Source organism: Corynebacterium sp. AOP40-4SA-5, from assembly GCF_052377355.1.
GTDB lineage: Bacteria > Actinomycetota > Actinomycetes > Mycobacteriales > Mycobacteriaceae > Corynebacterium.
In genome coordinates this window covers 1-56,518 of sequence record NZ_JBQSWS010000016.1, presented here as the reverse complement: position 1 = coordinate 56,518, position 56,518 = coordinate 1, and the positions used below count along the sequence as shown (strand labels likewise).

General features: G+C 68.6%; 50 protein-coding genes and 1 pseudogene (1 of these 51 cut by a window edge). 19 read left to right on the top strand and 32 right to left on the bottom strand.

Translation table 11 applies throughout. The annotated features are described in order from the left end of the window. Nucleotides 1–1,587, bottom strand: partial view of a BCCT family transporter gene (locus tag ACT3S3_RS10565; RefSeq protein ID WP_444626754.1) — the 5' portion only. Its footprint begins 66 nt before the window's first position; only the first 1,587 of its 1,653 coding nucleotides appear in the window; the start codon lies at nt 1,585–1,587; its stop codon lies off the left edge, out of view. Between the two features lie 191 nt (nt 1,588–1,778). After that, nucleotides 1,779–2,705: a 16S rRNA (cytidine(1402)-2'-O)-methyltransferase gene (rsmI, locus tag ACT3S3_RS10560; protein ID WP_444626752.1), complete on the bottom strand. Its 927-nt coding sequence runs from the start codon at nt 2,703–2,705 to the stop codon at nt 1,779–1,781. Nucleotides 2,706–2,767: 62 nt separating this feature from the next. Between rsmI and ACT3S3_RS10555 the strand changes: the two genes are divergently transcribed. Further along, a complete protein-coding gene (locus ACT3S3_RS10555; RefSeq protein ID WP_444614711.1) occupies nt 2,768–4,336 on the top strand; it encodes a dolichyl-phosphate-mannose--protein mannosyltransferase in 1,569 nt (522 codons plus the stop codon). Here ACT3S3_RS10555 and ACT3S3_RS10550 read toward each other — a convergent pair. From ACT3S3_RS10550 to ACT3S3_RS10525, 6 genes are all read right to left on the bottom strand, one after another. Next, nucleotides 4,307–5,158 carry a zf-HC2 domain-containing protein gene (locus ACT3S3_RS10550; protein WP_301441948.1) on the bottom strand — a complete coding sequence of 284 codons (852 nt, stop codon included), beginning with the start codon at nt 5,156–5,158 and terminating at the stop codon, nt 4,307–4,309. The genes ACT3S3_RS10555 and ACT3S3_RS10550 overlap by 30 nt on opposite strands. 5 nt (nt 5,159–5,163) lie before the next feature. Continuing rightward, a complete protein-coding gene (locus ACT3S3_RS10545; protein ID WP_301441949.1) occupies nt 5,164–5,574 on the bottom strand; it encodes a DoxX family protein in 411 nt (136 codons plus the stop codon). 30 nt (nt 5,575–5,604) lie between these two features. Beyond that, on the bottom strand, nt 5,605–6,822 hold the full coding sequence (gene sepX / locus ACT3S3_RS10540) for a divisome protein SepX/GlpR (protein ID WP_441579329.1): 1,218 nt from the start codon (nt 6,820–6,822) through the stop codon (nt 5,605–5,607). Between the two features lie 150 nt (nt 6,823–6,972). After that, the gene (locus tag ACT3S3_RS10535) at nt 6,973–7,596 is read right to left on the bottom strand and encodes a GNAT family N-acetyltransferase (protein WP_444614712.1); all 624 of its coding nucleotides are present in this window, start codon (nt 7,594–7,596) and stop codon (nt 6,973–6,975) included. Further along, the gene (glp, locus tag ACT3S3_RS10530) at nt 7,593–8,843 is read right to left on the bottom strand and encodes a molybdotransferase-like divisome protein Glp (RefSeq protein ID WP_301441952.1); all 1,251 of its coding nucleotides are present in this window, start codon (nt 8,841–8,843) and stop codon (nt 7,593–7,595) included. The genes ACT3S3_RS10535 and glp overlap by 4 nt, the downstream gene beginning before the upstream one ends. A 144-nt stretch (nt 8,844–8,987) precedes the next feature. Further along, complete coding sequence (locus tag ACT3S3_RS10525; RefSeq protein WP_301441953.1) at nt 8,988–9,938, bottom strand: UTP--glucose-1-phosphate uridylyltransferase; 951 nt, start codon at nt 9,936–9,938, stop codon at nt 8,988–8,990. A 116-nt stretch (nt 9,939–10,054) separates the two neighbouring features. Between ACT3S3_RS10525 and ACT3S3_RS10520 the strand changes: the two genes are divergently transcribed. Continuing rightward, the gene (locus ACT3S3_RS10520) at nt 10,055–10,717 is read left to right on the top strand and encodes a 5-formyltetrahydrofolate cyclo-ligase (protein ID WP_444614713.1); all 663 of its coding nucleotides are present in this window, start codon (nt 10,055–10,057) and stop codon (nt 10,715–10,717) included. Between the two features lie 43 nt (nt 10,718–10,760). Further along, nucleotides 10,761–11,273: a large conductance mechanosensitive channel protein MscL gene (gene mscL, locus ACT3S3_RS10515; protein ID WP_441579326.1), complete on the top strand. Its 513-nt coding sequence runs from the start codon at nt 10,761–10,763 to the stop codon at nt 11,271–11,273. A gap of 182 nt (nt 11,274–11,455) precedes the next feature. Here mscL and ACT3S3_RS10510 read toward each other — a convergent pair whose 3' ends face one another. The 5 genes from ACT3S3_RS10510 to ACT3S3_RS10490 all read right to left on the bottom strand — a co-directional run bounded on the left by ACT3S3_RS10510 (nt 11,456) and on the right by ACT3S3_RS10490 (nt 15,168). After that, on the bottom strand, nt 11,456–12,121 hold the full coding sequence (locus tag ACT3S3_RS10510) for a MogA/MoaB family molybdenum cofactor biosynthesis protein (protein WP_301441957.1): 666 nt from the start codon (nt 12,119–12,121) through the stop codon (nt 11,456–11,458). A gap of 110 nt (nt 12,122–12,231) precedes the next feature. Then, nucleotides 12,232–13,608 carry a S1C family serine protease gene (locus ACT3S3_RS10505; protein WP_301441958.1) on the bottom strand — a complete coding sequence of 459 codons (1,377 nt, stop codon included), beginning with the start codon at nt 13,606–13,608 and terminating at the stop codon, nt 12,232–12,234. Between the two features lie 177 nt (nt 13,609–13,785). Then, nucleotides 13,786–14,481: a response regulator transcription factor gene (locus ACT3S3_RS10500; protein WP_441579324.1), complete on the bottom strand. Its 696-nt coding sequence runs from the start codon at nt 14,479–14,481 to the stop codon at nt 13,786–13,788. 240 nt (nt 14,482–14,721) lie between these two features. Further along, nucleotides 14,722–14,889, bottom strand: coding sequence for a 50S ribosomal protein L32 (rpmF, locus tag ACT3S3_RS10495; RefSeq protein ID WP_301441960.1), 168 nt, complete (start codon nt 14,887–14,889; stop codon nt 14,722–14,724). Between the two features lie 3 nt (nt 14,890–14,892). Beyond that, nucleotides 14,893–15,168, bottom strand: coding sequence for a type B 50S ribosomal protein L31 (locus tag ACT3S3_RS10490; protein WP_038546832.1), 276 nt, complete (start codon nt 15,166–15,168; stop codon nt 14,893–14,895). 407 nt (nt 15,169–15,575) lie between these two features. On the opposite strand from ACT3S3_RS10490, the gene rpmB reads away from it, so the two are divergent. From rpmB to ACT3S3_RS10460, 6 genes are all read left to right on the top strand, one after another. Next, entirely contained in the window at nt 15,576–15,812 is a 237-nt protein-coding gene (gene rpmB / locus ACT3S3_RS10485) for a 50S ribosomal protein L28 (RefSeq protein WP_301441961.1), read from the top strand. Further along, nucleotides 15,812–15,976: a 50S ribosomal protein L33 gene (rpmG, locus tag ACT3S3_RS10480; RefSeq protein ID WP_010187624.1), complete on the top strand. Its 165-nt coding sequence runs from the start codon at nt 15,812–15,814 to the stop codon at nt 15,974–15,976. Before rpmB ends, rpmG begins: the two co-directional genes overlap by 1 nt. 3 nt (nt 15,977–15,979) lie before the next feature. Further along, on the top strand, nt 15,980–16,285 hold the full coding sequence (rpsN, locus tag ACT3S3_RS10475; RefSeq protein WP_301441962.1) for a 30S ribosomal protein S14: 306 nt from the start codon (nt 15,980–15,982) through the stop codon (nt 16,283–16,285). A gap of 14 nt (nt 16,286–16,299) precedes the next feature. Beyond that, nucleotides 16,300–16,548, top strand: coding sequence for a 30S ribosomal protein S18 (gene rpsR / locus ACT3S3_RS10470; protein WP_038546820.1), 249 nt, complete (start codon nt 16,300–16,302; stop codon nt 16,546–16,548). Between the two features lie 147 nt (nt 16,549–16,695). Beyond that, complete coding sequence (locus ACT3S3_RS10465) at nt 16,696–17,370, top strand: RDD family protein (protein ID WP_301524999.1); 675 nt, start codon at nt 16,696–16,698, stop codon at nt 17,368–17,370. An 81-nt stretch (nt 17,371–17,451) separates the two neighbouring features. Beyond that, on the top strand, nt 17,452–18,423 hold the full coding sequence (locus ACT3S3_RS10460) for an AEC family transporter (protein ID WP_301441964.1): 972 nt from the start codon (nt 17,452–17,454) through the stop codon (nt 18,421–18,423). Nucleotides 18,424–18,437: 14 nt separating this feature from the next. On the opposite strand, the gene ACT3S3_RS10455 is transcribed toward ACT3S3_RS10460, so the two are convergent. Further along, a complete protein-coding gene (locus tag ACT3S3_RS10455) occupies nt 18,438–20,009 on the bottom strand; it encodes an acyl-CoA synthetase (protein ID WP_444626751.1) in 1,572 nt (523 codons plus the stop codon). 145 nt (nt 20,010–20,154) lie between these two features. Between ACT3S3_RS10455 and ACT3S3_RS10450 the strand changes: the two genes are divergently transcribed. After that, entirely contained in the window at nt 20,155–20,970 is an 816-nt protein-coding gene (locus tag ACT3S3_RS10450; RefSeq protein ID WP_441579321.1) for a TIGR03084 family metal-binding protein, read from the top strand. A 33-nt stretch (nt 20,971–21,003) separates the two neighbouring features. After that, nucleotides 21,004–22,169 (top strand): annotated as a pseudogene (locus ACT3S3_RS10445) (acyl-CoA dehydrogenase family protein). Nucleotides 22,170–22,201: 32 nt separating this feature from the next. Here the strand turns inward: ACT3S3_RS10445 and ACT3S3_RS10440 are convergent. Beyond that, on the bottom strand, nt 22,202–23,398 hold the full coding sequence (locus ACT3S3_RS10440) for an acetyl-CoA C-acetyltransferase (RefSeq protein WP_444614714.1): 1,197 nt from the start codon (nt 23,396–23,398) through the stop codon (nt 22,202–22,204). 110 nt (nt 23,399–23,508) lie between these two features. Here ACT3S3_RS10440 and ACT3S3_RS10435 point away from each other — a divergent pair, with 110 nt between their 5' ends. Continuing rightward, complete coding sequence (locus tag ACT3S3_RS10435; RefSeq protein ID WP_441579359.1) at nt 23,509–24,990, top strand: phytoene desaturase family protein; 1,482 nt, start codon at nt 23,509–23,511, stop codon at nt 24,988–24,990. On the opposite strand, the gene ACT3S3_RS10430 is transcribed toward ACT3S3_RS10435, so the two are convergent. From ACT3S3_RS10430 to ACT3S3_RS10405, 6 genes are read right to left on the bottom strand one after another with little or no spacing between them, the layout of a single operon-like run. Further along, entirely contained in the window at nt 24,947–26,629 is a 1,683-nt protein-coding gene (locus ACT3S3_RS10430; protein WP_301442775.1) for an AMP-binding protein, read from the bottom strand. The two genes, ACT3S3_RS10435 and ACT3S3_RS10430, sit on opposite strands and share 44 nt — an antisense overlap. Nucleotides 26,630–26,634: 5 nt before the next feature. Continuing rightward, complete coding sequence (locus tag ACT3S3_RS10425; RefSeq protein ID WP_441579358.1) at nt 26,635–27,576, bottom strand: HpcH/HpaI aldolase/citrate lyase family protein; 942 nt, start codon at nt 27,574–27,576, stop codon at nt 26,635–26,637. Further along, nucleotides 27,573–28,073, bottom strand: a complete 501-nt coding sequence (locus ACT3S3_RS10420) for a MaoC family dehydratase (RefSeq protein WP_444614715.1) — start codon at nt 28,071–28,073, stop codon at nt 27,573–27,575. The genes ACT3S3_RS10425 and ACT3S3_RS10420 overlap by 4 nt, the downstream gene beginning before the upstream one ends. Then, on the bottom strand, nt 28,070–29,287 hold the full coding sequence (locus tag ACT3S3_RS10415) for an acyl-CoA dehydrogenase family protein (protein ID WP_441579357.1): 1,218 nt from the start codon (nt 29,285–29,287) through the stop codon (nt 28,070–28,072). Before ACT3S3_RS10415 ends, ACT3S3_RS10420 begins: the two co-directional genes overlap by 4 nt. 11 nt (nt 29,288–29,298) lie before the next feature. Beyond that, nucleotides 29,299–31,404, bottom strand: a complete 2,106-nt coding sequence (locus tag ACT3S3_RS10410) for an acetyl/propionyl/methylcrotonyl-CoA carboxylase subunit alpha (RefSeq protein ID WP_444614746.1) — start codon at nt 31,402–31,404, stop codon at nt 29,299–29,301. Between the two features lie 15 nt (nt 31,405–31,419). Next, complete coding sequence (locus tag ACT3S3_RS10405; RefSeq protein WP_441579356.1) at nt 31,420–33,024, bottom strand: carboxyl transferase domain-containing protein; 1,605 nt, start codon at nt 33,022–33,024, stop codon at nt 31,420–31,422. Nucleotides 33,025–33,302: 278 nt separating this feature from the next. On the opposite strand from ACT3S3_RS10405, the gene ACT3S3_RS10400 reads away from it, so the two are divergent. After that, entirely contained in the window at nt 33,303–33,911 is a 609-nt protein-coding gene (locus ACT3S3_RS10400) for a TetR/AcrR family transcriptional regulator (RefSeq protein WP_444626749.1), read from the top strand. Nucleotides 33,912–33,925: 14 nt separating this feature from the next. Here the strand turns inward: ACT3S3_RS10400 and ACT3S3_RS10395 are convergent, their stop codons facing one another. The 4 genes from ACT3S3_RS10395 to ACT3S3_RS10380 form a co-directional block, all read right to left on the bottom strand. After that, complete coding sequence (locus tag ACT3S3_RS10395; RefSeq protein ID WP_441579355.1) at nt 33,926–34,501, bottom strand: dihydrofolate reductase family protein; 576 nt, start codon at nt 34,499–34,501, stop codon at nt 33,926–33,928. Nucleotides 34,502–34,567: 66 nt separating this feature from the next. Further along, the gene (gene purH, locus ACT3S3_RS10390) at nt 34,568–36,172 is read right to left on the bottom strand and encodes a bifunctional phosphoribosylaminoimidazolecarboxamide formyltransferase/IMP cyclohydrolase (protein ID WP_444614717.1); all 1,605 of its coding nucleotides are present in this window, start codon (nt 36,170–36,172) and stop codon (nt 34,568–34,570) included. Next, entirely contained in the window at nt 36,165–36,767 is a 603-nt protein-coding gene (purN, locus tag ACT3S3_RS10385; protein WP_301442785.1) for a phosphoribosylglycinamide formyltransferase, read from the bottom strand. The genes purH and purN overlap by 8 nt, the downstream gene beginning before the upstream one ends. Before the next feature lie 89 nt (nt 36,768–36,856). Further along, nucleotides 36,857–38,593, bottom strand: a complete 1,737-nt coding sequence (locus tag ACT3S3_RS10380; RefSeq protein WP_444614718.1) for a cell division protein PerM — start codon at nt 38,591–38,593, stop codon at nt 36,857–36,859. 333 nt (nt 38,594–38,926) lie between these two features. On the opposite strand from ACT3S3_RS10380, the gene ACT3S3_RS10375 reads away from it, so the two are divergent. Further along, on the top strand, nt 38,927–39,679 hold the full coding sequence (locus tag ACT3S3_RS10375) for a M23 family metallopeptidase (protein ID WP_301443702.1): 753 nt from the start codon (nt 38,927–38,929) through the stop codon (nt 39,677–39,679). Nucleotides 39,680–39,768: 89 nt separating this feature from the next. Here ACT3S3_RS10375 and ACT3S3_RS10370 read toward each other — a convergent pair whose 3' ends face one another. Continuing rightward, a complete protein-coding gene (locus tag ACT3S3_RS10370; RefSeq protein ID WP_444614747.1) occupies nt 39,769–42,279 on the bottom strand; it encodes a UvrD-helicase domain-containing protein in 2,511 nt (836 codons plus the stop codon). Between the two features lie 311 nt (nt 42,280–42,590). On the opposite strand from ACT3S3_RS10370, the gene ACT3S3_RS10365 reads away from it, so the two are divergent. Beyond that, complete coding sequence (locus ACT3S3_RS10365) at nt 42,591–42,884, top strand: chorismate mutase (RefSeq protein WP_441579352.1); 294 nt, start codon at nt 42,591–42,593, stop codon at nt 42,882–42,884. A 14-nt stretch (nt 42,885–42,898) separates the two neighbouring features. Here the strand turns inward: ACT3S3_RS10365 and ACT3S3_RS10360 are convergent, their stop codons facing one another. Further along, complete coding sequence (locus tag ACT3S3_RS10360; RefSeq protein ID WP_444614719.1) at nt 42,899–43,735, bottom strand: S1 family peptidase; 837 nt, start codon at nt 43,733–43,735, stop codon at nt 42,899–42,901. Between the two features lie 269 nt (nt 43,736–44,004). On the opposite strand from ACT3S3_RS10360, the gene ACT3S3_RS10355 reads away from it, so the two are divergent. Genes ACT3S3_RS10355 through ACT3S3_RS10345 form a run of 3 tightly spaced genes read left to right on the top strand, consistent with a single transcriptional unit; the run spans nt 44,005 to nt 47,917 of the window. Next, a complete protein-coding gene (locus tag ACT3S3_RS10355; protein WP_301443928.1) occupies nt 44,005–44,784 on the top strand; it encodes a DeoR/GlpR family DNA-binding transcription regulator in 780 nt (259 codons plus the stop codon). Further along, nucleotides 44,781–45,770 carry a 1-phosphofructokinase family hexose kinase gene (locus ACT3S3_RS10350; RefSeq protein WP_301443929.1) on the top strand — a complete coding sequence of 330 codons (990 nt, stop codon included), beginning with the start codon at nt 44,781–44,783 and terminating at the stop codon, nt 45,768–45,770. Before ACT3S3_RS10355 ends, ACT3S3_RS10350 begins: the two co-directional genes overlap by 4 nt. 2 nt (nt 45,771–45,772) lie before the next feature. After that, nucleotides 45,773–47,917 carry a PTS fructose transporter subunit IIABC gene (locus ACT3S3_RS10345; RefSeq protein WP_444614720.1) on the top strand — a complete coding sequence of 715 codons (2,145 nt, stop codon included), beginning with the start codon at nt 45,773–45,775 and terminating at the stop codon, nt 47,915–47,917. 17 nt (nt 47,918–47,934) lie between these two features. On the opposite strand, the gene ACT3S3_RS10340 is transcribed toward ACT3S3_RS10345, so the two are convergent. Beyond that, complete coding sequence (locus ACT3S3_RS10340; RefSeq protein WP_441579744.1) at nt 47,935–49,302, bottom strand: phosphatase PAP2 family protein; 1,368 nt, start codon at nt 49,300–49,302, stop codon at nt 47,935–47,937. Nucleotides 49,303–49,516: 214 nt separating this feature from the next. On the opposite strand from ACT3S3_RS10340, the gene ACT3S3_RS10335 reads away from it, so the two are divergent. Then, nucleotides 49,517–50,611: an oxygenase MpaB family protein gene (locus ACT3S3_RS10335; protein ID WP_301443945.1), complete on the top strand. Its 1,095-nt coding sequence runs from the start codon at nt 49,517–49,519 to the stop codon at nt 50,609–50,611. Nucleotides 50,612–50,632: 21 nt separating this feature from the next. On the opposite strand, the gene ACT3S3_RS10330 is transcribed toward ACT3S3_RS10335, so the two are convergent. The 4 genes from ACT3S3_RS10330 to ACT3S3_RS10315 form a co-directional block, all read right to left on the bottom strand. Further along, the gene (locus ACT3S3_RS10330; protein ID WP_441579743.1) at nt 50,633–52,258 is read right to left on the bottom strand and encodes a gamma-glutamyltransferase; all 1,626 of its coding nucleotides are present in this window, start codon (nt 52,256–52,258) and stop codon (nt 50,633–50,635) included. Next, on the bottom strand, nt 52,249–53,253 hold the full coding sequence (locus ACT3S3_RS10325) for a poly-gamma-glutamate biosynthesis protein PgsC/CapC (RefSeq protein ID WP_444626748.1): 1,005 nt from the start codon (nt 53,251–53,253) through the stop codon (nt 52,249–52,251). The genes ACT3S3_RS10330 and ACT3S3_RS10325 overlap by 10 nt, the downstream gene beginning before the upstream one ends. Beyond that, nucleotides 53,250–54,410: a poly-gamma-glutamate synthase PgsB gene (pgsB, locus tag ACT3S3_RS10320; RefSeq protein ID WP_441579741.1), complete on the bottom strand. Its 1,161-nt coding sequence runs from the start codon at nt 54,408–54,410 to the stop codon at nt 53,250–53,252. Before pgsB ends, ACT3S3_RS10325 begins: the two co-directional genes overlap by 4 nt. A gap of 357 nt (nt 54,411–54,767) precedes the next feature. Continuing rightward, nucleotides 54,768–56,333: a gamma-glutamyltransferase gene (locus tag ACT3S3_RS10315; protein ID WP_301443695.1), complete on the bottom strand. Its 1,566-nt coding sequence runs from the start codon at nt 56,331–56,333 to the stop codon at nt 54,768–54,770. Between the last annotated feature and the right edge of the window lie 185 nt (nt 56,334–56,518).

The following is a 56,518-nucleotide window of genomic DNA, read 5'->3' as shown; positions in this document are numbered from 1 at the left end:
TGCCTCGGCGGTCTCCTGGTGCCGGCGCTCGCGCGCCAGACGCAGGGCGAAGGCCCGCTTCTGCTTCTCGTCGAGGAACAGCGGGTCCTGCGACAGACCTTTGTAGATCGACAGGCACAGGAAGCAGATGAGGATCACGAACGGGCTGGCCGCGATGATCGTCACGGACTGCAGGCTGTTGAGGGCGTCGTCGCCACCTGACAGCAGCAGGACGACGGCGATCAGTGCGGTCAGCAGACCCCACAGCACGGTGACCTTGCGGTCGGCGACGAGCTTGCCGTTCTGGCTCATCGTGCCCATCACCGTGGAGGCGGAGTCCGCCGAGGTGATGAAGAACGTGGCGAGCAGGACCATGGCGATGATCGAGGAGACGGTGCCCAACGGCAGGTCGTGCAGCAGGTTGAACAGCATGGTCTCCGAGTTGCCGTCACCGTAGATCTCGGAACCAGCGTTCTCCTGGTGGATGGCGCTGCCACCGAAGATGGAGAACCAGACCACGGAGACCGCGGTGGGCACGAGCATCACCACGAGGATGAACTCACGCACGGTACGGCCGCGGGAGATGCGGGCGATGAAGGTACCGACGAAGGGCGACCAGGAGATCCACCACGCCCAGTAGAACAGGGTGTTGCCGGCGAGCCACTCGTCCATGCCCGGCGAGGTGTCCGCCGTGCGGGCGGCCATGCCGAAGAACTCCTGCAGGTAGTTGCCGAAGGCGGTGGGGATCGTGTTGGCGATGACCACGGTCGGGCCCACGATCAGGACGAAGAACGCCAGGATCGCGGCCATGACCATGTTGAAGTTCGAGACGTACTGGATGCCCTTGCCGACACCCGAGTAGGCCGAGATCAGGTAGCAGATGCCGAGCACACCGATGATCAGCAGCAGCCAGCCGGTGCCCGGGTCGTCCACGATGTCGGTGGCGTTCAGGCCGGAGGCGATCTGCAGCGCACCGAGGCCCAGGGAGGCGGCGGTACCGAAGACGGTGGCGAAGATCGACAGCACGTCGATCAGCTTGCCCAGCCAGCCCTCGGCACGGCGCACGCCGATCAGCGGGATGAACGCCGAGCTGAGCAGCTGCTTACGGCCCAGGCGGAAGGTGCCGTACGCGATGGCCAGGCCGACGATCGCGTAGATCGCCCACGGGTGCAGCGTCCAGTGGAACAACGTGGTGGAGAAGGCCACCGGGTTGCTCTCGGTCGCCTCCCCGGGCACACCGTTGCGGTAGAAGTTCATCGGCTCGGCCACACCGTAGAACATCAGGCCGATGCCCATGCCGGCGGCGAACATCATCGCGATCCAGCTGGCCGCGTTGAACTCGGGCCGCTCGTCGTCCTGGCCCAGCCGGATGTTGCCGAACTTGCTCAGGGCCACGTACAGGATGAAGAACACGAACACCGAGCCGGCGATGATGTACACCCAGCCGAAGTCGGTGACGATGAAGTCCAGCGCCGCGTCGGCGAAGGAGGAGAAGCTGTCCGGGGCGACCAGACCCCAGACCACGACCGCGAGCACGATCACCGCGGCGAAACCGGTGACGGTCTTGTCGACCTTCGCGTTCTCGTCCTCGGCAGGGGGCGGCAGCATGTCCTCGGTGGCGACAGGAGAGATCTTCTCCATGTTGAGACCGGGATCCGTGAACGGGGCACCGTCAGCGTCGGTGCCCGGGGGGCCGATATCGTCTGATTGTGGGTTCTCTTCTGAAACGGACATGCAGACCACTCTGCCATACTCCCCGGACACGGGGCCCGGTCACCCCGGAGGGTGTGTCCGCCCGGTCACACCTGGCGCGCCGCCAGGACCGCCTCGTAGAGCTCCCGACGCGACACCCCGTGCGCTGCGGAGACCTCGCGGCTGGCGTCCTTGAGACGCAGCCCCTGGGCCACCTTCTCCTCGACCTCGTCGACCAGGTCCTCCGGGGACTTGTCGGTGCCGCCGGCCGACGCGGAGATCACCACCGTGATCTCGCCCTTCACCCCGTCCGACGCCCACTGCGCCAGCTCACCCAACGGCCCGCGGACGACCTCCTCGAAGGTCTTCGTGAGCTCGCGGCACACCGCGGCCTCCCGGTCCGCCCCGCAGACCTCCGCCGCGGTGGCCAGCGTGGCCGCCAGACGGTGCGGTGACTCGAAGAAACTCACCGCCCGGGTCGAGTCGCGCACCGACTCCAGCCACTGGCGCCGCGCACCGTCCTTACGAGGGGCGAAACCGTCGAAGGCGAAGTGCCCCACACCCACCCCGGACAGGGCCAACGCGGTCGGCACCGCCGAGGGGCCGGGCAGGCACGTGACCGGCACCCCGGCGTCCTGCGCCGCCTGGACCAGCGGGAACCCCGGGTCGGAGACCGAGGGCATGCCCGCGTCCGTGACCACCAGGACCCGCGCCCCCGCGGCGGCACGCTCCACCAGTCCGGCGGCCCGGTCGGCCTCGTTGTGGTCGAAGTTGGAGACCACCTGACCGGTGATCTCCACGCCCAGGGCGTCCGCCAGTGCGCGGGTCCGCCGGGTGTCCTCGGCGGCGACCACGTCGGCGCTGCCCAGGGCGTCGATCAACCGGATGGACGCGTCCAACGGGTCGCCCAGCGGCGTCGCCGCCAGGATCACCCCACCGCCGGCGAGGGGACGCCGCCCGGCGGCGCGCTGCAGCACGGTGGTCACGGTGGTCACGGTGGTCACGGTCCGGGGGTCCGGGGTGTTCTCCTGCATGGTCACCAGAGCCTACCCGCCGGGGGCGGAACCCCGGGCCGCGACGTATAGGATTGCCCACTGTGACGCAGACTCCAGCCACCACCGCCACCGCCGCCGCACCGCGGCAGCGTCCCCAGCGGGGTCCCCGGCGCTGGTGGACGATCCTGGCGACCCTGGGCGTGCTGGGCCTGCTCAGCCGACTGCCGTGGCTGTCGCACCCCACCGACGACGGCACCCCCGTCTTCGACGAGAAGCACTACGTGCCGCAGTCGTGGCAGATCGTGCGCGGCGGCATCGAGGACAACCCCGGCTACGGGCTGATCGTGCACCCGCCCCTGGCCAAGCACCTCGAGGCACTCGGCATGGCCGTGTTCGGCAACAACCCGTGGGGCTGGCGCATCGTGGTGGCACTGCTGGCGGTCGGCGTGATCCTGCTGATCGCCGCCACCGCCCGCCGCCTCAGCGGCTCCGACTGGGTCGGCCTGTCCGCCGGCGTCCTGGCCCTGTGCGACGGCATCCTCTTCGTGACCGGACGTTCGGCGATGCTCGACCACTTCCAGGTGTTCTTCGTCGTCCTCGCCGTGTACCTGCTGCTGCGCGACCACGGCGAGATGGAGCGGCGCTTCCGCCGCGTCCTGGCCGAAGGACGCATCGGCGACCGTCCACTGGGCCCGCGCCTGGGCTTCCGCTGGTGGCGCTTCGCCGCCGGCGTCGCCCTGGGTTGCGCCCTGGCGGTGAAGTGGTCGGGGCTGTACTACATGGCCTTCTTCGGGGTCACCGTGGTGGCGTTGGACTGGTGGCGTCGCCGTCGCTTCGGCGTGGAACGTCCCTTCCTCGGCACCGTGGGCCGCGACTGCCTGCCCGGCTTCGCCTCGATCGTGCTCGCACCGCTGGTCGTGTACCTGCTGTCCTGGCGGTCCTGGTTCGCCTCGGAGACCGGGGTCTTCCGCCACGAGGCCGAGGCCGGCAACGACCAGATCGCGTCCTGGGGACTGGACTTCCTGCCGGACACCTGGCTGAACTTCATCTACTACCACGTGTCCGTGCTGGGCTTCCACTCCGAACTGACCAACTCCAACGGCCACCACCACCCGTGGGAGTCCAAGCCGTGGGACTGGCTGGCGACCACCCGCGCCCTGCTCTACCACTCCTCCACCACCGCCGACGGGCACCGCGAGACCGTGCTGCTGATCGGTACGCCGGCGATGTGGTGGCTCTCCGTACCGGTGCTGCTGTGGGGCCTGTGGCGCCTGATCGGACGCCGCGACATGCGCTGGCTGGTGCCGGTCGTCGGCTACGCCGCCGGTTTCCTGCCGTGGCTGCTCAACGTGGACCGGCAGATGTACCTGTTCTACGCCACGAACCTGGCGCCCTTCCTCATCATCGGGCTGGCCCTGTGCCTGGGCCAGGTCTCCGGATGGTCGCTGCGAAAGACGGCGCGGGACGTGCCGGACGCCGCGGCGTCCGGCCAGGTGGGCGTCGTCGGCGAGCTGCGCGTCCTCGTCCTGGAGCGCACGGGCATGCTCGTCGCCGTGGCCTACCTGGTGCTGGTGGTGTGGATGTTCCTGTTCTTCCTGCCCATCTTCACCGGCATGCCGATCACCGACGAACAGTGGCAGCTACGGATGTGGCTGCCCGGCTGGACCTGAGTCGCCGGGGTCTCCCGGTCGCCAGCTGGAGTTCGCCTGCACGTCGTCCGGGCTGTAGCTGACCGGACGGGCCGACAGCCCGCGCAGGGACTGCCGCAGCGGGGCCACGGCGTGGTTGCGCGACAACCACACCCCGATCAACGCCGCACACGCCGCCAGGTGCAGCAGCAGGCCGGCGACCATCGTCACGTCCACCGCACCGTCCAGCAGCCCCAGCACCACGTCGCGGGTGGCGAACCCCGCTCCGAACCCCCACAACGCCAGGAACACCGGCAGCAGGCCCGGCGCCGAGCGCGGCCGCGCCGCGCCCCACAGCAACCCGGCGGCGAGTGCGAGGCGCACCGCCGCAGCGTCCACCGACAACGAGGCCACGTCCGGGTCGCCGGCGTTGCCCACCGCCCCACCCGGACCGTCCGCCGCCCCGGCACCGGTGCCCGCGGCACCGGTGAGCAGCAGCACCGACCAGGCGATGTAGCACAGCGCCACGGCCACCATCGCCAGTCGGCTGAGCACCAACGGCAGTGAGCGGTTGCGCAGCCGGTGCGACAGCTGCGGCGTCTCGTCGGCCAGGCGCACCATCGACGCCGCCAGCTCGCTCGCCTCCCCCGGGGCGTCCTGCGCGGGGCCCGTCGAGGACGCCAGCGACATACGCAGCCGACGGTTCAGGTCACTCGCCGCGGCGAACCACTCACTGCAGTCCGTACAGGCGGAGAGGTGCGTCTCGATCATGTCGTCGTCCACGCCGGACGGCGCGTCCTCCCCGTCGAGTTCGGCGGACAGGGCCGCGCGCACCGCGGCGTGGACGTCGTAGGGATCCTCCACCGACGTCACCCGAACCGCGAGAGCGCCTTGTCGAGGCTCGCCCGCCCGGCACCGAAGACGATGAGCATTACGCACGCGGCGAAGAGCACGATGACGAACTCCCCGCCACCGTCGGCGACGAACAGTCCGTTGCCCAGGTGCACAAAGTAGAACGCCGCGACCATGTCCAGGGCCAGCACGCCGGCTGCCGCCGGGGTCAGGAAGCCCAGCAACACGAGCGCGCCGCCAAGCATCTCCACCACCGACACCACCCACACCGACAACGTGGGCTGCGGGATGTGCATCGACGCCCACTGCTGGGCCGTCTGGTCCACCCCCACCTGGAAGACCTTGTCCCACCCGTGGGCGATGAAGACGACCCCGAGGGCGACACGCAGGACGAGGAGGGCCGCATCGCGGAAGGCAGGATTGTTCATGATGACGTCATCTTAACTCCCCCGGTGCCGCTACACCGCACGGATGTGGGGACCCCGCTCGTCGTAGTAGTCGTCGTACTCCTCGTACCCGTCGTAGCCGTCGTACTCGTCGCACTCCGCGTAGGCGGTGTAGTCGAGGTCGGCGAACTCAGGGTCGGCGTCGTCGCTCTCCAGCACCACCGCACCGGGACGCAGCAGCCGGTCGGGGACGCCGAGCTCACGGTCGTCGGTGTTGCGCACACCCAGGCGGGCACGACGCATCCGGGCGATCCGGCGACGACGCAGCTTCGCCTCCTCCACCACCTGACGACGCAGGTAGTACAGGTACACGCCCGACATGGCGACAGTGGCCACCACGGCCACCCACACCGCGCCGCCGAGGACGACCGCGGCCACGACCGAGACCACGCACAATGCCGCGAGCACGCACAGCACACGCTTCCGGCGGGTCTGACGGGCCTCCACCAGACGCTGCGAGGTCTCCGGGTCGTAGAAGCCACGACCACGGCGGGCCGCCGCGTAGTCCAGCTCCTCCGCCGTGAGCTCACCGTCACCGTAGGCGTCGTCGAGGACATCGGCGTCCCCGGCGTCAGCGGCGTCGGCGGGGTAACCCTCGTCGTCGACCGGGTGCTCGCCGGTGCCCACCGACACGTCGATGTCGCCGCCACGCAGGTACGCCGCCGGGATGCTGGTGAAGCGACCCGCGGTGGACTCGGCGTCCGGGTCGGTGAGCTGCTCGTCGGCCGGCTCATCCAGTGCCTCGAGGGTCTCGACCGGCTCCACGGCCTCAGCCTCGACGAACTCGGCGTCCCCGGCGTCTTCGGCCTCGTCGGCAACCACCTCGACGCTGTAGGCGTCGTCGTCCTCCGCGACGGCGTCCGGCGTCTCGTCGTCCGGCGCGACCGGGGCGAACTCGCCGGTGTCCTCCTCGTCGAGCGGACGGTAGCCGACGACCTCACCCTCGATGATCCCCGGCACGTCACGCCCGGTGTCGTCGATGATCACCCTCTCCGGCTCCGCCTCGACCAGCTCGATGTCCTCGTCGACATCGGCGTGGTACAGCGACTCCGCAGGCAACGGGCGCTTCCGCGGCCTGGAGATCTCCGAACCGCCCTCATGCAGCACACGCGTCTCCGACAGGGCCGTGGAGGTACGGCGCACCGGGGACTGGTTACGCAGGAACAGGGGCGCGAGCAGAAGAAGCCAGACGACCGCGATCAGGATCAGAGAGCTGAGGGAGCCGAACACTAGCGGCCTTTCCTTTCACCGACGACAGGGTCTACACGGGGGTCTACACGAAGATCTACGAGCAGGGAATAGATACTGACCCGACGATACGTGCCACCGCCCCCGCGGGGACGCAGGCGCGCCGCACCGTGTCGGTTCAGGTCGGTTCCGTTACAGCCCGCGCCGTTCCTCCGCCGTCAACCCCACCAGCAGGTGGTCCTGCCACTGACCGTTGATGTGCAGGTTGCGCCGCAGCAGCCCCTCCTGCCGGAAACCCACCTTCTCCAGCACGCGGCGGGACGAGACGTTCGACTCCAGCACGGTCGCCTCCACCCGGTGCATGCCCACCTGCGTCACCGCGTGTTCCACGCCGAGCCGCACCGCGGCCGTCGCGACGCCGGAGCCACTGAACCCGGAGTACACCCAGTAGCCGATCCAGCAGCTGCAGACCACACCGTGCTGCACGTTGCCCAGGGTCAACTGGCCGGCGAACGCACCGTCGACCTCGATGGCGAAGGGCAGCAGGTGCCCCTCCACCGCCAGGGACGTCAGGCCCGCGTAGTTGCGCCGCCACACCGCGCGGGTGTGGGACTCCCACCACGGCCCCGGCACCGTGGGCTCGACCGGGCGCAGCAGATGCTCGTCGGCGTTGCGGAACTCCGCCCAGTGCCGCCCGTCGCGCCTGGACAACGGCCGCAGGCGCACCTGCCCCAGTGCGGTGGGCAGGGAGGGGGTCGTGGCGGGCCAGCCCGGGTGCCGGACCGACCGGCCGGTGAGGAACACGGGTGTCCTCACACCCTGTTCGTCAGGAACATCACGTCGACGACCTCGCCGGGCTCGACGCGCGTGCGGTCACCGGGCACCACGATCAGGCAGTTCGACTGGCCGTGGCTGCCGAGCAGGTGCGTGGGCTCCCCGCCGGCGGTGGCACCCAACGGGTCCACGAGGAACTCGCGGGTCTCCCGGTCGCGCATCAGCTGGGCGCGGATGAAACCCCGACGGTGCGGGGCGGACTCCAGCCCGGCGATGGTGCGCGCCTTGACCACCCGACGCATCGACTGCCGCTGACCACGCAGGATCTGCACCAGCGGACGCACCATCACCTCGAACGCCACCAGCGCGGCACTCGGGTTCGACGGCAGCAGGAACGTGGGCACCCGGTCTGCGCCAAGGATGCCGAAGCCCTGCACCGAACCCGGGTGCATCGCCACGCGTGAGACGTCCAGCTCACCCATGCCCGACAGGATCTCGCGCAACCGGTCACTGGACGCACCGCCCACTCCCCCGGAGATCACCAGGATCTCCGAACGGATCAGCTGGCCCTCGATGATGTCGCGCAGCCGACGGTCCTCACCGCCGACGATGCCGAGCCGGTTGACGTCCGCCCCGGCCTCGCGTCCGGCCGAGGCCAGCGCATAGGAGTTCACGTCGTGGACCTGTCCCAGCCCCGGCTCACGGTCGATGTCGACCAGTTCCGGACCGAAGGTCAGCACCGCCATCCGCGGCCGCGGGTAGACCAGCACCTTGGAACGTCCGACCGCGGCCAGCAGGCCCACCTGTGCGGCGCCGATGACCGAACCCTGCTCCACGACCACGTCGCCGGGCTGCACGTCGGACCCCGCGCGGTGGATGAACTGGCCGCCGGCCACCGGACGCAGGGCCTCGGTGCGACGCCCGTCGTCCTCCGCCCAGTCCAGCGGGACCACCGCGTCGGCGAGGGTGGGGATCGGCGCGCCGGCCTGCACCCGCACCGCCTGGCGCGGCTGCAGACGTACCGGACGGTGCGAGCCCGCACCGACGTCGCCGACCACGGGCAGCCGGGCGGACGGCACGTCCGGGTCCACGCTGCCGGCGTGGCGGACGTCCACGGAACGCACCGCGTAGCCGTCCACGGCGGCCTGGTCGAAGCCGGGGACGGAGACCTCCGCCTCGACCTGTTCGGCGCACCGCAGACCCAGTGCCTCTGAAATCGCGGTGCGCACCGGTTCCGGTGTTACTGCCGCGGCGCTGACCGTGGCCAGCTGCTCCTCAACAGTTCTCACGTGGGCCGTCCTCACGGTGTCTCGGTAGGGGAAGTCGGGGTGTACGTGCAGGTTCTACTCGTGCAGACTCTACCGCCTCGACACCCCACAACAGCAGAAGGTGGCGCCCATGTCGGGCACCACCGTCGAGAAGTCCTGCCAGGGTCACTTGTCGAGTCGCTGCTCCAGCCACTTCTCCAGCGACGGTCCGTAGGACGGGTCGTCCAGCGCGAAGTCCACGCAGGCGCGGATGAAACCACCCGGGTTGCCCAGGTCATGGCGGTTGCCGCGGTGCACGTAGACGTGGACCGGGTGGCCCTCCTCGATCAGCTTCGCGATCGCGTCGGTCACTTGGATCTCCCCGCCCTTGCCCGGCTCGGTGCGGCGCAGCGCGTCGAAGATCGAGCGGTCGAGCAGGTAGCGGCCGGTGGCGACGATGTTGGACGGCGCGTCCGCCGCGTCCGGCTTCTCGACCATGCCGGTCACCCGGCGGACCTGGTCGCCGAGCTCGTCGTCCGGCTCGGCGACCTCGAAGACGCCGTAGTTCGAGACCTCGTCCTCCGGCACCTCGAACCCGCACAGCACGGTGCCGCCGAGGCGCTTACGCACCTCGATCATCTCGTTCATCACGCCGAACGGCAGCACGAGGTCGTCCGGGAGCAGAACGGCGAAGGCGTCCTCGTCCTCGTCGAGGGCGTCCTCGGCGCAGCCGATGGCGTGGCCGAGGCCCAGCGGGCGGTCCTGGTTCACCGACACCGCGGTGATCATCTCGTTGACGGCGCGGACCTTGTTGAGCTGGTCGGTCTTGCCGCGGGACTCGAGGGTGTCCTCCAGGAGCTCGTCGCGGTCGAAGAAGGCCATGATCCCCTGCTTGCGGGGTGAGGTGACCACCGCGAGACGGGACGCGCCGGCCTCGGAGGCCTCCTTGGCGATCAGTTCAATTCCGGGGGTGTCGACGACAGGGAGGAGTTCTTTGGGAACTGTCTTGGTGGCAGGCAGGAAACGGGTGCCCAGGCCTGCGGCAGGTACCACGACAGTTCGGATCCCACCGGTGGGAACGCCGTCGGCGACGACGTCTGGAGAGCCGGAGGGAGCAGTTGAGTTGGTAGTTGCCATGACACGAATCCTACAGGCGTCACCCCCAGTTGGCCGGGCGAGAACACACCGTGGCCCGAAAAACGGGCACGCCGGCCTCACCGCCACCACCCCCGGAGGTATTACCATCAGGGCCTATGGGTGACGACGCCGTGACAAACACCACCGCAACCGCGAAGCGTGCGGTGCGTGCCCGCGTCCGCGCGGCACGCGGCGCGGTCCCCGAGGAGGAACGCAGCCGCCGCGACGCCGCCATCGCGGCGAACCTCCTGGCGCTGCTGCAGGACGCCGCCCGCGCGTCCTGCCCCGGGGCCGTGGCCGCCTTCGCCGGACTGCCGGGCGAACCCGGCGGGGCGGCACTCCCGGACGTCCTGCGTGACGCCGGCCACGAGGTCTGGCTGCCGGTGGTCGCCGGCCCCGCACGTCCGCTGACCTGGTTGCCCTACCAGGGCGAACACTCCACGCGCACCGGTGCGTTCGGGATCACAGAACCTGAGGAAACACCGGAGGTTCCGGCACCGATATCCACCCTGGAACTGACAACCAGGTTAGACGCCCTGGTCATCCCCGCACTCGCCGTCGACCGTGACGGCACACGTCTGGGGCAGGGCGGCGGATTCTACGACCGCACGCTCGTCGACGTCACCGGCGCCGCGAAAACTGGCAGAATTGTGGCAGTCGTGGACCACGAGGAATTCGGGGTCGACGTCCCCCGCACCCAGCTGGACATCTCGGTCGAGTGCGTCGTGACCGACTCGGGCAGCTTCCCGACCACCACGGCCAGCCGGGACCACCGGTAGACCGACCAACATCACCCGGTTCAACCAGCACAAGGAGAGCATCATGCTCAAGGGTTTCAAAGACTTCATCACCCGCGGAAACGTGATGGAACTCGCCATCGCCGTGATCATCGGTGCGGCGTTCACCGCCATCGTCACCGCCATCTCGGACTCCCTGATCCAGCCGTTAATCAACTGCTTCGGCGGCACGGAGGTCGACGGGCTGAAGTTCCAGCTGCGCTCCGGCATGGAGAGCACCCAGATCGACCTGGGTGCGATCATCACCGCGGCGATCAACTTCCTGATCATCGCCGGCGTGGTCTACTTCCTGCTCGTCGCCCCGATGAACAAGCTCAACGAACTCAACGCCCGGCGTAAGGGCATCGACCCGGAGGAGACCGTGGCCTCCGAGGTGGACCTGCTGGTCGAGATCCGTGACCTCCTGGCGAACCAGAGCGGCCTCACCTCCGCGTCCAACGGGCTCGCCGGCGAGATCCCCGACACCACCGGCACCACCGGCACCGCTGACTCCACCGGCAGCTCGACCGAGACCGGCGGACGGCACTCGGCACGCTGACCCCCTTTCGCGTCACCAGTGGGGAGGGCGCTGACCCTCCCAGAAATCCTCCCCGAATCCCCCGTCATCGGCCGGACGCTGTGCGTCCGGCCTTTCCCTGCTTCCCTGGCTGCCCAGGTTGATGTCCAGATCGAGGTCCGGGGCATGCCCCTTGCCCAGCACGCCCGTCCTACGACGGCGTCTCATGCCCTGCTGAGGTCCGCGATGACGTGGCGCACCAGAGGGCACAGCGTGGCCATTCCGTCGCGGATCGCACCGCGCGTGGCGGCGAGGTTCACCACCACGGTGGACCCGGACACCCCCGCCACACCACGCGACAGCCCGCCGTCGACGGCGTTGCAGGCCAGCGCGGACGACCGCAGTGCCTGGGAGAGACCCGGGATCCGCTTGTCCAGGACCGCCTTGGTGGCCTCCGGTGCCTTGTCCCTGGGGCTGACGCCGGTGCCGCCGACGGTGATGACCAGGTCCGCGCCGCCGACGACGGCGGTCTCCAGTGCCTGGCGGACCGCGGACTTGCCGGACTCGACGGTGAGCACCGCGTCCACCATGTAGTCCTCCTCGGCGAGGAGTTCCGCCACGAGCTCACCGGACTGGTCTGCGTCGTCCGGATGGTCGGTGACGATCACCACGAGGGCGTGCAGCAGGGAATGGCGCGGGTTGTTCGACTCCCGGCCGTTCTCCTGGATGTCCATGGAGCGGAAGACCTCGTCCCCCGGCTCGGTGATCTCGGCGTCGAGGCGTTCGATCGACTCCTGCTCCACGCGGGCGAAGTCCTCGATGCCCGGCACGGTGATCACACCGGCCGAGTCTTCGGTCTCGTCGGTGTCGACATAGTGTTCTTGGGACATGATGGTGAGCTCCTCAGGTACTTCTCAGCCCGTCGCGGTGTGCGGGGTCCCGTCAACGGTATCCGGAGAACGGCCCGCTGTATAGGTCTAGGGGGTTGAATGGTCGCGGACTAGTCGTCCTCGGACGCCGACAGCGTCACACCGATCTCCCGTTCATTGCCACCGTTACCGTCGGTGACGGTCAGCGTGACCTCGTCTCCGACGTTGTGGGACCGGATGGCGGCGATGAGGCTCACGCCGCTGTCCACGATCCGGTCGTCGACCTTGGTCACGATGTCGCCGTCGCGGATCCCGGCGTCTGCCGCCGGACCGCCGCCGACGACCTTGACGATCTCGGCCCCGTTGGAGGAGGTCTCGGTGCCGGTGTTGACCGTCGCCCCGATGACCGGGTGGGTGGCCGAACCGTTGTCGATGAGCTGCTGGGCGGTGTCCTCCGCCTGGTTGGAGGGGATGGCGAAGCCCAGGCCGATCGACCCGGACTCCCCGCCCATCTCGCCGCCGAGGGTGGCGATCACCGAGGGGATGCCGACGAGCTCACCCTGGAGGTTGACCAGGGCACCGCCGGAGTTGCCCGGGTTGATGGCGGCGTCGGTCTGGATGGCGTCGATCAGCGACGCCTCGCCGCCGTCCTCACCGCCGGCCTGCACGGGACGGTTCATCGCCGATACGATGCCGGTGGTCACGGTCGAGGACAGGCCGAGCGGCGAGCCCACGGCTACCACGGTCTCGCCGACCTGGAGGGAGTCGGAGTCGCCGATGGCGATGGGCTGCAGGTCGTCGGCGCCGTTGGCCTTGACCACGGCGAGGTCGGTCTGGGGGTCGGTGGCGACGACGTCGGCCTGCAGCTGGCGCCCGTCGTTGGTGGTGACGGTCATCTCGCCCTCGTCGGAGCCGGAGACGACGTGGTTGTTGGTGAGGATGAGCCCGTCGGAGCTAATGATCGAACCGGAACCCTCAGCACCACCCTGCTGGGTGGTGACCTGGATGGAAACGACACTGGGGAGCACGTTCGAGGCGACGTCCTCCACCGTTCCCGGGTCGGGGTCGGAGGTGTTCTCCCTCTCACCGCTGCCCGAGCTGTTCAGGGAGGACGTGACGCCGGAGCTGCTGTCGCCGTTCTGGACGATGCCGGCGGTGACGGCCGCCGAAGCGACACCGACCGCGAGCACCAGGGCGGCGACCACCGGGGTGGAGAACCTGCGGGGAGAGTCCTTCGTCGCCGCAGGCGCGCCGCCCGTGGGAAGTTCGGGCCCTGCCACGGGGTAGCCGGGCATCCCCTCGTTGCTGGGGTACTGGCTGGACAGCGCCTCCCAGTGTCGCTGCTGTGCGCCGGGGTCGGAGAAGCCGGACTGCCCGTCGGGCGCGCCCTGCCGGTAGTCCGGTGAGGTCCTCCCCCAGGCGTCGGTCCCCGCCTCGTGTGATCCGCCTACGCCGGCGGGGCCGCCTGCGCCGTTGTAGTCGTTGCCGTTCCGATCTTCCCCGGACATCTGACTCTCCTTCGCCGGCGTGTCCCGTCGGCTGACTCAACTATGTTCTGACGTAACTAATTATGGCTGACCCAGATTGACGTCCCGTCCGCGCCGCCTGACAGTGTGATCGGAACGTGTGCGCGCCACACACGGCAAGCGTGGGGCGCGCACTCAGCATTCTGCCAGCAGGAGGGTTTACGGCGCGTCGTCGCGCAGCACGTAGCCCACGCCGCGCACGGTGTGGATGACCCTGGACTCCCCACCGTCCTCCGTCTTACGACGCAGGTAGCCGATGTAGACCTCCAGGGCGTTACCGGACGTCGGGAAGTCGTAGCCCCAGACCTCCTCGAGGATCTTCGTGCGGCTGAGCACCTTGCGCTGGTTGCGCATCAGCAGCTGCAGCAGGGCGAACTCGGTACGGGTCAGGCTGATCTTCCGGTCACCGCGGCTGACCTCACGGGTCTCCGGGTTCAGCGACAGGTCCTCGAAGGCGAGGGGCTTGACCTCGACGCTCTTGGCGACGGCGGTACGCACGGACCGACGGTGCAGGGAGCGCACCCGGGCGAGCACCTCCTCGAGGGCGTACGGCTTCGACATGAAGTCGTCCGCCCCGGCGTCGAGGCCCGTCACACGGTCGGAGACATCGGTACTTTCGGAGAGCATGAGTATAAGGACGTCGTTTCCGGCACTTCGGAGGTCGCGGCACACTGTGAGGCCGTCGACCCCCTCGAGCTCGACGTCGAGGATCACCAGGTCCGGTGACTCCTGACGAATCTGACGGAGGGCGTCGTCACCGTCTCCCGCCGAAGCTACGTCGTAGCCGTTGAACGTGAGAGAGCGACGTAGAGAGTCCCTTACCGTCTGATCGTCGTCGACAACAAGAATCTTCATCCCGCCATTCTGCACCAGGACCACGCGGAAACGACACCGCTATGCCGAAACCACAGTCAACTGACAGGGAACCGTCAACCGACTCGAACTAGCATGCGCGGCGAACAGCACGGACGCGGGAACATTGCCAGGATGCAACGTAAGAGGCTCCCGCGGGGGCGGTACGGCAGAAGACGCGAGGACGCCCCCGCCGACAGTGTCGGCGGGGGCGTCCGGGTAGTGCGCGAACGTGGTCGCGAACTAGTCGAGATCGACCAGACCCAGCTTCGCGGCCTTCATCAGGCGACGAGGGATCTGGACCTCACTGCCGTCGATCTTCGCGGTCTGGAGTGCGACGTTGTCGGACTTCCAGTTCGAACGGCGGTGGTGGGTGTTGGCGCGGGAAAGACGGCGCTTCGGAACTGCCATTTCTTAGCCCTCCTCGTTCTTCTTGGTACGGCGAACACGGTTGCCGTAGCGACGCTGGAACTTCTCGACGCGACCGGCGGTGTCCATGACACGCTGTGCACCCGTCCAGAAGGGGTGGGACTCGCTGGTGACGTCAACGACGATCAGCGGGTACTCGTTGCCGTCCTCCCACTCCACGGAGCGGTCGGAGGTGGCGGTGGAACGCGTCAGGAACTGGTGGCCAGTGCTGGCGTCCTTGAAGACCACCGGGTGGTAGTCGGGGTGGATATCGTTCTTCATTCTCAATCCCTCAGGGTTGTGCGCCAGGTCGGTCCCTCGCCCCGGACACCGGAGTCGGTGCCCGGCACGGCAGGTCGTGCCTGGGTCGGGTTTGGAGTGTGGGCGCGTCCGTGCAGAAATGACGACATGCAGGGCGCAACACGATCTGTCATCCTATCCCCTGCACACCCGTGGTGGAAAATCGCCGGCCGGCCCGGACCTCTCCCCCACAACGATTATGCCTGCACGCCACCATGGGGTAGTGTCGTGCAACGCTGTTGTCTTAGTAAACGTCATCGCACGCGCGATCGGCCCCAGACAGTGCCCCGGCCCCACATCCCGTCTAGATGTGGGTTTTCGCAGTGGTGTCCTCCACTGTCGGCGCGGCACGAGGGACCGCTTACGCGGGCGGAAGGAGAAAGATACCCATGTCGGCACATTGCCAGGTCACGGGTCGGAAGCCGAGTTTCGGCAAAACCGTCTCGCACTCGCACCGCCGCACGAACCGCCGCTGGAACCCGAATATCCAGCGCCGTTCGTTCTACCTGCCCTCCGAGGGTCGTTCCATCACGCTGAACGTCTCCACCAAGGGCCTGAAGACCATCGACAAGAACGGCATTGAAGCCGTCGTCGCCAAGATCCGCGCACGTGGGGAGAAGATCTGATGGCACGTAACGATATCCGCCCCATCATCAAGCTGAAGTCCACCGCGGGCACCGGTTACACCTACGTGACCCGCAAGAACAAGCGGAACAACCCGGACCGGATCACGCTCAAGAAGTTTGATCCGATCGTCCGGAAGCACGTCGAGTTCCGCGAGGAGCGTTAATCTATGGCTAAGAAGTCCAAGATCGCGAAGAACGAGCAGCGTAAGGAAATCGTCGCTCGCTTCGCTGAGCGCCGTGCCGAGCTCAAGGCGATCATCAAGAACCCGAACTCCACCGACGACCAGCGTGCCGAGGCTCAGTTCGAGCTGAACCGTCAGCCGCGCGACGCCGCCCCCGTGCGTGTTCGTAACCGTGACGCCGCCGACGGCCGTCCCCGCGGTTACCTCCGCAAGTTCGGTCTGTCCCGTGTCCGCGTCCGCGAGATGGCTCACCGCGGTGAGCTGCCCGGCGTTCGCAAGTCCAGCTGGTAAAAGGGAGCACACGCATGAAGCGCACCAACCACAAGAAGGCGCGGCTCGAGCAGTCCCGCCGCCCGAAGAAGAACCCGCTCAAGGCCGAGGGCATCGAGACCGTCGACTACAAGGACTACGCACTGCTGCGTAAGTTCATCTCCGACCGCGGAAAGATCCGTGGCCGCCGCGTCACCGGCCTGACCCCCCGCCAGCAGCGCGAGGTCGCCACCGCGATCAAGAACGCCCGTGAAATGGCTCTCCTGCCGTTCCACAGCCGCTGATCCTGCCTCGGACTCCGACGTAGCAGCAGCGCGCGTTTAACTAAGACCTTCTGAACCCCGTCCCGGCCCTGTGCCGGAGGCGGGGTTCAGTCGTACCCGTCGACGGGGTGTTACCCTGAGACGTCCATACACACCGTGAAAGGCCACATGACGAACCCGTACAACCCGAACAACTCCCCCGAGGATCGCAACGAGCACACCGGCGGCATGCCCTCCTACGGTGACTACACCGGGCAGGGTGGCCTGCCCCAGTACCCCAACCAGGACTTCGGCTACGGTCAGCAGGCCTACGACCCGAACAGCCTCGTCCCCTCCAACGCGTACCCGGGGGCGGGTCGACGGCTGGGCGCCTTCCTGCTGGACGGCCTCCTCTTCTTCCTCGTGGCCGTCGTCCTGGCTGCGATTTTCATCGCCCCGGGCTTCATGTCGTGGATGGACGACTACTCCGCCTGGCTGGACGCAGGCCAGGTCGGTGTCGAGCCCGAGCTCGACCTCGGCAACTTCTACCTCTACTCACTGCTCTCCCTTGTCCTGTGGTTCGCCTACCGTGTCGGCATGGAGACCACCGCGGGTCGCACGCTGGGCAAGATGGCCCTGGGTATCAAGGTCGTCGACGCCGACGGCCGTGTCATCTCCGCGAAGGACTCCTTCATCCGTAACAGCTGGTACCTCGCGGGCATCGTCGTCGGATGGATCCCCTTCATCGGCAATATCGCATCCATCGCGATCTACGCCGCCCTCGGCGTGCTCATCGCCCGCGACCCGCACCGCCAGCACATCTGCGACAAGTGGGCGAAGTCGTACGTGGTCTACAACCGCTGACACCAGCCCTCCTCACCGCAGCAGGCCGGTCACCTCCCCCGCATCGTCGGGGGCGGTCACCGGCCTGATCTAATGGTGCACATGCTTAACGTTCTGAGTGGGTTCATGGTGGTGGTGATCATCATCGCGCTCGGCTACCTGGTGGGCCGCCGCAGACTGCTCGGACCGAATGCGGTGTACGCGCTGAACATGTTCGTGTTCTACCTCGCCACCCCCGCACTGCTGATCAACTTCCTGCGCGAGGCCGACCTCGCCACCGTCTTCGGCGAGAACCTCGCCATCGTGGTCATCAGCACGTTGCTCGCCGGGGCCGTCGGATTCCTGGGCTACCGCTTCCTCGCCCGCCGGCCGACGTCCGACAGCCTGATCACGATGCTCGCCTGCTCCTACTGCAACGGCTCGAACCTCGGCGTGCCCATCACCACCCACGTCCTCGACGACCCGACCGCCTCACTCCCGGTGATCATCTTCCAGGTCGCCCTGTACGGTCCGGCCACCGTCCTACTGCTGGACGTGACCACCCGCAAGGCCCGCCGGGACGCCGCGGATGCCGGCAGCAACATCGGCCCCCTGGTGCGCGAACTCGTTCTCGGCGTCATCCGGAACCCACTGATCGTGGCGGCCGCCGTGGGCATCGTCCTGTCCCTGCTGTACACGAACACGGGCTGGACGCTGCCGGAGATGCTCGCCGAGCCCGTCGCACTGCTTGCCGCAGGCACCGTGCCGGCCGCCCTCGTCGCCTTCGGGCTGTCGATGGCGGAGGTCTCCGTCCTCGACCGGGAGACCAGTCCACGGCGCAGCGTGTGGCTCGCCGCACTGACCAAGACCGTCGTGCACCCCCTGATCGCCTACGCCGCGGCCCGCCTGCTCTTCGACGCCTCCGGTGCCGCTCTCCTGGTGTTCGTCGTGGTGGCGGCACTGCCGACGGCGCAGAACGTGTTCACCTACTCGCAGCGTTTCGGTGTGAACACCGTGCTGGCCCGCGATACCGCGGTGATCAGCACGATGCTGTCCATCCCCTCCATCGCGGTGATCACGTTGTTGCTCGGGTGAGTACAAGCGCATCGTCACCGGCGTACAGACATCTCACTCCCGGTGCGTTCAGCGCGCAGCGTTCGTTTGAGGACCTTACCGGTGGCATTGCGCGGTAGGACGTCGACATACTCCACGGACTTCGGCACCTTGAACCCCGCCAAGCTTCGGCGCGACCACGCGATCAGCTCCTCAGGCGTCAGCAAGGAACCTTCGGCTCGAACCACCACCGCGGTCACCGCCTCACCCCACTTCTCGTCCGGGATGCCGATCACCGCAACGTCGCGAACGTCCGGGTGCCCGCGCGCCACCGACTCCACCTCGGTTGAATAGACATTCTCCCCTCCGGTGATGACCATGTCCTTCTTGCGGTCCACCAACGTGTAGAACCCCTCCTCGTCCACCTTGGCCAGGTCTCCGGTGTGGAACCAGCCGTCCCGGAGAGCCTCGGACGTCGCCTTCGGATTGTTCCAGTAGCCGGAGAACACGTTCGGGCCGCGCACGAGTAGTTCGCCAACGCGTCCAACCCCCACGTCCTCCCCGGCGTCGTCCTCGATCCGGAACTCGACCTGCTGTACGGGCTTTCCTACCGTGCCTTTCTTCCGAAGTCCCTCGTCCTGACGTAGCACGGCGCAAAGGGGGCTCGTCTCGGTCATCCCCAGCCCCTCGGTGAACGGGACCCCGAGTTCACGCATAGCCTCGATCACCGCGACCGGACAGGGAGCTCCTCCCGAGACGGCAAAACGTAGGCTCCGCACCTGCCCTGCCCCGAAGGACGCGTCACCGAGAACGGCCGACCACATCACGGGCACGAGGAATGCATTGGTGACCCCGTACTTCTCGACGGAGGAGATCCAGTTCGCCGGGACGAAGTTCTCCAGGACCACACAACTCCCGCCGATGAAGAGGAACGGCAGGGTGTTGACGCCGAGCGCCCCGATATGGAACAGGGGTGCCGCTGAGATCGTCCTGTCCCCTGCGGTCCAGCCATCACCGAGCCCTAGACTGTGTACCGCGTTCCAGACGAAGTTCCCGTGGCTCAGCATGGCTCCCTTCGGCTTGCCGGTGGTGCCGGAGGTGTACATCACCACGCAGATGTCGGCTTCATTGACCTCCCGCACCACTCGCTCCGAACTTCCCCGGGTGATCATGGCCTCGAGGTCCGACGACTTCCCGGTCAACCTCATCTCCGAATCCGGGACCACGAACCGGTCACGAACCCTGGTCTCGTCCGTACACGCGTCATTCACGAGGTCGAGGAACGGCATCGAGAAGAACAGGCTCGACGCGCCCGAGTCCAGGAGGATGAACTCGATCTCCTTCGACGTCAAACGGTAGTTGATCGGCACCGCAATCGCCCCGAGCTTCGCCACCGCCACCAGGATCTCCATCGTCTCGATGGAATTCATCGTCACGAGGGCGACCCGGTCCCCACGTGCCGTACCGCGCTTGGCGAGCACGTCCGCCAGCGCGTTCGTACGCTCCTCGAGCTGAGCATACGTCCGTACGGATCCGGTCTCACCGTCGATGTAGGCCACCGACTCCGGATACCTCTTGCTGTGCAGTGTGACCCAGTTGCCGAACCCACGATCGAGCCTGTCTCCCATGGCTACCTCTCCCATCCGTCATCTGATCCGCGAATCTTGTTTTGCCGACAAGACATACAGGGTTCAAAAATTAATCGCAAGTGCTTCTTTTTTGCAGGAAAGTATGTCAGTATGTGGTGCACATCACCCCGACACCGGAGGTTCCATGCCCACTTCCCCCGATCCCACCCTCGCCACCCTGGACGTCCTCAGAAAAGAGGGCGACGCCCTCGAAGGGCTGGTCCGGGACATCGACGGCTCCACATGGTCTCGTCCGACCCCCGCGCCCGGGTGGACCATCGCCCACCAGATCGCCCATCTGTCATGGACCGACGAGGCAGCCTCGGCCTCGCTCGCCTCGACCAGCGACGACGGGCCCTTCTCGACCTACGACCTCGATGCGCGGGCGAACCCGGAGAGCATCACCGACAGGACGGCGGCGGAGGGGGCAGCATCCCCCATCCCGGAGCTGCTGGAACGTTGGCGCACATCGAGAAAGCAACTTGACGAGGCTTTTCGGCAGGAGGCGGCCGGCACGCCACGCAAGTACCCGTGGTTCGGACCGCCTATGGGCCTGCGCTCCATGGCGACCGCGAGACTCATGGAGACGTGGGCCCACGGCCAGGACGTCGCGGACGCCCTGGGCATCGAACGCCCCGTGTCCGGCGGATTGCGGGACATCTGCCACCTGGGGGTGATCACCCGCGACTTCTCCTACGTCATCAACGACCTCACCGCGCCCGAGGGGGAGTTCCTCGTCGAACTCGAGTCCCCCGACGGCGGGACGTGGTCGTGGGGGCCCGACGACGGATCTGCCATCGGGACGGTGAAGGGGCCTGCGCTGGACTTCTGCCTGTTCGTCTCACAGCGACGGGAGGTCAAGGATCTCTCCCTGGTCTTCGAGGGCGAGGAACCCCGGCGGTGGGCGGAATTCGCGCAGATCTTCGCCGGCCCGCCGAAATCAGTCGTCCATAATCGGTAACAGACACCTGACCCACATCACGAAAGGACCTGTATGAGCCACAAGCACTGGAACACCCCAGAGATCGCCGCACTCCGCAAGACGGCCGTCGACTTCTCCGCGGCCGAGATCCTCCCCTACCAGGACCAGTGGGAGGAGGATGGACAGATCCCCCGGGAGCTCTCCGGGAAAGCAGGCAAACTCGGCCTCCTGGGCCTGGCATTCCCCACCGAGGCAGGTGGGGAGGGCGCGGGAATGCGCGAGTCGACTGCCGTCGCCGAGGCCATGCACGAGGCCGGGGTGGCCGCCGGTGTCCAGGCGTCACTGTTCACCGTGACCATCTCCTGCCCCCACATCGTCGCCGGCGGGGACCACGACCTCATCGACAAGTACGCCCGTCCCACCCTGAGCGGCGACAGGATCGGCTCCCTCGGGATCACCGAACCCGGTGGCGGCTCCGACGTCGGCAACCTGAAGACCACCGCCGTCAAGGACGGCGACGAGTACGTCATCAACGGTTCGAAGACCTTCATCACCTCCGCCGTCCGCGGTGAATTCACCGTCGTCGCCGCCCGCACCGGCGGCGATGCGCTCAAAGGTGCCCGGGGGGGGTTTCGCTGATCGTCGTGGACAACGACACCCCGGGCTTCGAGGTCACCCGCAAGCTGACGAAGATGGGGTGGCGCTCGTCCGACACCGCCGAGATCTCCTTGACCGACGTGCGCGTCCCCACGGGCAACCTCGTCGGTGAGGAGAACTCCGGGTTCCTCCTGATCTCCATGGCCTTCGTGACCGAACGGCTGAGCATGGCCATCCAGGCCTACTCCCAGGCGCAGCGCTGCCTCGACCTCAGTGTCCAGTGGTGCCGCGACAGGGAGACCTTCGGTGAACCCCTGATCGCACGTCAGAGCATCCAGATGACGCTGTCGGAGATGGCCCGACGGACGGAGGTCGCACGCACCTACGTCCGCAGTCTCGTCGACCGGGTGGAGGACGGGGAGGACGACCTGGTCGCCGAGGCATGCTTCGCCAAGAACACCTGCACCGAGACCGGGGAATGGGTGACCCACCAGGCCGTCCAGCTGTTCGGCGGCGCCGGGTTCATGGAGGGCACAGAGGTCGAGCGGCAGTACCGTGACATGAGGATCAACGGGATCGGCGGCGGGACGGTGGAGATCCTGCGCGAACTCGCCGCCCGCCGGCTCGGCTACCGCCCCTGACCCCACCTCCCCGAAGCCGTGGGGGGGGGACGTCAGCGCCAGAGCAGCAGCGCGTCGCCCTGACCGCCGCCACCGCACAGCGACACCGCGGCACGTCCCCCGCCACGACGGTTGAGCTCGTAGGCGGCGGTCACCACCAGGCGGGCGCCCGAGGCGCCGATCGGGTGGCCCAGCGAGATACCGCCGCCGTGGATGTTCGTCTTCTCCAGCGGGTAGTCAAGGTCCTTGACCGACTGCACCACCACGGAGGCGAAGGCCTCGTTGACCTCCAGGAAGTCCAGGTCGGACGTCGACCAGCCCTGCTTGTCGAGTGCGGCGGAGACCGCCTGCGCCGGCTGGGAGTGCAGGTACGTGTCCGGCCCCGCGGTCTCGCCGGCGGCACCCAGGGTGGCCAGGACGGTCAACCCGTTCTCCTCGGCGTAGGCACGCGTGGTCAGCACCACGGCCGACGCACCGTCGGAGATCTGTGACGCCGAGGCGGCGGTGATCGTCCCGTCCTTCGCGAACGCCGGACGCAACGCGGCCAGCCCCTCCTGCGTGGTGCCCGGGCGCACGCCCTCGTCGGTGTCGACGACCACGGTCTCGCGACGCCTGCGGACCTCCACGGGCACGATCTCCTCGGCGAAGGTGCCGTCGGCGATGGCGGCCTCGGCGCGCTGGTTCGACAGGGCGGCGACCTCGTCCTGCGCCTCACGGGTGATGCCTCGGTCGGTGTTGCCGGCCTCGGTCTCCACACCCATCGCCGTGCCGTGCACGGGGTCGGCCAGACCGTCGCGTTCCAAGGAGTCCTGCAGCGCCAGCGAACCGAACTTCGCCCCGGCGCGCACACCGGCGGCCAGGTGCGGGGCGTTGGTCATCGACTCCTGACCACCGGCGACCACGACCTGCGCGTCACCCACCTTGAGCATGCGCGCACCGTTGATCACCGAGTCCAGCCCGGACAGGCACACCTTATTCACGGTGACCGCCGGGGTGGACATCGGCAGGCCCGCGGTGACCGCGGACTGCTTCGCCGGGTTCTGGCCGGCGGCGGCCTGGACGACCTGGCCCATGTAGACGTAGTCGACGGTATCCGCCGCCACACCCGCCCTCTCCAGGGCACCGGTGATGGCCGCCGCGCCGAGCTCGACGGCGGACTTGGAGGCCAGCACGCCGAGCATCTTGCCCTGGGCGGTGCGGGCGGCTCCGACGATGACGACGTCCTCGGGGGACGGGGTGGGGTTGCTCATGGTGCCATGTTCCTTTCGTGGAAGAGTTCCGTGCGTCCCATTATGGTCCCCGACGGCGTTCCGGGTGCGGTTCGGGCGATATTCGACGGTCGCGCGATAGGGTCGGTGCCATGCCTGCATCCACCGCCACCGTCGTCGGTTCCGGCCCCAACGGACTGGCCGCCGCGGTCGTCCTGGCCCGGGCCGGGCTGGACGTCACCGTGCTCGAGGCCGAACCCACGGTGGGCGGCGGGGTGCGCAGCGCCGAACTGATGCACACCGGGGTACTGCACGACCTGTGCTCGGCGGCCCATCCGCTGGCCCAGGCCAGCCCGCTGCTGCGTGACCCCTCGCTCGGGCCGGCGTTGCGACGCCACGGGCTGCGCTTCGCCTCCGCGCCGGTGGACATGGTCCACGTCCTGTCCGCCGGACGCTCCGCCACACTGCACACCTCGCCGCAGACCACCGGCGAAGGACTCCCGGGGCAGGACGGACGGCTCTGGCAGGCGTCCTTCGGTCCGCTCGCGACGCGGGCGGACGCCGTCGCCGAGGAGTTCCTCGGCCCGCTGCTGCACGTGCCCCGCCACCCGGTGCTGTTGGCCGCCTTCGGGGCCGGTGCGGCGCTGCCGGCGTCCTGGTCGTGGCGGCGGTGGCGTTCGGCGGAGGCGCGCGCCCTGTTCGCCGGTGTCGCCGCCCACGCCTTCACCCCGCTGCACCTCCCGGCGTCCTCCGCGGCCGGCACGCTGCTGACCGTCGCCGGACACCGGCACGGCTGGCCCGTCGCCGTGGGAGGGTCCCAGTCCATCGCCGACGCCCTGGTCGCCGAGCTCGAGGAGCTCGGGGGCACGGTGCTCACCGACACCCGTGTCACTGACCTGGCGCAGGCGCAGGACGCCGACATCGTCCTGCTCGACACCTCCGTGGAGACCGCCGCCGGCATCCTCGGCGAGCGGCTGCCCGCCCGCACCGCGCGGGCATGGTCACGGTTCCGCCGCGGCCCCGCCGTCGCCAAGATCGACTACGTGCTCGACGGCGACGTGCCGTGGCTGTCGCCGGACGCCCACCGCGCCGGCACCGTCCACCTCGGCGGCACGGCCGAGGAGATCGCCGCCGCCGAGAAGGACTGCTGGTCGGGACGGCTCCCCCGCCGCCCGTTCACCCTCGTCGGCCAGCAGTACCTCGCCGACCCCTCGCGCAGCAGAGTCACCGGTGGGCGCAGGCTGAACCCGCTGTGGGCCTACGCCCACGTGCCCGCCGGATGGGACGGCAGCGCGCAGGAGACCTTCGAGCTCGTCACCGCCCAGATCGAGCGGGCCGCCCCCGGTTTCCGCGACACGGTCGTGGACTGGGTCGCCTCTCCCCCGTCGGCGGTGCAGGAGCACAACGCCAACAACCTCGGCGGGGACATCTCCGGCGGGGCCAACGACCTGGTCCAGCTGATCGCCCGTCCCCGGTTGAGCCCGGACCCCTACTCCACCGGGGTGGAGGGGGTCTACCTGTGCTCCTCGTCCACCGCTCCCGGCGGTGGGGTGCACTTCATGTGCGGCGTCAACGCCGCACGGCGGGCGCTCACCGACGGGGCGAGGACTTCTCGTAGATCCCCAGGATGCTGATGGACTTCTCCCGCATCTCGACCTTCCTGACCTTGCCGGAGAGGGTCATCGGGAAAGCGTCCGTGACGTGCACGTACCTGGGCACCTTGAACCTGGCCAACTGGCCGTCGCAGTAGGAACGGATGTCCTCCACGGTCAGCGGTTCCTTGCCGTCATCCATGATGACCCAGGCCATGAGCTCCTCGCCGTACTTCTCGTCGGGCACCCCGATGACCTGGACGTCGGCGATGTCGGGGTGCTCGTACAGGAACTCCTCGATCTCCCGCGGGTAGATGTTCTCCCCGCCGCGGATGACCATGTCCTTGATCCTGCCGGTGACCTGGACGTAACCCTCGGTGTCCATCACACCGAGGTCACCGGAGTGCATCCACCCCTCGGGGTCGACCGCCTCCGCCGTCTTCTCCGGCATGTCCCAGTATCCACGCATCACCGAGTAACCGCGCACCAGCAGCTCACCCTGTACCCCACGCTGCACAGTGGCCCCGTCGAGGTCGACGACCTTCACCTCCAGATGCGGACCGACCCGGCCGACCGTCTCGACCCTCTTCTCCACCGGGTCATCTGGCAGGGTCTGGTGGTTGACCGGCGAGGTCTCGGTCATCCCGTAGCAGATGCTGATCTCCGTGATGCCGAGGACGTCGATGACTTCACGCATCGTCGTCGTGGGACAGGAGGTCCCCGCCATGATCCCGGTGCGCAGACCGGACAGGTCGAACTCCTTGCCCTTCTCCTTGAGCTGTTCCAGTGCCCGCAGTTCGGCCATGAACATGGTCGGGACGCCGAGCAAGCTTGTCCCCTGTCCCAGGTGGACCGCCTCCAACGTGCTCTCCGGAGTGAAGACCGGCCCCGGGAAGATCACCGCCGCCCCGTGTGTGAAGGCGGCCAGAACCCCCAGAACCATGCCGAAGCAGTGGAACATCGGTACCGGAACGACCACCCGGTCGTTCTCGGTGTAGCTCAGCCGTTCACCGATGAGGTAGCCGTTGTTGAGGATGTTGTGGTGGGTCAGCGTGGCTCCCTTGGCCATGCCGGTCGTCCCCGAGGTGTACTGGATGTTGATCGGATCGTGGGGATCGAGTGAATCCCGCACCGCCTTCAGGTCCAGGACCGCGTGGCCGGCCAACTCCTCCCAGCGTTCGGAGCCGAAGAAGATCGTCTCCTTGTAGGGCCGGTCGAAGGTGTGCTCGACCGTACCGACCATCGCCCGGTAGTTGGAGTCCTTGAACCTACCGGCGGAGAACAGTCCCTTGACCCCCGACTGGTTCACCGCGTACGTCAGCTCACGGGCACGGTACGTGGGGTTGATGCAGACCAGGATCGCACCGATCTCCGCGGTGGCGAACTGCAGGATGACCCACTCCCACCGGTTCGGTGACCACACCCCGATGCGGTCGCCCCTCCGGTATCCGGCGTTGTGCAGTCCTGACGCCAGCTTGAGCACCTTGCGGTGCAGTTCCTGGTAGCTGAGGTGGATGTCGCCGTAGAGGTCGATGAGTGCGTCTTTGTCCGGGAAGGCGGCGACCGTCCGGGCCAGGTTCTGGCCGATGGTCTCGTCGAGCAGGTGTGTGTCCGTCGGCCCCAGCGCGTGGGACAACGACGGGTCGATGTCGCCGGGGGAGGAAAGGAAAACGGGTGCCATGGGTTTCAGCTCCTGTGCTCGTGTGGTGGCTCGTGTGGTGGTTGTGTTGTGGTGGACGTACGGTTCAGGATCTCCTCTGCCTGGCGGAGCAGCGGTGCGTCGATCATCCTGCCGTCGACGGCGAAGGCACCGGAGTTGGCGGCGGCCCCGGCGACCACCCGGCGGGCCCACTCCTGTTGCTCCCGGGTGGGCCGGTACGCCTCCCGGATGACGGGGACGAGACCGGGGTGGATGGCGACGGTCGCCGAGAAACCGCTGGCCGCCGCGTCGACGGCCTCGGCCCCCGCACCGGTGGTGTCCGAGGTGTCGGCGTGGATCGAGTCGAGGGCGACGATGTTCGCCGCCGCTGCGTGCAGCAGGACCATCGAGCGGACGAGCCGCGGTACCTCCCGGTACCCTCCGGGACTTCCGGAGACGCCTCCACCAGTGGTGGGCAGTTCGTCCGCACCGTACCGTGAGGCGGTGCCGCCGAGGGCCGCCGTCAGGTCCTCGGCACCCCACATCAGGGCGTCCACCTGCGGATGGTCGGCGACGGAGGCCAGGGACAAGGCGCCTCTCGGCGTCTCGACGAGGGCGATGACCCGCCAAGCCTCCGCCTCGGGGAGGACGTCACGCAATGCCTCCACCGAGTCGGCGCCCTCGGTCTTCGGCAGCATCACCGTCCGGAAACCGGACGCGGCGACCGCGCGCACGTCCTCCCCGAAGTCGCCGGTGCCCGGCGGGTTGACCCGCACGACCGTGCGTGCCGGATCCAGTGTGCCCTCACGTCCGGCGGAGACGACGTTCCGTCGGGCGGTGGCACGGTTCTCCCTCCTGCACCCGTCCTCCAGGTCGAGGATGACGGCGTCCGACCGCTCGGCCGCGGTGGTGAAACGCTCCGGGCGGTCGGCCGGGGCGAAGAGCAGGGCCGGGCCGGGCGGGGCCCAGCGATCTACCGATTGCGTCATGACCCGGCCCCCTGCTCCCCTGGCTGTTCCGGCCGACGTCGCACCAGCGTGGATCGCACTGCGGTACACACGACGTCGCCGTGCTGGTTGCGCCCCACGTGCCGGAGTTCCACCACACCCTGGCCAGGTCGTGACTCCGAGACCCTGGTGGACATGCACGTGGTCTCGGCGTACAGGGTGTCTCCGTGGAACATGGGGGCCGGGAACGCCACGTCGGAGAAACCGAGGTTGGCCACGATCGTGCCGAGCGTCAGCTGGTTCACCGACAGGCCCACCACCGTGGACAGGGTGAACATCGAGTTCACCAGGCGCTCACCGCGGAAACCGTGCTGGGTCGACGCCCACGCCGCGTCGAGGTGGAGTGGCTGGGTGTTCATCGTCTGCGTGGTGAAGAAGGTGTTGTCCGCCTCCGTCACCGTCCGCCCCGGACGGTGCAGGTAGGTCGTGCCCTCACTGAACTCCTCCAGCCACAGGCCACGTTGTTCGACCGCGTTCATGACCTCCCCTTCCCGCTCTCCGGGCCCTCCAGGCCGAGCGACCGGGCGATGAGCATGAGCTGGACCTCCGTGGTGCCCTCACCGATCTCGAGGATCTTGGAGTCACGGTAGTGACGGGCCACGCGGGTCTCGTTCATGTAGCCGGCACCGCCGAACACCTGTGTCGCGTCGCGTGCATTGTCCATCGCCGCCTCAGCGGAGAGCATCTTCGCGATGGACGCCTCCCTGCTGAAGTCGGCACCGGTGAGCATCTTCCTCGCCGCAGACCTCCACGCCTGCCTCGCGGACCAGGCGCGTGCCTCCATCCGGGCGATCTTGAAGGAAATCCCCTGGTACTCCGCGATCGGCCGGCCGAAGGACGTCCGCTGCCTCGCATAGGACACGGCCTCGTCCACGCATCCCTGGGCCACGCCGGTCGCCAGTGCCGCGATCGCCACCCGCCCCTCGGCGAGGATGGAGAGGAACTGCGCGAATCCCCTGCCCCGGGTGCCGAGAAGATTGGCTTCCGGGACCCGGACGTCGTCGTAGCTCAGCGGGTGGGTGTCCGAACTGTTCCAACCAACCTTGTCGTAGGCGGGTTCCGCGGTGAACCCGGGTGTATCCGTGGGCACGATGATCGCCGAGAGTTCCTTCCTCCCGTCCTCGCGGGTGCCGGTCACCGCGGTCGTGGTGACCAGCGAGGTGATGTCAGTCCCGGAATTGGTGATGAACTGTTTCGACCCGTTGACCACCCAGTGACCGTCGTCGAGTTTCGCGGTGGTCGCCGTCCCGCCGGCATCCGATCCGGCACCCGGTTCGGTGAGACCGAATCCGGCGAGTGCCCGGCCCGCGACGAGGTCGGGAAGCCACCTCTCCTTCTGCGCCTCATCACCGAAGCGGTAGATCGGCATGGCTCCGAGAGAGCATCCGCCTTCAAGGGTGATGGCCACGGACTGGTCGACGCGGGCCAGCTCCTCGAGGGCGACTCCGAGCGCGAAGTAGTCGCCGCCCATGCCGCCGTACTCCTCGGAGAACGGCAGGCCGAAGAGTCCGAGGTCCCCCATCTGGGCGACGATGTCGTAGTCGAAGGTGTGGTTCCGGTAGTTGTCGGCGGACTTCGGGTCGACGACCTCGTTGGCGAACTCCTCGACCGTGCGACGCAGGTCAGCGAGTTCCGTGGAGAGTCCATCATCGGCGATGGAGGAACGTGTGGAAGATACAGACTGAGGAGACATGGTGCGTCCTTTCACGAGTGGTGTGGTTGTTCTGGTTCGGTGTCGGCGACGGCGGCCACAGTCGCCAGGACCGTGCCGGCGCCGACCTTGTCGCCCACGGCGCAACCGAGGCTCACGGTTCCGTCATGCGCTGCGGTCAGGCAGTGCTCCATCTTCATGGCCTCGAGCACGATCAGCGGTTGGCCCCCGGTCACCGTCGCGCCGTCCTGCACGGGCACGGCGACGACGGTGCCGGGCATGGGGCTGAGGACGTCGTCCTCCCCGCCTTGGAGGTCCACGGCGGAACTGGACAGGCCGAGGGGTTCGAAAACCCAGGTCCCCTCACTGCCGGAGACGGCGACCGACCGCCCACCCGCCGCGTCCAGCGGGACAGCCAGGTTCCTGCTCAACCAGCGACGGCCCGGCGCGATCTCCCCTCGCGGGGTCAGCACACGGTTCGTCTCGTCCTTCCCGGAACCCGGGTAGGTGGTGAGTGTGGCCTGCACCGGCCCATCTGCGGTCTGCTCCGGATCCACCGGGGTCTGCGTACAGGTCACCCGGTCGCCGTCCACGTCCAGGCGGACGTCGACGGGACCGGTACCGGGCACGGCGAGTCTGGTCCGGAAGGGTGCCGGTACCCCACCCAGCCTCCAGCCGTCGGCTTGTGCCCAGGCACGGTGCCGGCCAGACCTACCCTCCTCCTGCCTCGCCGAGTCCCGCAGCGCGAGCGCGGCGACCAGAACGGCCTCCCCGGGTGCCTGGCGTTCCGCAAAGTCGTCTGCGATGCGGTCGAGCAGTCCGGTGTCGAGCTCCCCGGTGCGAACCTTCGGATCCTCGAGGAGGTACCGGTTGAACTCGATGTTGGTGCCGGGCCCCACGATGAGAGTCCGTGCGAGAGCCTCGTCGAGGCGCTGCACCGCCTGGTCCCGGTCGGCACCGTGGGAGATGACCTTGGCGAGCATCGGGTCGTAGTCCGGGCTGACCTCCTGGCCTTCGACGACTCCTGCGTCGACGCGTACGCCGGGGCCGGTGGGCCAACGCAGGGAGGTGATCAGCCCGCCGGTGGGCAGGAAGCCGTTGGCGGGGTCCTCGGCGTACACCCTGGCCTCCACGGCATGTCCGGTCATCGTCACCTGTTCCTGAGTTATGGGCAGGTGCTCGCCCTGGGAAACCTTGATCTGCAGGTCCACCAGGTCGATGCCCGTCACCAGCTCCGTGACCGGGTGTTCCACCTGCAGCCGGGTGTTCATCTCCATGAAGAAGAAGGTGTCCGGCCTCGAGGCGGAGACGATGAACTCCACGGTTCCGGCACCCCGGTAGCCGCACGCCCGGGCGGCGTCGCAGGCCGCCTCGCCGATACGTGTCCGTGTCTGTGCGTCGAGCAACGTCGACGGCGCTTCCTCGATGACCTTCTGGTGGCGCCGTTGCAGCGAACACTCCCTCTCGCCGAGGTGGATCACGTTGCCGTGTGCGTCCGCCATGACCTGCACCTCGATGTGCCGTGGAGTCTCCACGTAGTGCTCGATGAACAGGGTGTCGTCGCCGAAAGTGGACGCCGCCTCCCGACGTGCCGTGGCGATGGCCCCCGGTAGTCCGTCCGGCTCCTCCACGACGTGCATGCCCTTGCCCCCGCCCCCGGCCGAGGGCTTGATGAGTACGGGGAACTCCACCCCGTCGCCTCCGTCGGCGCCGGTCACCCCGTCGACGAGCTGCTCGTCGGTGAGGCCGGGGCGCGAGATGCCGGGCACGGTCGGCACTCCCCTGGACTCGACGGTGGCCCTGGCGGTGATCTTGTCACCCATTTCCTCGATGGCCTCGGCGGACGGCCCGATGAAGACGATGCCGGCGTCCTCGCAGGCACGTGCGAAGTCCGCGTTCTCGGACAGGAACCCGTAACCGGGGTGGACGGCACCGGCGCCGGAGGCGGCGACGGCGGCGAGAACCCGGTCGATGTTGAGGTAAGACTCGGCGGCCGCGGCCGGGCCGAGCCGCACGGCCAGGTCCGCGGCACCCACGTGCGGGGCGGCCGCGTCGGCGTCGGAGTAGACGGCGACGGCGCGTAGCCCCGCGTCCTGGACCGAGCGTATGACCCGGCAGGCGATCTCGCCCCGGTTGGCGACAAGGACGGTGTCGAACATGTTCATTCTGCTTCCTCACATCCGGAATACGCCGAAGCCGGAACCGGCCTGGTCATCACGTGGGACCCGTGCACAGACGTCCAGGGCCATGGACAGGATGCGCCGGGTGTCGGCGGGGTCGATGACGCCGTCGTCCCAGAGGCGGGCGGTGCCGTACCAGCAGCTGGACTTCTCGTCGAACAGGTCCCGGATCGGTTGCTCAAACTCCGCACGGTCCGATTCAGACCATGTGTGTCCCTCGCGCTCCTGTTTCGCGGCACGCACGGTGGACAACGTCATGGCGGCCTGGGCCCCGCCCATCACCGAGACCTTGGCGTTCGGCCACGTCCAGAGGAACCTGGGTGAGTAGGCGCGACCGCACATGGCGTAGTTCCCGGCTCCGAATCCTCCGCCCGTGATCACGGTCAGCTTCGGTACGCTCGCCGTCGCCACGGCGGTGACCATCTTGGCGCCGTTCTTGGCGATGCCTCCCTGTTCATAGTCTTTGCCGACCATGAACCCGGTGGTGTTCTGGAGGAACAGCAGCGGTGTGCCCCGTTGTTCACACAGCTCGATGAAGTGGGCCGCCTTCACCGCCCCGTCTCCGAAGATGACGCCGTTGTTGGCGATGATCCCGACCCTGTGCCCCTCGATCCTGGCGAAGCAGGTGATCACGGAGTCGTCGTACTCTGCCTTGAACTCGTGGACGGAACCCGTGTCCGTCAGGATTTCAATGACCTGACGTGCGTCGTAGGGGGTCTTGAGGTCCGGCGGCACAATGTCGTAGAGGTCGGTCTGTGGCCGGCAGGACGTTGCGGTGCCGCGTTCGTCCGACGTTCCGGCGGGAGCGTCCGGCGGAAGGGTTGCGACGATGTCGCGGATTCGTTGGATGGCGTCCGCGTCGTCCGCGGCGAGATGGTCGGTGACTCCGGAGATCCTGGAGTGCATGGCACCGCCGCCGAGGTCCTCGGCACTCACGTCCTCCCCTGTCGCCGCCTTGACCAGCGGTGGGCCCGCGAGGAAGATCGTCCCCTGACCGTCGACGATGACCGCTTCATCGGAAATCGCCGGAACGTAGGCACCACCTGCAGTGCACGACCCCATCACAGCGGACAGCTGGGGGATCCCGTCAGCGGACATCCGGGCCTGGTTGTAGAAGATGCGTCCGAAGTGGTCCCGGTCCGGAAAGACCTCGTCCTGCTGGAGCAGCATCGCCCCGCCCGAGTCGACCAGGTAGATGCAGGGAAGCCGGTTCGCCTCCGCGATCTCCTGGGCACGTAGGTGCTTCTTGACCGTCACCGGGTAGTAGGTACCCCCTGACACGGTCGCGTCGTTCGCTGCGATGAGGCATAGCCGGCCTTCCACGAGTCCGACCCCGGCGACGATTCCGGCACCCGGCACCTTCCCGTCATACATGTCCTCCGCTGCCAGCGGTGCGATCTCCAGGAAAGGACTGCCGGGGTCCAGCAGGGAGTCGACACGGTCGCGGGGAAGCATCTTTCCCCGGTCCACGTGTCGTTGCCTCGCCCTCTCTCCCCCACCACGCCGAACCCGGGCAAGACGTTCTTCAAGATCGGTGACCATCGAACGGAGGTCAACGGTGTGCTCGGCGCGGTCGGGTGCTCCGGTTGGTGCCGTCATCATGTGGTCCTCTCCTCGCACCACGGAACTACTTCCGTTTTGCAATGCTCAGCATGTGGTTCTGAAGCACGACAGTATGTGATGCAGCACACAAAGTAAAGAGATCACCGACGATTCATTTCAAGGACCACGCCCCCACCGGCTATGTATCCCCAGGTAGAGCCAGGGATAGCGAATCATCAATGATGTGTTTCTGCGTTCCTCCGCACTTGTCCACCACGCCACACTGCTACCCTGTCCAGCAACACCCCAGACGTGGATGGACCAACGGAGGCGACATGTCGCACACCCCACAACAGGCCCGGAGCCGGGAGACACGCCGAAAACTCCTCGACTCCGCAATCTCGACGCTGTCCCACCACGGGGCCGCCGACACGACTGTCAGTGCGGTGGCTGTCGGGGCCGGCGTCTCCCGCGGCGCCGCCCAGCGACACTTCCCGACCCGCGACGTGCTGATCGAGGAAACGGTGGCGGAGTTCTACTCCAGGCTCACCCATCAACTTCGCCGGGCCGTCGCCGATCTCGGGACGCCCCCTGGCGGTTCACCGACCGTCGAGGTGATGGAACTCGTTTTCGACTCCTTCACCAGCGATTCGTTCCGCGCCGCCCTGCACGTGTGGTCCGCAGCAGCCGGATCAGAGGGTGACCTGCGCGAACTGATCGTGTCGGTCGATAGCCGGTATGCACGTGAGGTCCAGCAACTCATGGCCATCGCACTGGACGCCGACCTTCTCGACCCCCCGACCCGCGAGCTCCTGCGCATGACGGTCGACCTGGCGCGCGGCCTCGGCCTGGGCGCGGTCCTGGTCGACAACTCGGATCAGCGGCGCCGGACCGTCGACAGGTGGTCGTCAATCCTCGACGCCGGGCTGGCGCGAAACAACTGACCTGAGCGCTCGTGTCAGTCACCCTGTCGCAGCCCGTAGGTCAACACGGCGTTGCCCACGGAAGTCTTCGTGGCGTCCAGCAGACGTAGCCGGGTGACGGGCATCTCCGCGTCGAAGAGATGGCGACCCGTCCCCGCGAGGACGGGGTGGGTCGTGAGCGTGAGTTCGTCGATGACGCCAGCGAGGAACAACGTGCGTACCGTGGTGATCCCGCCGAGCACTGCGATGCCGCCGCCTTCGGAGTCCCGGAGGTCCTGGAGGTAGTCGACGGGGTCGCCGGTGATCAACGTGCTGTTCCACGGGAGCCCGTCGGGGTGCTCGTCCCCCAACGTCGAGGAGACGACGTGCTTGCGCACCGGGTTCACCCAGGCACCGAAGCCGTCCGTCTCGTCGCCGGCAACCTCCCCGGGCCAGTACTCGGACCACTGCCGCCACAACGTCGCCCCGATCACCACATCGGTGACCGGGGCGAGCAGGCCGTCCATGGCCTCCCCCTCCTCCGGGCCGAAGGCGTCGAACTGCCAGAGGTGGGGGTCCTCGACGACACCGTCGAGGGAATGGAAGAGGTGGGCGGTGGTCCTGCGGCTCATGGTGGGGTCCTCTCGAGGATGGACCCTCATCGTAGCCCCGTAACCGCGGAACCGCCCTGCACTCACTCAGTGCGCGAAGTGGCGCTCCCCGGTGAGGTACATCGTCACGCCTGCGGCGACCGCGGCGTCGATGACCTCCTGGTCACGCACCGACCCACCGGGCTGGACCACGGCACGCACCCCGGCCTCGGCCAGAGTCTCGAAACCGTCGGCGAAGGGGAAGAACGCGTCGGACGCGGCGACAGAGCCCTCGGAGCGACGCTCGTCGCCCGCCAGGGTGTTCGCCCGGTCCACGGCGATCTTCGCCGAATCCACGCGGTTGACCTGGCCCATGCCCACTCCCACGGTGGCACCGTCCTTGGCCAGCAGGATCGCGTTGGACTTCACCGCGCGCACCGCACGCCAGGCGAACTCCAGCTCGGCGAGGGTCGCGGCGTCCGCGGCCCCACCGGCGGCCAGCGTCCAGTTCGCCGGGTCGTCGCCGCGGGCGTCGACGAGGTCGCGCTCCTGCACCAGCACACCGCCGGAGATCTCGCGGTGCTCCACCGCACCCTCACGCACCGGCGGGGTGGTCTGCAGGATACGGATGTTCTTCTTGCGGCTCAGCACGTCCACGGCGCCGTCCTCGTAGCCGGGGGCCACGATGACCTCGGTGAAGATCCCGGCGACCTGCTTGGCCATCTCCACGGAGACCGGGCGGTTCACCGCGATGACTCCGCCGTAGGCCGAGACCGGGTCGCAGGCGTGGGCCGTGCGGTGGGCGGTGGCCACGTCGTCTGCCACGGCGATGCCGCACGGGTTCGCGTGCTTGATGATCGCCACGCAGGGACGCTCGTGGTCCCAGGCCGAACGCCAGGCGGCGTCGGCGTCGGTGTAGTTGTTGTAGCTCATGGCCTTGCCGTGGAACTGCTCGGCGTTGGCGAGCCCACCCTCCTGGCCCGGTGCGGTGTACACCGCGGCGGCCTGGTGCGGGTTCTCCCCGTAACGCAGCGAGTGCACACGCTCGTTGACCTGACCGATCCACTCCGGGAAGCGGGCGTCCTGCTCGTCCTCGGCGTCCTTCTCGACCTGCTCCGTCATCCAGGACGCCACGGCCACGTCGTAGGACGCGGTGTGCCGGAACGCCTCGGTGGCCAGCCGGGTACGGGCCTGGCGGGTGAACCCGCCGGCCTCCACGGCCGACAGCACGTCGCCGTAGGCGGCCGGGTCGACGACCACGGCCACGGACGGGTGGTTCTTCGCCGCGGCACGCACCATCGACGGGCCCCCGATGTCGATCTGCTCCACGCACGCGTCGAAGTCCGCGCCCGAGGCCACCGTGTCGGTGAACGGGTACAGGTTCACCACGACCAGGTCGAAGGGCTCCACACCCAGGTCCTTGAGCTGGGCCAGGTGGTCATCCTTACGGGTGTCGGCGAGGATGCCGGCGTGCACGCGCGGGTGCAGCGTCTTGACCCTGCCCTCGAGACACTCCGGGAACCCGGTGAGCTCCTCGACCCGCACCACGGGCACCCCGGCGTCCGCGATCTTCGCGGCGGTGGACCCGGTCGACACGATCTCCACCCCGGCACGGTGCAGACCCGTGGCGAGGTCCTCCAGCCCGGACTTGTCGTACACGCTGATCAGCGCGCGGCGGATGGGGCGGGTCGTTCCAGTCGTGGTTTCAGTCATTGATGCAGACCTTTCGTCCTTCGATGGTGTAACCGCTCTGCGCGGTCTGGTGGAGCACGTCGACGATCAGCGCCCGTTCGACGGTCTTGATCCGCTCGTGGAGCAACTCCACTGAATCGGCCCGGAGCACCGGCACAGCACGCTGGGCGATGATCGGTCCGGTGTCCACCCCGTCGTCGACGACGTGGACGGTCGATCCGGTGAGTGCGACGCCGTAGGCCAGGGCGTCCTCCACGGCATGGGCGCCGGGGAAGGACGGCAGCAGCGCCGGGTGCGTGTTGATGATCCGCCCCCGGAACCGCTCGACCACCGGCGCGCCGAGGATGCGCATGAACCCCGCGCTGACGACGACGTCCGGCGTGTAGGCGGCGATCTCGGACGCCAGGCGTTCATTCCACCCCGCACGGTCGTAGCCGCTGACCCGCTCCGGGTTGTAGTCCACCCGGAAGGAGGGGACGCCGGCCTGCGCGGCACGCTCCTCGGCGGCGCACGGCCGATCGACCCCCACCGCCACGACCTCGACGCCTTCGCCGAGGTCGTCGAGCATCGACTGCAGCAGTGTCCCGGTTCCCGAGGCCAGGACAACGACGCGCAGGACGTCCCCCGCGCGCTGCACCGTGCGGCGGACCGCTGCCGGGTCTGCCGGGACTGCTGGGGCTGCTGACTCACTCACGATGTGCCAGCTTACTGTGTCCTACCGTCTTCCTCGACGTCGGTGTCCCCGGGGTCCTCCCCTGGGTCCTCTTCAGTGTCCCCTTCGGGCTCTGCTTCGGGCTCGGCTTCCGGCTCGGCTTCCGGCTCGTCGGCGGGCTCATCCGCCTGCTCAGACTCCTCGGCGTCGGCGTCGTCCTCGACGTCTTCAGGCTCGTCGGCGACCCCGTCGGCGACCCCGTCGGCGTCCTCGTCGGCGTCCTCGTCGTCCTGCTCGTCGGCGTCCTCGGGCTCGGACTCGTCGGCCGCTTCCTCAGCCTCGGGCTCCTCCGTCTCGGCCTCTGGCTCGAACTCGGGCTCGTCGTCCTCGCCGGCGGTCTCCATGACCCGCGCGCCCTTCCGCGACACCCAGCCCAGCACCAGCAGTGCCGGAACCAGCAGCCAGCAGGCGAAGACCAGCGGGGTGAGCCACAGCAACGGTCCGGCCGACCCGTAGACACCCAGCGTGCCCCCGGCCGCCAGACTCACCAGCAGACCCAGGACCCCGGCGCAGACACCCGCCCCCACGGCGGTGAACACCGGGGACTCCACGAAGGAGCGCACCGTGAAGAAGCGATAGACGATCACCAGCGCGATCGCCGCGGGCACCACGAGCAGCGCCTCGCCGAACGGCAGGTCGGAGTGGGGCATGGCGGCGAGCACCGGCAGCGGCGGCAGGTTCGCGTTCGTCACCGCGAACAACGACGCCGAGGCGTCGCCGACATGCATCTCGCTGCCCGTCAGCACCGCCGCCCCGCCGACCGCCAGGTTCGGGAGGTAGAGGACGGAGAGCACCGTCAGGCCGATCTTGCCCCAGGCGTCCGGCGCGATCGAGTAGGCGTCGGAGAGCATCGACAGGTTGAACAGGAGCTGGACCAGCGTGGCCACCAGTCCGGCGACCAGGACCCACCGCACGAAACTGCCGGCCAGACGCACCGACTCCACCGGCCACGTCGGCAGACCGCGACGCAGCAGCAGCGCCCGCCAGATCTTCGGCCCCAGCCCCAGGACGAAGATGAAGCCGTTGAGCAGGCCCGTCGACAGCAACGCGACGAAGATATTCGGCGGCGAGATGGCGAACACGTGCGAGGCGTCCCACAGCACCAGCCACGCGAGGCAGGTCAGCACCATCGGCACGACCACCGCGAGGGAGGCGAAGACCCTGATGTTGCGCACCGTGATCTGCGTCCCGCAGGTCGCCCGGATCCGACGGGAGTGCACCAGCACGATCAACGCCGCGGGCAGCAACGGCACGATGCCGAGCTGCGCGCCGGTGAACCCCACCGGCGCCAGGTTGGCGACCATCCAGAACGAACCGACCATCGCGGGCACCGCGGTGAAGGTCTCGCCCACCCCGACCACCACGGCCAGGGCGATGGCGATCGCCAGCGTCACCGCATGGCTTACCAGTACCGTCGGGGCGAAGCGGCGGATGTGCGGGCCCCACAGGGCCCACCACCGTGCCAGCCGGCCGCCGGAGGTGCCCTCCGCGCCGGTCGGCGCCGGGCGTGCGGCGTCCTCACCCGGGCGTTCGGTCGCAGGACGCTGCGAGGCGCCGGTCGAGCGCGACGCGACGCGCCCGTTCTCGCCCGCGACGAACCGCTCCGTCCCCGTTCCGCTCGCGCCACGGGCCGTACCGCGGCGTCGAGCGTCCGGGCCACGTCGTGTGCCACGACGGGGCCCCTGTCGTCTCGACGTCGGTCGCTGGGATTCACTACTCACCCGTCCCATTGTGCACAACGTCGGCGCCCTCCCCCGGGAAGGCACGCCCACCTGCGAGCGTTACATCACACCTACCCCCGTCACACCCGTCACACGGTGGCCGTGACCTGACCGTTACCAAATAACGCCCCGATCAACCCCCCTCAACCCACCTACCCACCGATATAGATTCGTGACCTTTTTGGCGAAGTGGCTTGCCCGAGGAGGTCCATGCCGATAGAGTTGCGACTCGTTGATAACGATCCGGTCACGATTTGGGACCGATCAGATGACGGCAAGGCTATGAAGCCGTAAAGCCCTGAGGCTGCACGACTGCAAGACTACGGAGAGGTACACAGACTGATGACTGACGCACGGCGAGGCGGAGCCCACCGCAAGCTGGACACCGCTGCAAAGCGCCGCATGGCGTTCGTTGCGATCGCCGCCACCGGCGTCGCCGCTGCAGGAGCCACCGGAGCAGGCGCCGCCACCGTGCACCAGTCCGCAGACCAGGACGGCCAGGGTAACGGCGACATCTCGCTCGCCGCCAACACCGAGGTCCTCGCGCAGGGTGCCGACGGAAGCTCCGCCGGTGCCGACGTCGAGACCGCCGCCGCCCAGATCCTCGCACTGCCGCAGAACACGCAGATCGAGAACCTCTCGGCCCAGCTCTCCAGCGCCCTGGAGTTCGACGCCGAGCGCGCCGCCGAGGACCTCCTCTCCCGCGCACCCGAGGTCGTCAAGCCCGCCGAGGGCAGCTACACCTCCCCCTTCGCCATGCGCTGGGGCACCATGCACAAGGGCATCGACATCGCCAACGCCATCGGCACCCCGATCGTCGCCGCCATGGCCGGCACCGTGATCGACGCCGGCCCGGCCTCCGGCTTCGGCAACTGGGTCCGCGTGAAGCACGAGGACGGCACCATCACCGTCTACGGCCACATGTCCACCATCGACGTCACCGTGGGCCAGCAGGTCCAGGCCGGCCAGAAGATCGCCGGCGTCGGCAACGAGGGCTTCTCCACCGGCCCGCACGTGCACTTCGAGGTCTACCCCACCGAGGGCAACGCCGTGGACCCCGTGCCGTGGCTGCGTGAGCGCGGCGTCGAGATCTAGGACCCGCCCACACTTTCACCGGGACACGAAAAACCCGCTGCAGGACCACCCTCTCCGGTCCGGCAGCGGGTTTTCCCGTGCGCTGTCCCCTACAGCTTCTCCATCGGCACCCCGCCGATGAGCATGAGCCGCACCGTGCCGTTGGTGCCGAAGTCGATCGTCACCGTGGCCTTCACACCCTTGCCGTCGACGCTCTTGACCGTGCCGAGACCGTACTTGTCGTGGTTGACCCGGTCACCGACCTCCAGCTCCAGCGGCTTGCCCGCCGGACGCAGCAGCCCGCCGCCACGCGACGGCGACGACGAGGCACCCGACGAACGCTGGGACGACTTCTGGAACGACTTCTGGGAACCGCCCCGGGAACCGGACCAGCCGCCACCGCCGAAGCTCGTGCCGTCGGCGTAGCCACCGGAGGAACCCCAGCCGTCCGACCAGGCCGGTGCGGGCTCCTCACGGATCCAGTCGACGAGTTCGCCGGGGATCTCGGCGAGGAACCGCGACGGCGGATTGTTCTGCGGGGTGCCCCAGCTCGACCGCGTCATCGCACGCGTCAGGTACAGGCGCTGACGGGCACGGGTGATACCGACGTAGGCCAACCGCCGCTCCTCCGACAGTTCCGTCGGGTCACCGAGGGCGCGCATGTGCGGGAACTGGCCGTCCTCCCAGCCGATGAGGAAGACCACCGGGAACTCCAGGCCCTTGGCGGTGTGCAGGGTCATCAGGGTGACCATGTCCTGGTCCTCGGCGGGGATCTGGTCGGCGTCGGCGACCAGGCTGACCCGCTCCAGGAAGGCCTGCAGGCTCCCCGGCTCCGGCTCGCCCTCGGCGAGCACGGCGTCCTCCGCTGCGTTCTCCGCAGCGCCGTCAGCAGCACCCTCCGCCTGCGCGGAAGAAGCCTCCGACGGCATCGCCTCGTAGGCGGCGAGGTTCGCCGCCTCCTGGGAGAACTCGTGGCCCACGGACACCAGCTCGTTGATGTTGTCCAGGCGGGTGCCGTCCTGCGGGTCATTGGAGGACTCCAGCTCGGAGGCGTAGGAGGTGAAGTCCAGCACCGCGCGCACGACTGCGCCGACGTCCGGGATGCCCAACGACTCCCCGTCGGAGGTGCGCATCACCGCCGACTCCGTCTCGGTGCGCAGCCCGTCCATCATCTCCAGGAAGCCGGCGATGGCGTTGCGCCCGCGCGCGCTGAGACCCGGCACCTCGCCACGTCCGGCGGCGGCGAGCCCGGCGGCGAAGCTCAGCCCCATGTTCTCGGCGTGCACCCGGACCTGGGACAGCGCCCGGTCACCGATACCCCGGCGCGGGGTGTTGATGATGCGGCGCAGGCCCATCGTGTCGTCCGGGTTGTCGAGCACCTTGAGGTAGGCGACGATGTCGCGGATCTCCTTGCGCTCGTAGAACCGGGTGCCGCCGACGACCTTGTACGGCAACCCCGAGCGCACGAGCACGTCCTCCACCACACGCGAGGAGTTGTTCGTCCGGTACATCACGGCGATGTCGCCGTAGGTCGCGTCGCCCCGGTCGACGAGCTCGTCGACGGTCTGGGCGATGAACCTGGCCTCGTCGTGCTCGTTGTCGGCGACGTACCCGCCGATCAACGCGCCGTCGCCGGAGTCCGTCCACAGGTTCTTGTCACGACGGCCCTGGTTCCTGGCGATCACCGAGTTCGCCGCCGACAGGATGTTCTGCGTGGAGCGGTAGTTCTGCTCCAGCAGGATCGTGCGCGCGTGCGGGTAGTCGCGCTCGAACTCCTCGATGTTGCGCACCGTGGCCCCGCGGAAGGCGTAGATCGACTGGTCCGCGTCGCCGACCACGCACAGCTCGGCGGGCTCGGCACCGGGTGCCGCGCCGTCCCCGTCCCCGCCGACGAGGGTGGACACCAGCACGTACTGCGCGTGGTTGGTGTCCTGGTACTCATCGACGAGGATGTGGCGGAAGCGCCGCCGGTAGTGGTCGGCGATACCGCCGTTGTTGCGCAGCAGGCCCACGACCTCACCGATGAGGTCGTCGAAGTCCACGGCGTTGGCCTGCCGCAGACGCACCTGGTAATCCCGGTACACCTGGGCGATGGTCTCCCGGTGCCGGTTGCCGTCCTCCTGCGCCTCGGTGAGTGCGTCCTGCGGGTCCTGCAGTTCGTTCTTCCAGTTGGAGATCACGCTGAGCACCGCACGCGGGGCGAACTCCTTGGCGTCCAGGCTGCGGTCGCGCAGGATCATGGTGACCAGACGCTTCATGTCGTCGGAGTCGTAGATCGTGAAGTTCGAGTTCAACCCCTCGACCAGCTGGGCGTTGGCGCGCAGGATGCGCACGCACACCGAGTGGAAGGTCGACACCCACATACGTTCGGCCGTCGGGCCGACGAGTCCGCCGATGCGCTCGCGCATCTCCGCGGCCGCCTTGTTGGTGAAGGTGATCGCCAGGACCTGCCACGGGGCTACCCCACCGGCCAGCAGCCAGGCGATACGCCGGGTGAGCACACTGGTCTTTCCGGAACCGGCGCCGGCGACGATGAGCAACGGCGAGCCGGTGTGCGTGACCGCCTCACGCTGCGCGGGGTTCAACCCGTCCAGCAGCTGGTCGCGGGTCTGGGTGCTCATCACCCGCCCCGGTGCCGCCCCGTCGACCGACGGATCACGCGGTGCTGCGGCGACCTGCGGCAGGGGCGCGAGGTGGGAAGCGTTCTCCGACATCTCGGCGAGCAACGCGGCGGCGTCCTCCGGCGGGCCGTCCTCCTCGTCCGGCGGCGGCTCCCACAGGCCGTCCTGACCGTCCCACGGCCCGGGCGGCGGCTCCGTGGGCAGCGGGATCTGATCGAAGGGGTCGGACTGGCCCGGATTCACTGTCGCGTTCTCCTGTCGGTTGGGGTCACGTTCACCCTACAACCCCGCACGGACGTAGAATCGCCACCATGACAAACGACATGGAGTTCTCCAGCGGGACCGATGATCCGTTGTCCGACGCCCAGATCCAGGACTACCGCAAGGAGATCAACGAACTGGACCGGACGATCATCGAGGCGGTCAAGCGCCGCTCGGAGATCTCGAAGATCATCGGCCGCACCCGCACCGCCTCCGGCGGGACGAAGCTCGTCTACTCCCGTGAGACGGCGATCCTCAACCAGTTCCGTGCCGAGCTCGGACCTGAGGGCATCGCCATCGCGAACTCCCTGCTCCAGCTCGGCCGAGGCCGGCTCGGCGCCTGATCAAACCAGCCTGATCAGCCCAGACGCAGCCCGGCGCCGACCCCGCCGGCGGCGTCCATCTCGGCGGCGACGGCGTCCCAGCTGCTCGCCACGACCGGTGAGTGCATGGGGCCCTGCAGCGGGGTGGTGCAGGACGGCAGTCCGGCGAACCCGCCGCTGAGCAGGCCGACCAGCCGGCCACCGGCGTACACCGGTGCGCCGGAGTCTCCGTGGGAGGCGCAGACGTGCATCACGAAACCGGTGTCCGAGGTCGCGAACTGCGGCCCGCAGGACGTGCCGGTGGCGATGCCCGTCTTGCACACCTGCGCGCCCGCCGCCGGCTGGCCGCCGCCGAGGGCGCTGATGGACGCGGCGTTGTAGCTGCTCGTCACCTGCGCACTGTCGTTGAGCAGGATGACGCCGTTGTCCATGGCCCCGTTGCGCTGGAAGGTGCCGACGACGGTGCCCTCCGGGTCGTCGGCGGAGCGCACCTCGTCCCCGGGCGTCCCGCAGTGCCCGGCGGTGACCGCGACGGCGTTGCCCGCGGCATCGTGGCCGGCGACGGTGGCCGTGCACAGCGACGGGCCGACGATCAGCGGGGTGGACGGGCCGACGAGGACGGCCGGGCGGGCGTCCTGCGCGGCGGCGGGCACCCCCGGGGAGGTGAAGTACTGGCCCTGCACCCGGTGCGGGGCGGGCTCACCGGTGGCGGTGAGGACGTCGTCGACGACCTCACCCACCGAGGGGAGTGCAGGTAGCGCCGGTAGAGCCGGCGCGGCAGAGGCGGCCGGGGCCACGAGGCTGCCGATCAGGACGGTGGCTGCGGTGGTCGCCGCGGCGACCGCCAGCCGGCGGAGGATCGAGAGGGTCATGTCGGTCACTTCTTCCCAGCCGAGCGGCGCGGCCATGGTCACTCGTGGCCGGACACGTGAGGATACTTTCTCCCGCCACCCTATCCTCCCGGGTGAGCACCCGGCCCGGTGACGCAGCACACCGCGCCCCTACCTCACCCCCGCGACCACCCCGGCGTGCCTGTTTGTGACCGGGCGGGACAGAAAACGGTATTCACATGACCATATAACCACCTATTCCCCACCATATCGCCATTGACTTCCCACACGTTCCCACAGATACTGGGGACATGTACGCGCCACAGCGCCAGGACGTCATCGCCGGTCAGATCCAGGACCTCGGCGGTGCCTCCGTGTCCGAGCTCGCCGAACGCTACGGCGTCTCGGCCGAGACGGTCCGCCGGGACCTCGACACGCTCGAACGCCAGCAGCGGGTCACCCGCGTCCACGGCGGTGCCGTCCCGTTCCGCGTCCACAGCGGCAACGAGCACACCGTCGCCACCCGCGCCACGTCCTCGAAGGACGCCAAGGTGCGCATCGCCGCCGCGGCCGCCGGGCACTTCCCGCCGTCCGGCGGCTCCGTCCTCGTCGACTCGGGGACGACGACCGCCCTGCTGTGCCAGCACCTCGCCGAGCGCACCGACCTCACCGTGGTCACCAACTCCGTCCTGCTGTCCTACGAGCTCTCGCTGCAGGGCCCGACCACCGACGGCCGTCGGCTGCACCTCGTCGGCGGGCGGGTGCGTGGCATCACCCAGTCCGTCGTGGGGGCGGAGTCGGTGTCCGGGCTGCGTGGCCTGCGCGCCGACGTCGCCTTCCTCGGCGCCAACGGCGTCACCACCGACTTCGGCTTCTCCACCCCGGACCCGTCCGAGGCGCAGACCAAGGCGGCGATGACCGGTGCCGCGCGAAGACGCATCGCCCTGGTCGACCGGTCGAAACTCGGAGAGGAACTGCTCTGTGCCTTCGCCACCGTCGACGACGTCGACCTCCTCATCACCGACGCACCCCCGGACGACCCCGTCGTCAGGGGACTCCGACAACAAGGAATGGACGTGATTCACACGTGATCATCACCGTCACACCCAACCCCAGCATCGACCGCACCCAGCGGCTCCCCGGCCCGCTGGACGTCGGCGGGGTCAACCGGGTCGTCTCCGGGACCGACCAGGCCGGCGGTAAGGGCGTCAACGTGGCCACCGTCGTCCACCACGCCGGTGAGGACGTGGTGGCCGTGGTCCCCGCCGAGCACCACGGCGACTTCGCCGACCTGGTGCGTGCCGGCGACGTCCCGGTGCGTTTCGTCGGCGGCGGCGCGGTGCGGGTGAACCTCACCCTCACCGACGGTGAGGGGGTCACCACCAAGATCAACTCCCCCGGCGACGCGTCCGCCGACGGCCGTTCCCTCACCGACGCCGTGGACCAGACCATGTCGGAGGTCACCGGGCGCGGGGTCAGCGGGCCGCACTGGCTCGTGCTCGCCGGCTCCCTGCCGCCCGGATTCCCCGACGACTGGTACGCGCGCATGACCGCCACCGCCCACGAGCAGGGTTTCCGTGTGGCCGTCGACACCTCCGACGCCGCCCTGGCCGCGCTGGTCGACCTGTCGGACCGCAACCCGGCCGCCGCGCCCGACCTGATCAAGCCGAACTCCCACGAGCTCGCGCAGATCGTCGGCGGCGACGGTGACGCCATGGAAGACGCCGCGGCCGGCGGCGACCTCACCGCCGTCACCGCCGCAGCGTCCTCCCTGCTCGACCGCGGTTTCGGCGCCGCGCTGATCTCCCTGGGCGCCGCCGGCGCACTGCTGGTCACCCGCGACGGCGACAGCGGCGCCTGGTTCTGCCCCAGCCCGAAGGTGTCCGCGGTCTCGACCGTCGGCGCCGGGGACTCCACCCTCGCCGGCTACGTCATCGGCGCCGCCCGTGAGCAGGACGCCCCGGCCAGGCTCGCCCTCGCCGTCGCGCACGGCTCCACCGCCGTCACCCTGCCGGGCACCACCCTGCCCACGCCCGACGACCTCCCGTCCGACCTTCCCGAATCAAGGAGAGTATGACAATGACCACGTCACCACCCACCACGCCGGGCGGTCCCGACGACCGACCGGTCATCATCCCCGAACTCGTCTCCCTCGACGCGGACATCCCGGCCGAGAAGGAGGCCGTACTCACCGCCCTGGCCGACCTGCAGGTCAAGGCCGGTCGCGCCTCGGAGACCACGCAGCTGCTGGCGGACATCCACGCCCGTGAGGAGAAGGCCGCCACCGGACTGCCCGGCGGCATCGCCATCCCCCACTGCCGCACCACCGCGGTGGAGGAACCCTCGCTCGGTTTCGCCCGGCTGAAGACCCCCACCGACTTCGGGGCGGACGAGAAGGACGCCGACGGCAACCCGCGCGGCACCGACCTGGTGTTCATGATCCTCGCCCCCGAGGGCGCCGGCAGTGCACACATGAAGGTGCTCAGCACCCTGGCCCGCGCGCTGGTGAAGAAGGACTTCGTCGCCGCACTGCGCGCCGCGGAGTCCGAGGAGGAGGTCGTCACCCTGGTCACCGACGTCCTCAACAAGAAGAAGGCGCCGAAGAAGTCGGCTGAACCCGCCGCGGCGCCTGCGGAGTCGGCGGCACCGGCGGCAGGCGCGTCCCGGGTGGTCAAGCTCGTCGGCGTCACGTCCTGCCCCACCGGCATCGCCCACACCTACATGGCCGCCGACGCCCTCACCCAGGCCGCCGACGCCCGTGACGACGTGGAACTCGTCATCGAGACCCAGGGCTCCTCCGGCGGCGACAAGCTGACCAAGGCCCAGATCGACGAGGCCGACGCCGTCATCTTCGCCCACGGCGTGGGTGTGCGCGACATCGAACGCTTCGCCGGCAAGCCCGTCGTCGACGTGCCCGTGAAGAAGGGCATCTCCGACCCGGACGAACTGATCGACCGGGCGGTCACCGCCTCCACCGCCGACAACCCGCACCGGGTCTCCGCCTCCGGCGGCAGCTCCGGTGACGGTGACGACGAGGACGGCGACGTCGGCTGGGGACGCCGCATCCAGCAGTCCATCATGACCGGTGTGTCCTACATGGTGCCCTTCGTCGCCGCCGGTGGTCTGCTCATGGCCCTCGGCTTCGTGATCGGCGGCTACAACGTGGCCAACGTGTGGCAGGACGTGGTCCAGGACTACTCGCTGTGGGACCTTCCCGAGCGCCTGCCCTACACCCTCGACGGCGTAGAGATGCTGCTGACCGATGAGTCGGGGCTGCGGCTCTACCTCGGTGCGGTGTTCTTCGGTGGCGGTGACGTGGCCATGAGCTTCCTGGTCGCCGCGCTGTCCGGCTACACCGCCTACGCGCTGGCCGGACGGCCCGGCATCGTGCCCGGTTTCGTCGGCGGCGCCATCTCCGTGCTCGTCGGCGCCGGCTTCATCGGCGGCCTGATCACCGGTGTCATCGCCGGCCTGGTCGCGATGTGGATCCAGTCCTGGAAGGTGCCGCGCTGGCTCGGCTCCATGATGCCCGTGGTCATCATCCCGCTGCTGGCCACACTGGTCACCGCCGCGTCGATGTTCCTCCTGCTCGGCCGACCGCTGGCCGCCCTGATGGATGCACTGCAGAGCTGGCTGGCCGAGATGTCCGGCTCCTCGGCGGTCATCCTGGGCCTGATCATCGGCCTGATGATGTGCTTCGACCTCGGCGGACCGGTCAACAAGTCCGCCTACCTGTTCGCCACCGCCGGGCTGTCCACCGGTGACACCGCCTCGCTGCAGATCATGGCGGCGGTCATCGCCTCCGGTATGGTGCCGCCGCTGGCGCTGGCACTGGCCACGACCGTGCGCCCGAAGCTCTTCAGCAAGGACGAGCGGGAGAACGGCAAGTCCTCCTGGCTGCTCGGTGCGTCCTTCATCACCGAGGGTGCGATCCCCTTCGCCGCAGCCGACCCGCTGCGCGTGATCCCCTCCATGATGGTCGGTGGCGCCGTCACCGGTGCACTGTCCATGGCCTTCGAGGTCGGGAGCCGTGCCCCGCACGGTGGTATCTGGGTGATGCCGCTGATGGACAACTGGTGGGGCTTCCTCATCGCCGTCATCGCCGGCACCGTGGTCTCCGTGATCGCCGTCGTGGTGGTCAAGCAGGTCACCGGCACCTCGGCACCCGGCGGCGACAAGAAGGCTGCCGACGCGTCCGACGCCGAACAGCCGGCGACCGTGTAACCGCGACGGTTGAGCGGCTACGCCGCGGCGCCGTTGACGCTCATCCCGCCGTCGGCGTCCACCCGGACGTCGGCGGCGAAGGCGGCGGCGAGGTTGATCCGCTGCCAACTGCCCACCTCACGCCCGTTGGCGGACTGGTCGTCCAGCGGGAAACCCGCCGGCAGGGCCGTGGCCGCCAGCACCCGGGCACGCTGGCCCCAGGACAAGTCCGGGAACGCGTTCACCAGCAACTCCGGCGCTCCCTGCGGGACGGTGAGAGCGGCGTCCTGCTCCCCCACACGGCCCATACCCTGGGTCATACGCTCGGTGAACTCCGCGACCGCGTCATCCGTCGTCCGGTAGGCCGTGTCCTGCGCGACCGCCTCGGCCAGGGGCCGTCCGGTCCGCCACTCCAGCTCCGCACGGAGTTCCTCACCGGCCCCGGTCAGCACCTCCCGCATGCGCGGGTCATTCCACCGGTCACCCGCGGCAGCCTGGCCGGTCATCCGCCCGCCGATGACGTCCAGCGGGTAGTGCACCCCCATCACCATGCGGTTGTAGCCCGCCTCCGCACCGCGCGCGAGCAGCTGCGGGGCGAGCTCCGGGAGCAGCACCGCCAGCAACGTCGTCGTCCAGCTCGCCTGGTTCGTGTGCCCCGAGGGGAACGCCTTCGATCCGCCGAGCGCGTAGAGGTCCTCGTTTCCACCGCCGGTGTGCTTCGTGATCCTCTCCGGCGCCACCTCGAAGGGGCGGTCGTAGCCGAAGATCTCCTTCTCGATCAGCGTGGAGCTGGCCAGACCACCAGCCCTCGAGAGGTACCCGGAGTCCATCAGCGCCCGCGTCTTCGGCAGCCGGTTCTCCGCCAGCGCGGTGCGTAGGGCAGAGCCGAGCTCCTCGCCGAACCCGTCCGACAGGGCCGTGAGCAGGTCGCCGTCGTCCGCGGCGGCGTCCACCTGGGCGCGCGCCACCGTCGCGGCGTCCGCGGAGTTGTTGACCCCGACCACGGTGTCCAGGCTCTCCGCCATGACCTCCGGGTGGTTGGCCCGCAGATCCTCGAAACTGCTGACCACCGAGTAGTAGGTGCCGTTGCCGTAGGAGCTGATGTCGGAGACGTACCAGCCGTAGTCCGACGGCGCCAACGGCTGCGGCACCGGGGCGCCGGCGTGCTGCACCGGCGGCACCGTCGCCGGGAGGTACTCCCCCACCTGCCCCGCGACGTCCGGAACCTGCGCCTGGGCGGGGACGACGGTCACCGCCGCGCCGGTGGCGAGCACCGTGAGCGCGGTGAGCACGGTGAGCGCTGTGAGCGGGCGGGACGCAGCGGGGCGTCCTGCATTTCTGCGGGACTTGTTCCGTGGGGCGGGCGTTCGGGTACTGGACGGCGTCACCGGGTTCTCCTCTGTCATAACCGTTACCGTGGATCGACCGGACGGGCTGCCGGACAGACCGACGGTACGGGCCCCTGATGACGGGCGTATGAACACCAGGTGGCCCACTGGCGAAACTCGCGCGCCGAGGTCGATACGCGTTCCCCTTCAAAACCGAGGGTGATCTGTGTCACAATAGTAGGGGTACGCGGGCCGCAGACGAACGGCCCACCGCAGTGACAAGGAGGTTGTCATGGCAAACCGCAGGAACCAGGAGTACGTCCGCCACGACGAGGGCGTGTACGGCCCCGGCTCAGTCGCATGGAAGGTCTGGACGTTCCCGGCGTCCGCCCTGCACGGCTTCGCCCGCGCCGTCACCATCGAGCACCTCGACCCCGACCTCGTGGCGGCCGTCGACGACTCCGGACAGGTCGTGCAGCGCACGCCCATCCGCTACGACCGCACCATGGAGTACTTCGCCGCCGTCCTGTTCGCCGACGCACGGACCGTGACCCGGATGTCCGACATCCTCATGAAGGTCCACTCCCGGGCGTACGGGACCAACAAGGTCACCGGCAACGGCTACGACTCGAACAACCCCGACTCACAGTTGTGGATCCTGGTCACCGCATGGCACTCGATCCTTTACGTGTACGAGAAGTTCGGCCCCGGGAAGCTCTCCCGCGACGAGGAGAACGAGTACTGGCAGGCCTGCGCCACCGCAGCGAAGTTCCAGCCCATCGACCCCGCGGACGTCCCCCGCACCCGCGGGGAGGTCCAGAAGTACTTCGACGACTGGCGTGAGCGACTGTCCGCCTCCGAGGCCGCGGTGTTCAACATCAACCACATCCTCAACGGGTTCGAGACCGCGTTCGTGGACCTTCCCAAACCGCTCCGTGCCGTGGTCCGCCCGTTCTTCCGCCGCGGCGTGATAGCCACCTACCCCCGCTGGATGCGCGGCATGATGGGACTAAAGCAGTCCAAGCTGACCGACACACTGATGGTCGCGTTGTGGAAGCCGGTCTTCGCCGCCTTCAAGCACCTGCCCGACCTGGAGATCCTGTTCCTGGAGAACACCTGCCCCCGGGCGGTGCGCTACATCGAGCCGGCGATCCGCGGCATCCCCGCCGAGTCGCCGAAGGTGTACACCCCGGAGGTCGCCCGACGGGAGTGGGGCGACCCGCGCACCCCGCTGGAACAGCAGCAGGACCTCCTGGCCAAGCGCAACGAGGGCGAGGGGGTGAAGACCTACGAGCACAACCACCACGACGAGATCCTCGAGTTCAAGCAGGCCGAGCGGGAGGCTGAGGAGCAGACCGACGGTTCCGGCCTCTCCGCCGCCTCGTAGGGAAAGCCGGCCGCTCTTTTGCTACGGCAGGTCGACTGCGGCGACCGAGCCGTCACGCCGGTGGTCCGCGGCACCGCTGACCCGCGGGTCCTGAACGCGGATCACGCTGAGACCGGAGTCGAAGCGTCCGGACTCCAGGTCGTGACCCCAGTCCTCCAGCAGACCGCGCATCTTCTTCTGCTCGGCGTCGCCGCGCGCGGAGTACACGCTGTTGCGGTTCGTGGCGCCGAAGTTCGGCATACGCACCGCCTCGTCCGGGCTAAGGTCCCAGTCCACCATCGCCACCAGGGCCTTGACCACGTAGGACGGGATCTTGCGCCCGCCGGGCGAACCGAGGGCCATGAGCGGGTCGTCGCCGGAACCGAAGACGAGCACCGGTGACATCATCGTGCGCGGCCGCGCGCCGGGTTCGCGGTGGTTCGGTTCGCCGGGCTCCGCACGGCGGCTGAAGTTGTCCAGAGAGTTGTTCAGGAAGTAGCCGTTCTCCTGCTTCCCGCTGCCGAAGCTACGCTGCAGCGTGGTCGTCAGGCTCGCCATGCTGCCGGCCGAGTCACGAACGGTGACCTGGGAGGTCCCCTGGTCGTCGCTGTCCTCGTACTCGCCGTCCATCCCGCCGAGCTCCTCCGGATCCAGGCCGCTGAGCGTCTTCTTCTGCCGGATGGAGTCCGCGGCGTCGTCCAGGTGGTCCTCGTCGGTGACGATGTCCTCGACGTAGTCCCCGAGGTAGTCCTCGGTAGCCTCGGTCTCCTCGCCCATCCAGGTGTTGGCGTTGGTGAACGCGATGCGTTCGGCCTCCATCACCAGGTGCTGCGCGGTCGCCCGCGGCACCCCGTCCTTCGGGGTCAGCCGGGCCAGGTCCAGCCGGTCCAGGATGCCGAGCGCCTCGGCGACGACCATCATGCCGGTCTGCGTGGAGTCCGGGCCGCACACGGAGTGCCCCTGGTAGTCCACGCACAGCGGGTCGGACGGCTCGATCGGGTCGTCGGTGCCCTTCAGGCCCGCCAGATATTCGGCGTACTGCTCGTTGGTGAGCGTGTCGCCGGCCTCCGGCAGGTCGTCGAAGAGTTCGCTGCGCGCCGACATGGCCTTGGCGAGCCGCTCGGTGACCTCGAATCCCTCCGACGCCAGCGTCCTCGCCGGGGCCGTCAGGTCCTCCAGTGACTTCGTCCCGAATCGGGCGCGCAACGAGTCCATCAGACGGTCGGTCTGCGGTACGCCCACCGACTCGTCGTCGTAGGACGTGTCGTCCTGCGGCGCGTAGACGGTGCCGTCGAAGCTCTCCGTGGTGCCCGACTGGGCGTCGTGGTAGACCACCAGGCCACCACCGCCCGGGCCGGAGTACTGCGGTTCCGTGAGGCCCAGGACGTACTGGGCGGCGACGACGGCGTCGGCCGCCGTGCCACCGTCGGCGAGCACGCCGCAGGCCGCCTCCGTGGCGGCGGGGTCCGGGGTGGACACCATGCCACCGTCCACGGACCCGGTGGCCTCAACGCCACCGTCACCACCGTCACGGCAGGTGTCGTCCGGCGCCGTCGGCAGCGGGTCCGGGGCCGGGGGTTCGTCCCTGCCTGACCCGCCGATCGTGCACGAGCTGACCATCACGACGACCAACAGTACGCCCGCGAGCTGCCGGAGCTTCAGGCCCACGCCATCACCGGGACCGCGACTGCGGCGCAGCCGGCCAGCGACAGGCCCATGCCCAGCGAGGTTCGTTTCGCCCCGTACTGCACGAGGTCGTTGGCGATGATGGCCGGCAGCACGCAGAACACCACGTTCTGCGGCCCGCCGAAGCGCAGCCCCCACACGGTGGCCGCCACCAGCTCAAGCGCGGTGACCAGGGTGAACGCCAGGGCGCACAGGAGCACGAAGCGGTCCTTGCCGAACAGCGGGACCGTGCGCGAGTACGGCAGGTACACGGCGAGCAGCAGCAGCGTCGCCACCGCAAGCACCACCAGGTACGTCCAGCTCGTCAGCGCGGCGACCATGACGCCCGCGGTGACGTAGCCGCCGGTACGCAGCTTGTGGGAGCGCACCGTGCCCTCCTGCACCAGCACGGCGAAGAGCACCGACAGGGCGCTCATGAGGAAGAGCCTCGGCAACGGTTCGACGTCCGCGTGGGTGATGCTGTCGGCCAGGGACAACGGCAGGACCGTGGAGGTCAGCAGCGTGATCGCCAGGCCGAGGACGCCGGTGAGCGGAACCATCCACGCCAACGGGACCATCGAACGCACCACACCCTGTTTGATCAGCGAGTTGCAGATCATGCCGGGCACGATCACGCCGACCAGGGCGAGTCCGTCGCCGGGCACCCCGCCGAGCACCCAGGAGGTGACCGCGAGCCACAGGCCGCCGCAGGCCACGCCCACGCCCAGGCCGATGGCGAAGATCTGGCGGGGACGGGGCAGGAAGATCTTCAGGATGACGTACCTGATCAGCAGGTATCCGACGAGTGCGGAGCCGAGCGTGGCGAGCACGTTGAGCGGCATGTACAGCGAGGACGCCAGGTAACCGACGGCCAGCGAGCCGCCGACGGAGATCTGCCGGCGCCGGAAGTAGAGGTAGCTCACCAGCAGGCCGGTGAGGAACGTGACGTGGACGAGGTCGGTGAGGAACCCGTAGGAACCGATGTACTGGTAGGTCACGCCGCGACCGCCTCGATGTGCTCCTCGGCCAGGGCGCCGACATAGCGCTCCATGGCCGTGACGTGCTCGGTGTGGATGTTGACCATGCCGAAGATGGCCACGTCCTCACCCTCGAAACCGGCGCGGGCGCGGGCCACGAGGTCGCGGCCGTCCGCACCCTGCTCGCCGTCGAGGTCGCTGGTGGTGACGATCTTCTCGTCGGGGACGCCGGCGTTGAGCAGCTTCTGGCGGACCACGTCCTGGATCTCGCCGTAGAGCACGACGCGGTCGACGTCGCCGGCCAGGTCGGTGGCGACGAGGTCGACGAACATGGCGGCGCGGTCGGTGCGGTCGGCGCGGTTGTTCAGCGCCACGACCCTGCGGCATGGCGGCAGGTCCTCGTCCAGGACGTCGTGGAAGACCCGCGTGGTGGACTCCCAGTCGTTCACGGCGAACATCGGCACCCAGTAGAACGGGCCGGTCGAGACGTCGCGGACGTGGGCGATGCGGGTGGTTCCCGGGTCGGGCTCGGCGGAGATCATGCCGCGGGCGGCGACGTCGGCGTCGATGCCGAGCGCCTCGGCCACGGCGAGTGCCACCGCCACGTTCTCCTCGAACTGGCGGTAGTCGAATCGGCTGCACAGGCTGCGGGAGAGTTCACTCTCCTGGGCCACGATGAGACGTGAACCGCGGTCCTCGCAGTGCCGGCGGATGAGCCGGACGAGCTTCGGGTCGCGCTCACCGGTGATCACCAGGCCACCCTGGGGCACCGTGGAGCACAGGGACGCCGCGATCTCCTCGAGTGTGTCGCCCATGTCCTCCTGGTGGTCCAGCCGGACGTTGGTCAGCACCGTGATCGGGGAGCGCAGGATCACGTCCTGGCACAGGGACTGGTACTTCGGCTTGACCGCCATGCACTCCACGACCAGGGCCTCGACCGGGTCGTCGGCGCCGTCGATCCACTCGGCGAGGAAGCGGTACTGCTCGTTGATGTTGGCCGGGCCGGTGCGCTTGATGGGGTGCTCGCCGGCCTGGCTGTCGATGACGCACGCGTAGGTGCCGGTGGTCTTCGAGATCGTGGTCTTCCCGGCCTCCCGGAGCACGCCGCCGATCATGCGGGTGACCGTGGACTTACCGCGGATGCCGTTCACGTGGACGTTGATGTCCAGGCTGTCCATCCGCCGACGGTGACGGACTTCCTTACGATGGAAAGCCGCTATCCCGGTTGTCGCAGTCAATGCGGACAGGGACAGAAAAGCGAGCATGAATGAAACTCCTTGGAGAGGATACGTGAGGGGGTATGGCAACGTAACAGGTCCGAAACATTGCCCGAGTTAATGTTTTAGGCTGGTAAAGCTCCAGGTAGGAGCTCCGCACTGTGGGCACACTAACTTGCCTACCCCACCCTTGCAACCCCGGGAGGTACTTTATTCGCGTTAAATGGAACCGGGTTAGCGAGTTTTTCCGCAAGCGCCGAATATAGGCACGGTATTGGATTCTGGCTCAATTAAGTTTTCGATACGTATTAAATAACGCTATTGCGCGGACAGCGCCGAACCACCCGCCCGTGCGTCTGCCTCGGCAAACACCGTCCCGTCCGCCACGGAGACCACGCTCAGACCACTGTCGGTCCCCACGATCTGGCCCGCGACCGTCCCCTCGACGTAGGTCGCGTCACGTCCGGTCGCCCCGTAGTTGTCGGCGTCCACGGCGTCCCGCGCCGTCATCCCCCGGTCCAGGATCCCTACCGTGGTCTTGATCACATAGGACGGGATGGCCCCGCCGCCGGGACTCCCCAGCGCGAGGAACGGCGTCCCGTCGCGGAACACGATCACCGGGCTCATTGCCGTCTTCGGGCGCACCCCGGCCGCCCGCTGGTTCGTCGCCTTCGTCGAGGTACTGAAGTTCGCCATCGAGTTGTTCATGAAGTAGCCGTTGCGCAGCTCGCCGGACCCGAAGTGCTGGTGCAGCGTGGTCGTCACGCTGGCCATGCTCCCGTCTCCGTCACGCACGGTGATCTGCGAGGTCCCCTCCTCCCGGTTGGGCAGGTACGTCCCCGCATCGCCCTTGAGCGGGTCCGGCTCGATCCGCCCCAGCGTGGAATCCGGGTCGATCCGCGCGGCCTGCTTCTTCAGGTGCTCCGGATCGGTGACCAGGGAGTCCACGTAGTTACGGGAGAGCTCCGGGTCCACCGTGGGGTCCTGCATCCAGGTGTTGCCGTTGGCCAGGGCGAGACGTTCCGCCTCGGTGACCACGTGCTGCGGGTCGTCCCCGAGCTCCAGCTGGTCGAGGATCCCGAGGGCCTCCCCCACGACCATCATGCCGGTACCGGTGGAACCCGGGCCGCAGACCTCGGTGTCGCGGTAGTCGGCGCACAGGGCGTCCTCGGAGGCGATCCGGCCGGAGACCTTCAGTCCGCGCAGGTAGGACGCGTAGGACGGATTGGTCAGCTCGTCCCCCGGCACCGGGAGGTTCGCCGAGGACACCCCCGGCCACGGCATACCCGTCATCACGTCGTGCCGGCGCTTCACCGCCCCCACGAAGCGCTTGCTGGCCTGGAATCCCCCGTCCGCGAGCTCGGCGACGGGCGCCAGGACGTCACTGAACTTCTTCGCCCCGTACGTACCCTGGATCGTGCGCATGAGCTGAGGCGTCTGCGGGACGCCGGAGACACCGGTGCCGTCGTCACCCTGCGGCGCGGGCACCGAGGCGTTCCACGTGCGCGTCTCGCCGGACGCAGCGTCGTGGTAGACCGCGACGGCCCCGCCGCCGGGCCCCGAGGACTGCGGCTCGGTGAGGCCGAGGGTGAACTGTGCGGCGGCGACGGCGTCCGCCGCCGTCCCGCCGTCCGCCAGCGTCCGGCACGCGATGTCGGACGCGTAGGGGTCCGGGGTGACCACCACCGCATCGTCCTTCGCCCCCGTCGCCGACAGCGAGCGTGACACCTGCGTGGAGTCCTCGCACGACTGCCCTGCCTTGAACGACGCCTCCTGGATGGCCGGGCTCGTGGCCTCGACCCCCGGCCCCCCGTCGGTCCCGGTGCAGGCCGCCAGCAGCCCGACCGTCGTCAACACGGTCACCGTGGTTCGGATGCGCTTCACCGGGCACTCTCTTTCGGGTGTGAGGGTCCTGAAAAATCATATCGGGCTCCCTGCACCCTAACCCATCGCCGAGGCCCGCAGGAGAAAGCCCCGCATCACACCATGGTGCCTGACCTCGCCAGATACCCCGGAGGGTACCCGGGCGCACGGGGGCGGAAATCGAGCGTGGGATGTCTGAATCACCG

Coding starts and splice junctions, on each gene's coding strand:
- rsmI (WP_444626752.1), bottom strand. CDS start 2,705: ATGCAGGAGAACACCCCGGACCCCCGGACCGTGACCACCGTGACCACC.
- ACT3S3_RS10545 (WP_301441949.1), bottom strand. CDS start 5,574: ATGAACAATCCTGCCTTCCGCGATGCGGCCCTCCTCGTCCTGCGTGTC.
- ACT3S3_RS10525 (WP_301441953.1), bottom strand. CDS start 9,938: ATGGCAACTACCAACTCAACTGCTCCCTCCGGCTCTCCAGACGTCGTC.
- ACT3S3_RS10520 (WP_444614713.1), top strand. CDS start 10,055: ATGGGTGACGACGCCGTGACAAACACCACCGCAACCGCGAAGCGTGCG.
- mscL (WP_441579326.1), top strand. CDS start 10,761: ATGCTCAAGGGTTTCAAAGACTTCATCACCCGCGGAAACGTGATGGAA.
- ACT3S3_RS10510 (WP_301441957.1), bottom strand. CDS start 12,121: ATGTCCCAAGAACACTATGTCGACACCGACGAGACCGAAGACTCGGCC.
- ACT3S3_RS10505 (WP_301441958.1), bottom strand. CDS start 13,608: ATGTCCGGGGAAGATCGGAACGGCAACGACTACAACGGCGCAGGCGGC.
- ACT3S3_RS10500 (WP_441579324.1), bottom strand. CDS start 14,481: ATGAAGATTCTTGTTGTCGACGACGATCAGACGGTAAGGGACTCTCTA.
- rpmF (WP_301441960.1), bottom strand. CDS start 14,889: ATGGCAGTTCCGAAGCGCCGTCTTTCCCGCGCCAACACCCACCACCGC.
- ACT3S3_RS10490 (WP_038546832.1), bottom strand. CDS start 15,168: ATGAAGAACGATATCCACCCCGACTACCACCCGGTGGTCTTCAAGGAC.
- rpmB (WP_301441961.1), top strand. CDS start 15,576: ATGTCGGCACATTGCCAGGTCACGGGTCGGAAGCCGAGTTTCGGCAAA.
- rpmG (WP_010187624.1), top strand. CDS start 15,812: ATGGCACGTAACGATATCCGCCCCATCATCAAGCTGAAGTCCACCGCG.
- rpsN (WP_301441962.1), top strand. CDS start 15,980: ATGGCTAAGAAGTCCAAGATCGCGAAGAACGAGCAGCGTAAGGAAATC.
- rpsR (WP_038546820.1), top strand. CDS start 16,300: ATGAAGCGCACCAACCACAAGAAGGCGCGGCTCGAGCAGTCCCGCCGC.
- ACT3S3_RS10465 (WP_301524999.1), top strand. CDS start 16,696: ATGACGAACCCGTACAACCCGAACAACTCCCCCGAGGATCGCAACGAG.
- ACT3S3_RS10460 (WP_301441964.1), top strand. CDS start 17,452: ATGCTTAACGTTCTGAGTGGGTTCATGGTGGTGGTGATCATCATCGCG.
- ACT3S3_RS10455 (WP_444626751.1), bottom strand. CDS start 20,009: ATGGGAGACAGGCTCGATCGTGGGTTCGGCAACTGGGTCACACTGCAC.
- ACT3S3_RS10450 (WP_441579321.1), top strand. CDS start 20,155: ATGCCCACTTCCCCCGATCCCACCCTCGCCACCCTGGACGTCCTCAGA.
- ACT3S3_RS10440 (WP_444614714.1), bottom strand. CDS start 23,398: ATGAGCAACCCCACCCCGTCCCCCGAGGACGTCGTCATCGTCGGAGCC.
- ACT3S3_RS10435 (WP_441579359.1), top strand. CDS start 23,509: ATGCCTGCATCCACCGCCACCGTCGTCGGTTCCGGCCCCAACGGACTG.
- ACT3S3_RS10430 (WP_301442775.1), bottom strand. CDS start 26,629: ATGGCACCCGTTTTCCTTTCCTCCCCCGGCGACATCGACCCGTCGTTG.
- ACT3S3_RS10425 (WP_441579358.1), bottom strand. CDS start 27,576: ATGACGCAATCGGTAGATCGCTGGGCCCCGCCCGGCCCGGCCCTGCTC.
- ACT3S3_RS10420 (WP_444614715.1), bottom strand. CDS start 28,073: ATGAACGCGGTCGAACAACGTGGCCTGTGGCTGGAGGAGTTCAGTGAG.
- ACT3S3_RS10415 (WP_441579357.1), bottom strand. CDS start 29,287: ATGTCTCCTCAGTCTGTATCTTCCACACGTTCCTCCATCGCCGATGAT.
- ACT3S3_RS10410 (WP_444614746.1), bottom strand. CDS start 31,404: ATGTTCGACACCGTCCTTGTCGCCAACCGGGGCGAGATCGCCTGCCGG.
- ACT3S3_RS10405 (WP_441579356.1), bottom strand. CDS start 33,024: ATGACGGCACCAACCGGAGCACCCGACCGCGCCGAGCACACCGTTGAC.
- ACT3S3_RS10400 (WP_444626749.1), top strand. CDS start 33,303: ATGTCGCACACCCCACAACAGGCCCGGAGCCGGGAGACACGCCGAAAA.
- ACT3S3_RS10395 (WP_441579355.1), bottom strand. CDS start 34,501: ATGAGCCGCAGGACCACCGCCCACCTCTTCCATTCCCTCGACGGTGTC.
- purH (WP_444614717.1), bottom strand. CDS start 36,172: ATGACTGAAACCACGACTGGAACGACCCGCCCCATCCGCCGCGCGCTG.
- ACT3S3_RS10380 (WP_444614718.1), bottom strand. CDS start 38,593: ATGGGACGGGTGAGTAGTGAATCCCAGCGACCGACGTCGAGACGACAG.
- ACT3S3_RS10375 (WP_301443702.1), top strand. CDS start 38,927: ATGACTGACGCACGGCGAGGCGGAGCCCACCGCAAGCTGGACACCGCT.
- ACT3S3_RS10370 (WP_444614747.1), bottom strand. CDS start 42,279: ATGAGCACCCAGACCCGCGACCAGCTGCTGGACGGGTTGAACCCCGCG.
- ACT3S3_RS10365 (WP_441579352.1), top strand. CDS start 42,591: ATGACAAACGACATGGAGTTCTCCAGCGGGACCGATGATCCGTTGTCC.
- ACT3S3_RS10360 (WP_444614719.1), bottom strand. CDS start 43,735: ATGACCCTCTCGATCCTCCGCCGGCTGGCGGTCGCCGCGGCGACCACC.
- ACT3S3_RS10355 (WP_301443928.1), top strand. CDS start 44,005: ATGTACGCGCCACAGCGCCAGGACGTCATCGCCGGTCAGATCCAGGAC.
- ACT3S3_RS10345 (WP_444614720.1), top strand. CDS start 45,773: ATGACCACGTCACCACCCACCACGCCGGGCGGTCCCGACGACCGACCG.
- ACT3S3_RS10340 (WP_441579744.1), bottom strand. CDS start 49,302: ATGACAGAGGAGAACCCGGTGACGCCGTCCAGTACCCGAACGCCCGCC.
- ACT3S3_RS10335 (WP_301443945.1), top strand. CDS start 49,517: ATGGCAAACCGCAGGAACCAGGAGTACGTCCGCCACGACGAGGGCGTG.
- pgsB (WP_441579741.1), bottom strand. CDS start 54,410: ATGGACAGCCTGGACATCAACGTCCACGTGAACGGCATCCGCGGTAAG.